Raw genomic sequence first — 54,910 nt, forward strand, 5'->3', positions numbered from 1 at the left:
ACCCAGGTCGAGCACGGTGCGACCGGCGACCAGGTCGGGGTGGTCGAGCACGTAGCGGGCCAGCCCCTGCCCGCCGATCCAGGCGGCGGCCCAGAACGGGGAGGCCTCCCCCGGCCCGGGGACCTCGCCCACCCCGGCGGCGTCCTCCATGGCCTGCCACAGCGCCGCGACGTCGTCGGCCAGGTGCAGCACGACCTCGGGCACCAGCGGGGTGCGCACCAGCCGGGTGTGCTCGGCGAAGAAGCCGGCGGGGACGGTCATCGCCGGCGCACCCGGCTGAGCACCGCGGTGTAGAGCGGGGTGAGGACGACGCCGTCACCGGCCAGCCGGTCGCGCAGCCGGCGGCGGTGGGTCCACACCCCGACCAGCCCGACGGCCCAGAACAGGTACTGCACGGCGAAGGCCGCCTTGAACGAGCCGAGGTCGTAGGCGGTGGAGGAGCCGGGGGTGGTCGCGTCGAGCACGGCGCCCACCGCCAGCACGGTGAGCAGCGAGGCGACGAACCCGCCGATGTTGACCACCCCGGTGGCGCTGCCCAGCCGGTGGGCCGGGTTCCAGGTGCGGGCGTAGTCGAAACCGATCATCGAGCCGGGCCCGTTGGTCGCCAGGACCACCACCAGGACGACGAGCAGCCACAGCGGCGCCCGCCCGGGCCACAGCAGCACGACCGTCCAGGCCGTGGTCGTGGCGCCGGCGATGCCGAACACCAGCACCGACCGGCGCAGCGGCCAGCGCCCGCACAGCGCCCCCAGCAACGGGCCCACGCCCATGCCGACCACCACCAGCAGGGTGAGCAGGCCGGCCGCCGTCCCCGGGGAGAGGCCCTGGCCCAGCACGAGGAACGGGAACCCCCACAGGAGGGCGAAGACGGTGCCGGAGAACTGGGTCACCAGGTGCGTGTAGAGCCCGATGCGGGTGCCCGACTCGTGCCAGGCCCCGGCGAGGTTCTGCCAGATCTCGGCCCACCCCGCGGTCGGCGTCACCGGTGTGCCGGACGGGGCGTCGCGCAGCGCGACCAGCACCAGGACGGCGACCAGCACGCCCAGGGCGGCCGCCCCGGTGAAGGTGGCGGCCCAGGAGGTGCGGTGCAGCGCCTGCACCAGCGGGTAGGCGGCCGCGATCTGCCCGACCTGGCCGAGGATGCCGGTGAGCTGGGTGATCACCGGCACGGTGGGGCCGCTGAACCAGAGCGTCACCACCCGCAGCACGCTGATGAAGGTCATCGCGTCACCGGCGCCGACCAGCACCCGCGCCCCGACCGCCGTCGGCACGTCGGTGGCCACCGCCAGCAGCAGCTGGCCGGCGGCCATCGTGAGCGCCCCGGCGACCACCATCGTGCGCGAGCCGAACCGGTCCAGCGCGATGCCGACGGGCACCTGGAGGCCGGCGTAGACCGCCAGCTGCAGCACCAGGAAGAGGCTGACCGCCGAGGCGCCGGCCGAGAAGCGCTCCTGGGCGTCGACGGCGGCCACCCCGAGCGACCCGCGGTGGAAGACCGCGACCGCGTAGGCGAGCAACCCGACCAGCCACACGACGTAGGCACGGCGGGAGTCCACGGTTCAGGATGACACCGGCCGCCCCGCGGTTGTTCCCCCGGCCGGTGCGCGCCCGGAGCCGACGCTCCTCCGGGATGCCGGACGACGCCCGGGGACGGCAGGATGGCCGGCGTGCGGGAGGAGCTGGGGCGGGTGAGCGGACCGCACGGGGAGGTCGCCCTGTGGCGGCGCACCGCCGACGACGGCGCCGCGGTCACCGAGCTGGTCGTCGACGGCGTCTTCGCGATGGACGACGTCGACACCTCCACCGAGCGGGCCCTGGCGACCGAGGCCCTGGCCCGGGTCGACGGCGCCGAGCTGGCCGTCCTGGTCGGCGGCCTCGGGCTGGGGTGGACCGCCGCGTCCGTCCTCGCCTCGCCAGGAGTGGCCGAGGTGGTGGTCGTGGAGCTGGAGGACGCGCTGCTCCGGTGGGCCGCCACCGGTCTGCTGCCGGGGCTGCCCAGCATCTCCGACCCGCGGCTGGACCTCGTCGCCGGGGACGTCGCCTGCGCCTTCGAGCCCGACCGCTACGACGCGGTGCTCCTCGACGTCGACAACGGACCCGACTTCCTGGTGCACGGCACCAACGCCGGGCTCTACGGCGCCCCCGGGCTGGCCCGGGCACTGGCGGCGGTGCGCCCGGGCGGGGTGCTGGCCATCTGGTCGGCCGACCCCTCCCCCACCCTGCTGGCACGGCTGGCGCAGCTGCCCGACGCGGTCGACGCAGAGCAGCTCGTGCTCCCCGTCGAGCGCGACGGCCGCGTCTTCGAGTACGCGGTCCTCCTCGTGCGCCGCAACTGACTGCGTAAACCAGGTTTACCGCCCGACCGCGGCGGACACCTGCCCCAGCATGACCGCACCGAACGACACCACCGAGACCCGCACCTTCGCCGACCTGGGCAAGGAGATGTGGTCCTACCTCACCGGCAAGGGCGCCGCCATCAACTACGAGTTCGTCGACATGACCGTCGAGGTGCCCCGCGAGATCGGCGCCGACGCGCCCCGCGCCACCTGGAAGCTCAACGGCACGCTGCGCATCACCACCGCCGAGGGCGTCTCGCAGGGATGACCGACCGCCTCGTCGTCCGGGCCGACCTCGAGGTGGTCGTCGGTGCCGTGACTGCCAGGCTCACCGGCGACGGGTCGGACCTCGTCCTCGCCGCGACGGACCCGCTCGCCCTGTGGCGGGCCGTCGTCGGCACACCGTGGCCGGCCGGGGCGACCCTGCGCCCCGGCCGCGCCGCGGTGGGCCGGCTCGGCACCGACCTCGCCCGGCACGGCCTCCACCTCGACGTCACCGGCCCCCAGGGCCGGGTGGTCGAACTGGGCGCGGGGGTCTCCTCCCCCGTCGGACGGGCGCTCACCGGCTCCCCCGCCGTCCGCCCGGGCACACCGCGCACCGTCGCGGCCACCGTGGCCGCGACCTCCGGGGCCGGACGACGTCCGGCCCTCCGGGTCTGTTGGGCAGCCGCCGCCCTGGCCGCGGTGCTCTGGGCGGTCCGCCGCCGTCGCTGACCGTCGCCACGGCTCGACCTCAGCCGCTCGCGGCGATGTCGGCCAGCCACTCCTCCGCTGCGCCGAGCAGCGTCCCGACGGTGACGTCGAGCGGCACCCCGCCGCCCACCTGCTCCGCCGTGACCGGGTCGGTCCACGCGGCCGGCCCGGTCAGGTGCACCCGCAGCAGCCGTCGGTCCCCCCGGGCGTCGTCCAGCACCCAGGACAGCGTCGGGTCCGCGGCCAGCAACCCGGTGCCCAGCAGCCCGCCGGGTCGCTCGGCCACCGCCCGCAACCAGGAGCCGAGCTGGTTGCCCTCCCACGGCGTCAGGCACGGCTCACGGAACACCCACCCCCGGCCGTCCGCGGTGCGCACCTCGCCGCGCACCAGCAACCAGGTCTGCGCCCAGTCCGCCCGGTCCAGCTCGACCGCCCGCACCTCCACCGCCTGCCGACGCAGCACCCGCAGGTCCAGCCACGCCCCGTCGGCCGACGCGAGTCTCATCCCGGGCGCCGGTCGAGCAGCGCGGTCATGTCCGCGAGCCCGAAGAACGCCGCGGTCTCCCGTGCACTGGGCGAGCCGTGGTCGGGGTCGGCCCCGGCGTCGAGCAGCGCGGTCACCGACGGCACCGACCGCCGGAACACCGCGGCCGCCAGGGCGGTCTGCCCGCGGTCGTTGACCCGTGCGTGGTCGGCCCCCAGCTGCAGCAGCCGCACGACGGTGGCCGGGTGGTCGCGGTACGCCGCCAGGATCAGCAGGGTGTCGCCGGAACCGTTGGTGAGGTTCGCCGGCACCCCGGCCGACACGTACTCCGCCACCTCGTCGGTGGCCCCGCTGCGGGCCAGGTCGAACACCCGCCCGGCGAGGGCGACGACGTCGGGGTCCGTGCTCACGGCGCACCCCCCGTCCAGTGCGCCGGGCGCGGCACGCCGACGTCGAGCCGGGTGACCCGGTCGCCGACTGCGGCCTCCAGCTGCGCCGAGGTCACGAACAGCGCGCCGCGCAGGTCGGCGCCGCCCAGCCGGGCCCCCCGCAGATCGGCGCCGGTGAGGTCGGCCAGCCGCAGGTCCGCCCGCCGCAGGTCGGCACCCAGCAGCACCGCCCCGCGCAGCGAGGCGCCGCGCAGGTCCGCCCCGGCGAGCGCGCCACCCACCAGGTCCGCCCCCCGCAGGTCGCGGGGCCGGGCCACCGAGCGCCGGGCGTGCTCGCTGGCCCGGGTCAGCAGCCCGTTCACCTGGGCCCGCACGGCCCCGACCGGCTCCTCCCGCAGCTGCTCGACGTCGCCGGCCACCCGTCGGGCCAGCTCGTCGTCGGCGCGGGCCAGCTGCCCGGCCAGACCCCCGGGCAGGTCCAGGGCGCGCGCCGCACGGACCAACCAGCGCAGCTCCTGCAGCGCCCGCACCACCGGGAACACGGTGGCCACCTGGTGCAGCTCGGCCCGGTCACCCCGGTCCAGACCGGGCCACACGTGCTGCGTGACGTGCTGGCCGGCCCCGAAGCAGTCGTAGACCACGCACCCCGGGAAGCCCCGCTCACGCAGCACGGGGTGGATGCCGCAGCGGTCGTCGGCCCCGAGGTTGGGGCACGCCGTCTCGGCGGGCTTGTCCAGGGCGAAGTCCGCGCCCCGGGAGAAGGCGGGGACGACGCAGCACAACGCCGCGCACCGGCTGCAGTCGGCACGCAGGTCGTCGACGACCACCCTGTTCACCGGGGCCACCCCGCTGCGGTCCGCCGTCGGGGGTCGTTCACCGGGCCACGCGGTCGGTCAGCCCCAGCACGTGCTCCCACGCGTCGTCGCAGGCCGCGGCCCACTCGGCGAACCCGCGGTCGAAGAACGAGTGCGGCGCCCCGTCGTAGACCGGGGCGTCGACGTCGGCGCCGGCGGCCCGCATGCGGTCGGCCAGGGCGAGCTGGTCCTCGACCGGGGTGGCCGAGTCGGCCCCGGCGATGAGCATGACGGTGGGCAGCGCGGCGCGGTCGGCGGCCTCGCCCACCCGACCGGGCTGACCGTAGAAGCCGGCGCACCCGGCCAGGTCGACGCCTCCCGCGGCCAACCGCCAGGCGTGGCTGCCGCCCAGGCAGAAGCCGACCACCACCACCGGGAGGTCGGGGGACGTGCGCGAGCGCAGGTAGGCGACGGCTGCGGCGACGTCGGCGTCGACCCCCTCGTCGGTCATGAGGGGGACGTGCGCGCCCCAGTCGAAGTCCTCCTCGCGGGTGCCGGTGGCCGGCCGCCCGGCGGTGCGGCCGAACCAGTCGACCGCGACCGCCGGCAGACCCGCCTCGGCGAACCGCTCGGCCAGGGCCACGTAGAAGGGGTGCAGGCCCCGGACGTCGGGCAGCACGACGACGCCGGCCCGGGCGGGTGCGGCCGGGGCGGCGAACGCGGCGGAGAACTCGGTGCCGTCGGCGGAGGCCAGCGCCAGGGTGCCGCGCTCGGCGACGTCACCGGCGGGACGGGGCGCGGCGGGTGGGCGACTGTCGTGGCTGTGGCACATGCCCCGTTCCTACCCCCGGTGCCGCCCGTCCGCCGGGTCGGGGGGACCTCAGGTGTCGGACGCGTCGTCCTGCCGCTCGGCCCGGCCGCCGAACACCTCGGCGGCGTGCTGCCGACGGGCCTCACCCAGCCACCGGTGCTGCCGGTCGGCCTGCTCGACCAGCCGGGTGACGAGACCGGCGTCGATGCGGTTGTCGACCTCCGACAGCCCCAGCAGGGTCTCGAACCCGGCGCGCTTGAGCAGCACCGCGCCGGTGAGGAACTCGAACTCGATGACCGTGCTCAGCGGCGAGCGCCCCAGGCGGCCGTCGGGCTTGAGCCGGGAGAGCTTCTCGGCCACCCGCACCACCAGCTGCTTCACGCGGTTGGGCCGGATGCCCACCGCGGTCATCGTGGCGGCCAGGGCCGCGCGCTCCTCCTGCAGCTCGGCGAGCAGCTCGCGCAGCTGCGGCTCGTAGGCGTCGTCGACGTGGTGGTCCAGCATCCGCCGGACCAGCCCGATGCCGCCCGCGGACGCCGCGAGGTGGTCGTTGCAGTAGATGCGCAGGGCGTCGCCGTCCACGGTGGTGTCCACGCGGTCCATCCTTGCGGCCCTCCGCCTCGTCCGCAGGCATCTCACATCTGAGATATCGTCGTCGCCGATGTCCCTCACCGAAGAAGCCACCGGTCAGTCCCTGCGCCAGATCGGCACGCTCGTCCGCGACGCGCGCCGCCACCACGGGCTGACCCAGACCCAGTTGGCCGAGCGGCTGGGCACGAGCCAGAGCGCGATCGCCCGCATCGAGCAGGGGGCGCAGAACCTCACCCTCGAGCTGCTCGGCCGGCTCTCCGCCGCCCTCGACAGCGAGCTCATCACCGTCGGCCGCGGCGGCCCGACCCACCTGCGGGTCACCGGCGCCCGGCCCCTGTCGGGCTCGGTGGTGGTCAAGAGCAGCAAGAACGCCGCCGTCGCGCTGCTGTGCGCCTCGCTGCTCAACCGCGGCACCACGACGCTGCGCAACGTCGCCCGCATCGTCGAGGTCGAGCGCATCCTCGACGTGCTGCGCTCGATCGGCGTGCAGGCCACCTGGGACGCCGCCGGCAAGGACCTCACCATCGTCGTGCCCGCGGAGCTCGACCTGGCCGGCATCGACGCCGACGCCGCCCGGCGCACCCGCAGCATCATCATGTTCCTGGGCCCGCTCCTGCACCGCGAGCCCACCTTCGAGCTGCCCTACGCCGGCGGCTGCGACCTCGGCACGCGCACCATCGAGCCGCACATGATCGCGCTGCGCCCGTTCGGTCTCGAGATCGAGGCGCACGCCGGCGCCTACCACGCCCGGGTGGCCGCGCCCGAGGCCCGCGACCGCACCATCGTGCTGACCGAGCGCGGCGACACCGTCACCGAGAACGCGCTGCTGGCCGCGGCCCGCCACGAGGGCACCACCACCATCCGCAACGCCAGCCCGAACTACATGGTCCAGGACCTCTGCCTCTACCTCGAGCTGCTCGGCGTGCGCATCGACGGCTTCGGCACCACCACCCTGGTCGTGCACGGCCGCGCCGAGCTCGACGCCGACGTCGACTACACCCCCAGCGAGGACCCGGTCGAGGCCATGAGCCTGCTGACCGCGGGCATCGTGACCGGGTCCGAGCTCACGGTGCGCCGCGCGCCCATCGAGTTCCTGGAGATCGAGCTGGCCATCCTCGGCGAGATGGGGCTGCGCTACGACCTCTCCCCCGAGTACCCCGCCGACAACGGCCGCACCCGGCTGGTGGACATCACCCTGCACCCCTCGACGCTCAAGGCGCCGATCGACAAGGTGCACCCGATGCCCTTCCCGGGCCTCAACATCGACAACCTGCCGTTCTTCGCGGTCATCGCGGCGACGGCCACCGGCGGCACGCTCATCCACGACTGGGTCTACGACAACCGCGCGATCCACCTGTCCGACCTCACCCGGCTGGGCGCCGACGTGCGCCTGCTGGACCCGCACCGCGTGCTGGTCACCGGCCCCACCCACTGGTCGGCCGCCGAGATCGTCTGCCCGCCCGCGCTGCGCCCGGCGGTCTGCATCCTGCTGGCCATGCTGGCGTGCAAGGGCACCTCGGTGCTGCGCAACGTCGACATCATCGCCCGCGGCTACGAGCAGCTCTACGAACGGCTGGTCGAGATGGGCGCGCAGATCGAGGTCTTCAGCGACTGATGCCGCCCCGCGCCCGGATCGCCGCGGGCCGGCGGCACTCGGTCGGCCTGCGCGCCGACGGCCGGGTGCTGGTCGCCGGCCGCCGCGGGTCCGAGGAGGGCCGGACGGCGGACTGGACCGACGTGGTGTCCGTCGCCGTCGGGTCGGTGCACACCGCGGCCAACACCGGGCGCAGCCACACCGTCGGGCTGCGGTCGGACGGCACGGTGCTGGCCACCGGGTGGGACGGCGACGGCCAGTGCGCGGTGGGCGGCTGGCGCGACGTGGTGGCCGTGGCCGCGGGCTGGCGCCGCACCCTGGCCGTGCTGGCCGACGGCACGGCCCGGGCGGTCGGCCGGCGCACCGACGGCGCCTGCGACGTCGAGGGGTGGGACCGGCTGCGCGCCACCGCGGCCGGTGATTGGCACTCCGTCGGCCTCCGGGACGACGGCACCGTGCTGGCTGCCGGTCTCGACCGGCGCGGCCAGTGCGACGTGGGCGGGTGGCGCGAGGTCGTCGCGGTGTCGGCCGGGACGCTGCACACCGTGGGCCTGACGGCGGCCGGCCGGGTGCTGACCGCCGGCGGTCCGGCCGGCGCGGGGACCGACCGGTGGCACGGGGTGGTCGGGGTGTCCGCCGGGAGCCACCACACGGTCGGGGTGCTCGGCGACGGCACGGTGCTGGCCGTCGGCGACGACGGCCACGGGCAGTGCGCGGTCGGCGGGTGGCGCGACGTCGTGGCCGTGGCCGCCGGGTCGGCGCACACCCTGGGCCTGCGGGCCGACGGCACCGTGCTGGCCGTCGGGGCCGCGCAGGACGGGCGCTGCGGGACCGACGGCTGGCAGCTGGGCTGAGGGGTCAGCCGCGGGCGAGGACGGCGACCCCGGCGCACGCAGCGGCCCACAGCACGCTGGTGAGCGTGCCGATGATGAAGCGCTCGGCCGCCGGGGTCTCCTTGAGCGCCTGGAACCGGCCCAGGCCCTTGATCGCCAGCACCACCGGCAGGCCCTCGGGCCACCCGGCCAGCATCGTCGCGGCCAGCGCCAGCCGCTCGAGGACCCCGATCCACGACCCACCGCGCAGCACGTCGGGGTCGGCGATGCCCGCCATGCCGGGCCGCTGCCCCCCGACCGGCGACGTGGTCGTGGGAGGGCCGGTCAGCGCCGAGACCGCCCGGGTGGGGTCGGCGGCGGCGAGGACGGCGGTCACCACCGGTCCCCCGCCGAGCCCGGCGGCCACCACGGCGGCGATCGCGACGGCGGAGCGCAGCCACGGCGTGGGCGGGGCCGCGGCCCAGGCCAGCGCGGCCGCCGCGGCCACCAGTCCGGCGAGCGCGAAGGCGGCCCAGGGCGTCGCCGGCTCCCGGCGGTGGGCCACGAGCTCGCGCCCGCGCGGGACGCGGCCGGTCTCGGCCCGCCGCAGCACCGCCGCGCCCAGCGCGCCGGCCAGGACGAGCAGGACCAGGGCCGCCAGCGTCACCGGCCGCCCTCCGCCCGGGCCAGGAGCCGGGCCAGCACGGGGTGCAGGTCGTGCTCCACGTCGACGGCCGCGGCGGCCAGCCGCTGCCCGACCGCCTGGCGGGTGATGCCCAGCCGGGCCCCGGCCTCGGCCTGGGTGCACCCGGCGGCGACCAGGTCGATGGCCTCCCACGCCTGCGGGCTGCGGCGCTGGAGGAGGACGGTCAGCACGGTGGCCACCGCCTGGGCGTCGGCCGCGGCGACGTCGTCGGCACCCTCGACGGCCACCCGTGAGGGGCGCTGCTTGGCCACGTCGACCGCCCGCCGGGCGGCGAGGAAGGCCGGGCCGGTCGCGGCCCGGGTCGAGTCCGGCAACGGGGTCTGGACCGGGCCGGCACCGATGCCCACGCTCCAGCCGCCCGCCCGGGCCAGCCGGCACAGCACGTCGACGACCACGGCCGGGTGCCCGACCACCCCCTGGAACTCGTCACCGGCGGTGCGCTCGAAGTCCAGCAGCACCGGGGCGTCGGCGAGCGCGTCCAGCGCCGCGGACACCCGGTCGGGGCCACGCCGGCTGGCTCGCTGGTCGACGGTGAGCACGAAGGGCACCAGGCAAGCATGACACCTTTCCCTACGCCTGTGCAAGCCTCAGGGCTTGTCGGTCAGCTCCGGCGGGAAGCCACCGGTCGCCACCGGACCCCAGCGCACCGGCGTGACCCGGATGAGCGACTTGCCCTGCCGGTGCATCGCCTCGCGGTACTCGTCCCAGTCGGGGTGCTCGCCGCTGATCGAGCGGAAGTACTCGACCAGCGGCTCCACCGACTCGGGCAGGTCGAGCACCTCGGCGGTGCCGTCGACCTGCACCCAGGGGCCGTCGAAGTCGTCGGACAGCACCACCACGGTGACCCGCGGGTCCCGCCGGGCGTTCCTGGACTTCGCGCGCTGCGGGTAGGTGGACACCACGATGCGCCCCTCGGCGTCGACCCCGCAGCTGACCGGCGAGATCTGCGGCTCGCCGTCGGCGCGGCGGGTCATCAGCAACGCCTTGTGCCGGGGGCGGAGGAACGTGAGCAGGCCGTCGCGGTCGACCCGGTCGGCGGTGGCGGTCTTCGGCATGCCCGGACGCTACGACGGGCCACCGACTCCCCGCCCGTCGGCCCGATCCCCCGCCCGGGGGGTTCCCGACCGGTGCCCGAACACCAGGTGTGCTCCGATAGCGGCATGGCCGACGCCCAGCAGGAGAACGACGAGCGCACCGGGGACACCCCCGTGGCGCACACGGGCGCCACCAGGATGCCCCCGGCCGACTTCCACGACGAGTCCGGCGAGCCACCCTCGGAGACCAGCGCCCCGGTGCCCGCCCTCGACCGCGGTCCCCGGCTGGCCGCGGCCAGCCGGGTGCTGGCCACCTTCTCGTGGCGGCTGCTGCTGGTCACCGGGGCCGTCGTCGTCATCGGCTACGTGCTGGGCGTGCTGTGGTCCTCGGTGCTGCTGCCCGTCGTCCTCGGGCTCCTGTTCTCCACCGTCATGTGGCCGCTGGCCCGGCTGCTGCGCGGCCGGCTGCGGTTCCCGCCCGCGCTGGCGGCCATCACCTCGGTGGTGCTGTTCCTCGGCGCGGTCATCGGCATCTTCGCCGCGATCGCCCCGTCGGTCGTCGCCCAGGTCGACGAGCTCTCCGGCGGGGTCACCGACGGCCTGGAGAGCGTGCAGGACTGGCTGTCCGGCCCACCGTTCAACCTTGGCCAGGAGCAGATCGGCACCTACGTCGACCAGGCCATCGACCAGCTGCAGTCCAGCGCCGGCGACATCGCCAACCTGGCGCTGACCGGCGCGGGCGCCATCGGCACGGGCCTGGTCAACGTCGTCCTCGCGCTGGTGCTCACCTTCTTCTTCCTCAAGGACGGCCCCCGCTTCCTGCCCTGGTTGGCGGCGCAGACCGGTCCGCAGGCCGCCCCGCACGTCGCCGAGCTGTCGCACCGCAGCTGGCGCACGCTGTCGGAGTTCATCCGCCAGCAGGCCCTGGTCGGCGCGATCGACGCCCTGGGCATCGGCCTGGGGCTGCTGGTCCTCGGCGTGCCGCTCGTGCTGCCGCTGGCGGTCATCACGTTCTTCGCGGCCTTCGTGCCGATCATCGGTGCCTTCGTGGCCGGCGGCTTCGCGGTGCTCATCGCGCTGGTCAGCAACGGGTTCAGCACGGCCGTGTGGGTGCTGGTCGTCGTGGTGGTCGTGCAGCAGGTCGAGGGCAACGTGCTCCAGCCCATCCTGCAGGGCCGTGGCCTCAAGCTGCACGCCGGCGTCGTCATCCTCGCCGTGACCGCCGGCTCCAGCCTGGCCGGCATCATCGGCGCGTTCCTGGCCGTGCCGGTGGCGGCCCTGCTCGCCGTCGGCTACCGGTACGCCCGCGACCAGCTCGACGGCCGGCACCCCGAGCGCGACGACGACGGCCGCGTGCCCGAGCTGGTGGGCGACGCCGACGGCGCCCGCCTCACCCGCAGCGCGGACCCGGTCGCCGACTGACCTACCGCGGGCGGCGGATCCGCACCGGCCCGCGGGCGGTGGCGACGTCGACCACCTCGCCGCGCTGGGTGACCTGCACCCGGCCCTGCGCAGCCAGCTCACCGGCGGCGGCGCGGGCGTCGTCCATCAGCTCGCGCCAGCCGTCGGGGTCGACCGCGCGGGCGGCGTCGGACGGGCAGATCGAAGACGTCGGGGCCCGCGCGTCGAGCAGCTCCTCGATGCGCCGGGCCAGCTGGTCGGTCGACGCGCTCACCGATCCAGGGTGCGCGCCGGGCGGTTCGAGCGCCATCGGGGGCACCATGGGAATGCCCGGCCACCCGGCGGAGCTTCACCGGGCGGACCGTCGAACCACCCGTCGGACCACGAGGAGAGGACCCGACCGTGCCCCCACGTCCCGAGGACCTCGTCGAGCTGCTGCCCGCCCACGAGCGGCTCGTCGAGCGCACCGCCGCCGACGAGCTCGTGCTCGTGCACGACCTGGCCGGTGAGTTCGACGCCGCGCACGCCGGCGCCCTGGCCGGGGCGCACCTGCTGGCCAGCCTGCCGCACGAGGTCATCGCCCGGTTCGACGCCGACGCACTGGTCGACTACCGCGGGCACCGGCCGCGGATCACCTTCGCCGGTGACCACTACGAGTCCTTCGCCGCACCCGAGATCACCCTGTACGCGGTCGACGACGACGGGGGCACCCCGTTCCTCCTGCTGCACGGCGCCGAGCCCGACTTCGCCTGGGAACGGTTCACCGCCGCCGTCCTGGGCCTGGTCGAGACCCTCGGCGTGACCCGCATGGTCATGCTGCAGGCCATCCCGATGCCCGTGCCGCACACCCGCCCGGTCACGGTGACCGCGCACGCCACGCGGCGCGAGCTCATCGCCAGCTACCCGGTCTACTGGGGCGAGATGCGCATCCCCGGCAGCGCGGGCGCCCTGCTCGAGCTGCGCGCCGGGGAGGCCGGGGTCGACGCGCTCGGCGTCGCCGCGCACGTCCCGCACTACCTGGCGTCGGCGACCTACCCGGCCGCCTCGCTCACCCTGCTCGAGCACCTCGGTCAGCTCACCGGCCTGCACCTGCCGACCGAGACGCTCGAGGAGGCCGCCCGGGCCAACCGCACCGAGGTCGACGCCCAGATCGGGCGCTCGGAGGAGAACACCGCCGTGGTGGCCCAGCTGGAGGCGCAGTTCGACAGCTTCTCCGCCGCCCGCGAGGGTGCCGGGTTGCTCGGCTCGTCGGGCGAGATCCCCTCGGGCGAGGAGATGGCCGACCAGATCGAGGCCTTCCTCGCCGAGCAGGACCGCAAGCGCGACTAGGCGCTGCCCCGGGTCACGGCGAACGCCGCCGCACCCAGGGCGCCGACCGCGGCGAACAGGTAGAAGCCCCACGGGAACGCGATGCCGGCGGTCACCAGGCCGCCGGTGAGCAGCGGGCCGCTGATCGCACCGACCCGGCCCACGCCGGCCGACCAGCCCAGCGCGGTGGCCCGCACGTGCGGTGGGTGGTTCGCGCTGGTGAAGGCGTAGACGAGCACCTGGGCGCTGAACACGAAGCAGCCGGTCAGGAAGACCATGACGTAGATGCCGGCCAGCGGGAGCCGGATGGACAGCAGCGCCAGGAAGACCGCCCCGGCGGCGAACCAGGCCAGCCCGGCGCGTCGGGCCCCGACCCGGTCGGCCACCTGGCCGGCGACGAGCAGGCCCACGATCGCGCCGACGTTGAGCACGAGCAGGAAGGTCAGGGCCGCACCGAGGTCGTAGCCCGCCTCGCGCATGATCGTCGGCAGCCAGCTGTTGAGGCCGTAGACCAGCAGCAGCCCCATGAACGAGGTGACCGCGATGGCCAGGGTCGTGCGCAGGTACTGCGGGGAGAACAGGGTGCGCAGCGTGGCCCCGGCCGACGTCGGCTCGGGTGCGGCGTCGGCGGGCTCGAGCTGCAGGCCGTAGGCGGCCGCGATCTGCTCGGCCTCGGCGCGCCGCCCGTGCGCGACCAGGTACCCGGGCGACTCCGGCAGGTGGCGCAGCATGAGCGGGACGAGGACGACGGCCGGCAGCGCCCCGACGACGAACATCCAGCGCCACCCCAGCGGCTCGACCACCACGATGGCCAGGGCAGCGGTGGCCACCGCACCCACGTGGTAGCCGGTCATCACCGTGGTGGTGGCCCGCCCGGCGCGGTTGCTGAACTCGTTGACCAGCGCGATCGCGGTGGGCAGCGCGCCGCCCAGCCCCACCCCGGCGAGGAACCGCAGCCCGCCGAACACCCCGGCGTTCGGGGCGGCGGCGCAGGCCAGGGTGAGCAGCGAGAAGGCCGTCACCGCGCCGATGAGCACCCGGCGCCGGCCGAGCACGTCGGTGAGCGCCCCGAGCGAGAGCGCCCCGATGGTCATCCCCACGAGGCCGGCCGTGACGACGGCCGTCGCCCCGGTCCCCGACAGCCCGAAGCCCTCGGGGGTCAGCAGCGTGGGGACGACGGTGCCGACGACGACGAGGTCGAACCCGTCGAGGACCACGGCGATCCAGCAGAGCGGGGCCACCCACCCCGCGGCTCGGGCCACCGCCGGTCGATCCTTGCGCGCGGAGCTGGGCACGGGCTGCCTCCGGGGTGTCGACGCTGACCCGCCGACCCTAGGAACCTGCTGGGCGCTCCGGCACCTCGAGCTTCTGCCCAGCAGAACCGTTCAGGCGAAGACGATGGTCTTGGCGCCGTCGACGATGACCCGGTCCTCGACGTGCCAGGTGACCGCCTGGGCCAGCACCTGGCGCTCGACGTAGCGGCCGACCCGGCGCATGTCCTCCACCGTGGCGCGGTGGTCGATGCGGGCGACCTCCTGCTCGATGATCGGCCCGGCGTCGAGCTCGGCGGTCACGTAGTGCGCGGTGGCCCCGATCAGCTTCACGCCCCGGTCGGCGGCGGCCTGGTAGGGGTTGGCGCCCACGAAGGCCGGCAGGAACGAGTGGTGGATGTTGATCAACCGCTCGGGGAACCGTGCGCAGAACTCCGGCGACACGATCTGCATGTAGCGGGCGAGCACGACCAGGTCGCAGTCGCCCACCAGCTCCAGTGCCCGCGCCTCGGCCTCGGCCTTGGTGCCGGGGGTGACCGGCACGTGGTGGAACGGGATGCCGTGGGCGGTGGCGACCGGCTCGAGGTCGGGGTGGTTGGAGATGACGACGGCGATCTCCGCCCGCAGGTCACCGGCCGAGACCCGGTACAGCAGCTCCTGCAGCACGTGGTCGGTCCTCGACACGAACACCGCCAGCCGGGGGCGCGCCTCGGCCAGCACCAGGCGGTAGGTCATCCCCCACTCGCCGGCGAGCGCGGCGAGCTGCCCGTCCAGCTCGGCCCGGCGCTCGGCGAGGCCGTCGAGCACGAACTCCAGCCGCAGCGTGAAGGTGCCCCCCGACGGGTCGGAGCTGTGCTGCTGCGAGTCGGTGATGTTGGCGCCGGCGTCGGCCATCAAGCGCGACAGGACGGCGACGATGCCGGGGCGGTCGGGACAGCGGACGACCAACCGGCCGGCATTGCTCGTGGACACGGGAGGGGATGATCCCAGACGCGTCAGGGCAGGTCGGCGGGCTCCCCGGTCGTGAAGAGGTCGCCGTGCTGCTCGATGCGGGCCAGCACGTCGTCGGTGTCGAACACCAGCGGCCCGTCGAGCTCCTCCCAGGTCACCGGGGTGGACACGGTGGCCCCGGCCCGGGCGCGCAGCGAGTAGGGCGCGACGGTGGTCTTGGCGGTGTTGTTCTGGCTCCAGTCGACCAGCACCTTGCCCGGGCGCAGCACCTTCTCCATGCGCCACACGACGTCGTCCGGCGTCTCCTCGGTGAGCGCCTGGGCCAGCGCCTTGGCGTACCTCGACGGGTGGTCGGGGTCGGTGCAGCGGATCGGTGCGTAGACCTGCAGGCCCTTGGAGCCCGAGGTCTTCACCACCGGGTCCAGGCCGTCGTCCACCAGCCGCTCGCGCAGCCGCAGCGCCAGGGCGGCGCACTCGGCCACCCCGGTGCCCGGCCCGGGGTCGAGGTCGAGCACCAGCAGGTCGGGCAGCTGCGGCACGCCCTCGTCGTCGACCCGCCACTGCGGCACGTGCAGCTCGAGCGCGGCCAGGTTGGCCGACCAGGCGAGGTCGGGGACGTCGGTGAGCAGCACCATGTCCAACGTCTCGCGGTCCTTGGTGGAGCCCGGCGCCGGGACCACCACGTGCTGCACCCACGACGGCGCATGCCGGGCGTTGTTCTTCTCGAAGAAGGAGGCGCCCTCGACCCCGTGCGGCCAGCGGGTGAACGTGACCGGCCGCCCGGCCAGGTGCGGCAGCAGCACCGGCGCGACCTGCACGTAGTACTGGATCACCTGCGCCTTGGTGACGCCCACCTCGGGGAAGAGCACCTTGTCCAGGTTCGAGACCTCGAGCTGCCGCCCGCCGATCGACACCCGCTGCCGGGTCACTCGGGCACCACCGCGGTCGGGGCGACGTCCTCGCGCAGGCCGCGCCAGGCCGGGTGCCGCAGGTGCCCGTCGCCGGTCCAGCCGGCGAACACGACCTCGCCGACCAGGTCGGGCTCGACCCAGTGCGCCTCGCGGACGACGTCGGCGGGCACCTCCCCGGCGAACGGGGAGGACGACCGGCCGGTCACGTCGCGGGCGAGCTCGCGCAGCGCCCGGTCGGTGAACCCGGTGCCCACCCGCCCGGCGTAGCGCAGGCCGTCGGGCCCCTGGACGCCGACCAGCAGGGAGCCGATGCCACCGGCCCGGCGCCCGTTGCCCGGCCGCCACCCGCCGACCACGACCGACTGGTGCTGCACGTTCTTGACCTTCAGCCACTCGGGGCCGCGGCCACCGGGGCGGTACGGCGAGGCCAGCCGCTTGGCCACGACGCCCTCCAGCCCGTGCTCCCGGCTGGCCGCCTGCACCCCGGCGCCGTCGGCGTCGAACCACGGCGTGGGGCTCCACCGCCGGGCGGCGGGTTCGAGGGTGTCCAGCAGTTCGCGGCGCTCCCGGTAGGGCCGGTCCAGCAGCGGCACCCCGTCCAGCGCCAGCAGGTCGAACACGAAGTAGGAGGCCGGCACCTGCCGGGCCGTGCGGGCGACCTCGGGACCGGTCAGGTGCATGCGCTGCTGCAGCAGGCCGAAGTCCGGGCGGCCCTGCGCGTCCAGCGCGACCACCTCGCCGTCGAGCACGGCGTCCCGGTCGGCGAGCGAGGCCGGCAGCGCGGCCAGCTCGGGGTAGCGCTCGGTCACGTCGGTACCGCTGCGGGCCCGCAGCCGCAGCGCGCCGGCGCGCACGTGGGCCAGCACCCGGACGCCGTCCCACTTGAACTCGTAGGCCCACCCGTCGTCGGTGCGGGGCAGCTCCCCGGCAACCGCGAGCATCGGCCGGGTGGACTCGTCCACCACCTCAGGCGGACTTCGACGCGGCGGCCTTCTTCGCCGGTGCCTTCTTCGCCGGCGCGGCCTTCTTCGCGGCGGCCTTCTTCGCCGGGGCCTTCTTCGCGGGGGCCTTGTCCGCGGGGGCGTCGTCGGAGGAGTCGTCCTCGTCGGCGGGGGGCTTCTTGCCGGCCTTCTCCACGCTGCGCCGCAGCGCGCTCATCAGGTCGACCACCGAGCCGTCGTCCTCGTCGTCCTCGACCTCCTCGGGCCGGACGACGTCACCCCCGGCCTGCTTGGCCTCCAGGAGCTTGGCCATGGCCTCCTTGTAGTCGTCGGTGAACACCGACGGGTCGAAGGTGCCGCTCATGGTCGAGATCAGCGACTCGGCCATCTTCAGCTCGGCGGGCTTGGCGGTGACGTCCTCGTCGAGGAACCCGAACTCCGGCGTCCGGATCTCGTCGGGCCAGCGCATGGTGTGCAGCACCAGCAGCCCGTCCCGCACGCGCAGCGCGGCCAGCGACTCGCGCTGCCGGATCGCGATCTTGGTGATCGCGACCTGGCCGGCGTTCTCCAGCGCGGTGCGCAGCAGCACGTAGGGCCGCGCCGCGGTGCCCTCGGGCTCGAGGTAGTAGGTCTTCTCGAAGTGGATCGGGTCGATCTCGGACTGCTCGACGAACTGCAGCACCTCGATCTCGTGGGTGCTGCCCAGCGGCAGCTCCTCCATGTCGGCGTCGGTGAGCACCACCAGCTCGCCGTTGGGCAGCTCGAAGCCCTTGGCGATGTCGCGGTACTCGATCTCCTCGCCGTCGACCGAGCAGACCCGGCGGTACTTGACCCGGCCGCCGTCGGTCTTGTGCACCTGGTGGAACTTGACGTCGTGGTCCTCGGTGGCCGAGTACAGCTTCACGGCGATCGAGACCAGCCCGAAGGAGACCGCGCCCTTCCAGATCGACCGCATGCCTTCGTCCCTCTCGTCGTCGTCCTGATCAGCCTAGGGGCGTCCGGGCCCGTCCACCCGGTCCGACCACCCCCTACGAGTCGGTGACGTCGGACTGGAGCTTGTCGTAGGCGAACTGCCCCACGTCGGCGCCGGCGACGATGGTCATGACCAGCCCGGCCAGCCGGGTGGCCCGCGGTGCGGCCACGTAGGACAGCACGAAACCCGTGCCGATCCACTGGGCCAGGCAGAACGGGCACGTGACCAGCTCGCCCACCGCGTGCTTCCAGCCCCCGTGCTCGCGGATCCCCTCGGCGAGCTCCGCCTCGCCCGACGTCCCCTCGAAGCGGGTGAAGGGGGCACGCAGCGGGCTGGTCACCGGGTCCTTGGCGACAGTGCGGGCGAGCCGGAAGGTGCCGACGGTGAGCAGCAGGGCGTCACCGAGCGGTATCCGCTCGGGCAGCGGGCGACCCGTCGCCCGCAACGCCGCCGCACCCGCCGCGGTGAGCGCGCCGTAGACCCCCATCGCGCCCAGCAGACCGCCGAGCGGTCGCTGCTCCCCGTGGGCGTACTGCTCCTGCTGCGTGCGGGCCCAGGACCCGACCTTCTCCGTGACCGACATACCGGGCGCGCTACCCGGGCCGGGAGGGGGCTCACACCGGGTGTGGACGACGCGACCGCGGGGGTAGGGGGCCACCATGACGCAGCCCGAGGGCCAGACCGCCCGCGACCAGTTCCCCGAGGACGCCGGGATCCCCGAGATCGCCGACGACACGCCCGAGGCCGCCCTGGCCGAGGACCCCCAGTTCGCCCCCGACATGGGCCGGGAGACCGCCGGCGCCAGCGTCGACTTCGGCACCACCGCCGCCGAGCAGGCCGAGGGCGAGCCGCTCGACGGCCGGCTGGCCCGCGAGGAGCCCGACGTCGACGCCGACGCCGGGGTGCGCCCGGCCGCCGACCCCGACGGCCCCGCCCTGCAGCTCGACCAGGACGGCGAGCCGCTCACCAGCTCCGGCACCGACTCGGTGGGCGACGACGTCCTGGCCTCCGGCGAGGCACCGACCGGCGGCGAGGGGCCCGAGGAGCGGGCGGTGCACCCGCTCGAGGGCTGACCACGCCACTGGACGGCCCGGGGTTGTGGCCCGCCCCGGCCCTGTCTAGGGTCCGGGCGGGCGGTTCAGCAGCCAGCCGTCCGGCTCCACCGTCCGGCCGTCCACTCCGGGCCCGCCGGCGTCGGGGATCCCCCGAGCCAGGTACGTTGTAAGCGCTCATGTGCGCCCACCGGGCCACGCCGCTGAGAGGAGCTCCTGTCCGTGACCTCATCTGACCTGCCCGCCGAGGGGCAGCGCGACTCGTCGGCTCCGGCCGACACCGCCGACGCGCCCTTCGACGACGTGATCACGCTGTCGACGTCCACGGACGCCGACGGCAAGGTCACGGTGACGGTCGTGGGCGAGGTGGACACCTTCACCGCACCGGTGCTGCGGGCCTCGCTGGACACCCAGCTGGAGCAGCAGCCCGAGCAGCTGGTCATCGACCTCTGCGGGGTCCAGTTCCTCGGCTCCGCCGGTCTCGCCGTCCTCGTCGAGACCCAGAAGTCGGCCCGCGCGCGCGAGGTCGGCCTCACGCTCGTCGCCTCCACCCGTGCGGTCACCCGCCCGCTGGAGGTCACCGGCCTGATCGACCTGTTCACCATCGTCGACGGCAACGCCTGATCCGTCGTCCCACCGGGGACCCCGTCGCCCACCGGGTGACGGGGTCCTCGGCGTCGTGGGGGTCCGTCAGGCCGACAGCAGGGCGCAGACGGCCGCCTCGACCACCCGCTGGCGTTCCCGGTCGTCCCCGGCCCCGGCCGCCTCGGTGAGGGCGGCGCCGATGGTCTCGCCGTGCTCGAACCGGTCCACCACCCTCGGGTCGACGTAGCTGGCCTTGCAGACGGCCGGGGTGTTGCCCAGCTGGTCGGAGACCGCCCGGTACGCGGTCCGCACGGCCCTGGTGCGGCCGGTGGCCGAGGTGGGCGGTGGGGCCTGGCCCAGCAGCACGGCCATGAGCACCGTCGCCGTCCACGTGCGGAAGTCCTTCGCGGTGATCTCGGCGCCGGACACCTCGCGCAGGTAGGCGTTGACGTCGTCGCTGTGCACGTCGCGCCACGAGCCGTCGTCGTTCTGCCAGGCCAGCAGCTCCTCGCCGGCCGACCGGGGCCGCTCGAGCAGCTGGCGCACGACGGTCGCGGTGGCGGCGTCGGCGACCTCGATCTCGCGCTGCTTGCCGCCCTTGGCCAGGTAGCAGAAGGCCACCGCCCGACCCCGCACCTCGACGTGGTCACGGCGCAGCGTGGCCAGGCCGTAGGTGCCGTTGTCCTCGGTGTACTGGTCGCTGCCGACCCGGAAGGCGCCGAGGTCCAGCAGGCGCACGGCGGCCGCCAGCACCCGCTCCCGGCCCAGCCCGCGGCGGCGCAGGGCCGCTGCCACCTCGTCACGGACGTCGGGCAGCTGGTGGCTGATCTCGAGCACCCGCTCGTGCTTGGCCGCGTCGCGCTGCACCCGCCACTGGTCGTGGTAGCGGTACTGGCGCCGGCCGGCCGCATCGGTGCCGACGGCCTGGATGTGGCCGTGCGGCCACGGGCAGATCCACACGTCGCGCCAGGCCGGCGGGATCGCCAGACCCTCGACGCGCACCCGGCGGTCGTCCCGGATGAGCGCGCCGTCCTCGTCGTAGAACGCCCAGCCGCGGCCGGCACCGCGCCGGGTCCACCCGGGGGCGTGCACGTCACTGCGCCGCAGCCTCACCCCGGAGCAGGTGGGCAGCGGCGGCCGGGGTCAAACCTGCGCCACCCCCCGCGGGTGATCAGTCCAGCAGCGGCACGCCGGCCCGGCGCAGCTGCTCGCGGACCGGACCGGGCGGCGGGAGCACCCGCAGCGCCCACCCGTTGGCCCGGCCGATGGCCGCGACCTCGGCGACCACGGCGACCACCCCCGCGGCCACCTCGCTAACGGCCCGCAGGTCCAGCTCGGTGGCCACCACCCCGCCCCGGGAGCCCTCGAGCAGCCGCAGCCGGACAGCGGCGGCCGCGTCGTCGTCCAGCCCGCCGGAGGCGACCACGCGGGGCAGTGGGCCCGACCGGTCCACGCGCAGCGCCCCGAGGTCGTCTCCGCTCGCCGTGGCCCGCTCCGGCAGTGCCCGCGCGGGCACGCGCAGGCGCACGGTCGTGCCGGACCGGCCGCGGTCGACCTCGACGTCCTCGAGCAGCTGGTGCATGATCATCAGCCCGCGCCCCCGGTCGCCCGGGTCCGCGTCGGGGGTGCGCCAGGTGCCCCGGTCGCTGACCTCCGCGACCACGCGGCCGTCGGCACCGCGGGCGACCCGCACGAGCATGGGGCCCGGTTCGTCCTCGGGGTAGGCGTGGTCGACGGCGTTCGCGCACGCCTCCCCGACGGCCACCTGCAGCGCACCCACCACGTCGGGCGCCACACCGGCGCCGGCGAGCCAGCGCCCCACCGCGCGACGCACCGCGGACAGGGCCGCCGCGTCGGCGGGGAGGTCCAGCGCCAGGGGCTCGGCGCGGGGGTACGGGCTCCCCGGGGCGTCGGTCATCGTCAGACATCCCACCGCAGCCCGCCGCACCCGGCAACCGCGGAGGACCACCAGCCGGGCGGGCTCGACGGTCGTACGGGAGGATGGGCCCGGCCCTCGACCGTCTCGGGCGGCCGACGACAGTGAGGAGCGAACCAGCCCATGGTCGACACGACCGGTGGCGCCGCCGCGCGCCGCACCGAACGCCTCGAGCTCCGGGTGCCCACGTCCCGCACCCAGCTGCCCGCGGTGCGCGCGATGACCGGCGACCTGGCGATGCGCATGGACTTCGACCTCGACGCGGTCGAGGACCTCCGCCTGGCGGTCGACGAGGCCAGCGCCACCCTCTCCTCGGTCGCCCTGCCCGGCACGCCGTTGGTGACGGTGTTCGAGACCGGCCCGACCGGGCTGACCATCCAGGCCTGGGTGGCCACCACCGAGGGCACCGACGTCCCCCGCGACGGCTTCGGCTGGGCGGTCATCGCCGCGCTCGTCGACTCCGTCGACGCCGGCCCCTCGACCCAGGCGCAGGTCCCGGCCGGCGACGGCTCCTCGGCGGCCGTGGCCACCATCACCCTGACCAAGGAGCTCCCGGCGGCCCTGCCCACCGCGGCCGCAGGCGGAAACGCCGACCTCCCGGTCACTCGGTGACCCGACTGACCACCTTCCCCAGCCCCAGCTCCGACGTGGATGCCGTGACGAGACCCGAGAACGAACCGACACCCGACACCACCCCCGTCCTCCCCACCGCCCCGGGGGCGGCCGACACCGAGGTCGACCAGGCCGAGGTGGACGCCGACGTCGCCGAGGCCGAAGCCGTCGTGGCCGACCAGGCGCCCCCCAAGGAGCCCGCCGCACCGGTCTCGGAGAACCGCAAGCGGGCCGAGCGCACCGCCCCCCTGTTCGTCGAGCTGGCCTCCCTCGACCCCGAGGACCCCCGCCGCGAGCGCCTGCGCGAGATCCTGGTCGAGGAGCACCTCCCCCTGGTGCGGCACTTCGCCCGCCGGTTCAGCAACCGCGGCGAGCCCTTCGACGACCTGCTCCAGGTCGGCACGCTGGGTCTCATCGCGGCCATCGACCGCTTCGACCCCACCCGGGGCGTGGAGTTCCTGTCCTTCGCCGTCCCGACCATCACCGGGGAGATCAAGCGGCACTTCCGCGACCAGGGCTGGTCGGTGCGGGTACCGCGGCGCCTGCAGGAGCTGCACCTGTCGCTGAACGCCGCGGTGGGCGAGCTGGCGCAGAAGAACGGCCGTGCGCCGAACCCGTCGGAGCTCGCCGAGTACCTCGGCATCCCCCGCTCGGAGGTGCTCGAGGGCCTGCAGGTGGCCAACGCCTACCGCTCCTCGTCGCTGGACGAGCGGCTCTCGGGTGAGGACGACTCCCCCACCCTGGCGGCCACGCTGGGCCAGGAGGACGCCGCCCTGGAGGGCGTGGAGTACCGCGAGTCCCTGCAGCCGCTGCTTGCCACCATCCCCGCCCGCGAGCGCCGCATCCTCATCCTGCGGTTCTTCGGCAACATGACCCAGTCGCAGATCGCCGCCGACATCGGCATCTCGCAGATGCACGTCTCGCGCCTGCTGGCCCAGACCCTGGCCAAGCTCCGCGAGGGCCTGCTCAAGGACGAGTAGCCCGCCCTCTGCCGCGCACGGCCGCGGCGCCGTCACACGACGATGGGGACCCACTTCGGGCTCGACGTGGGTCCCCGTCGTCGTGTGACGGGTGCGGTGGAGCCGATCAGCGGCCCTGGTAGCCCGGCGGTGGGCCCTGCTGGTAGCCGGGCGGGGGGCCCTGCTGCGGGTTCTGCCACTGCGGGGGCGGGCCGCCGTATCCGCCACCCTGCCCCTGCTCGCCCTGCTGTCCGTGCTGAGGCCCCTGCTGGCCGTACGGCGACGGCGGCACCGGGGCGTCGTCGTCCGCGTCGGGGGCGTTGCGCGGGTCGGCCGCGGCACCGGACTCGCGGACGTCGGCAGTCAGCTCGGCCAGCGACGGCGTGCTGGGGATCTGCGGGTGCGGGGTCTCCGGCGCCGCGTCGGCCAGCGAGCTCATCTCGATGCGCGCCTCGGGCTGGTCGGCGGCCTTGGGCAGGGCCGACTCGAACCAGTCGGCGGTGTCCAGCTTCTGCGCCGGCGCCGACGTCTCGGCCTGGGTGCCGTCGACGTCGAGCCACGAGCGCTTGCCGCCGCCCTCGCCGTCGCCACCGCGCCCGGCGCCGCCGAGGTTGGCCAGCCCCTCCAGCGCCTGGGAGAACTCGCTGGGCACGATCCACATCTTGTTGGCGTCGCCCTGCGCGATCTTGGGCAGCGTCTGCAGGTACTGGTAGGCCAGCAGGCCCTGGTCGGGCTTGCCGTCGTGGATGGCCTGGAACACCGTCTCGATCGACTTGGCCTGGCCCTGGGCCTGCAGGAACAGCGCAGCGCGCTCGCCCTCGGCGCGCAGGATGCGCGACTGCCGCTCGGCCTCGGCCTCGAGGATCGCGGCCTGCTTGTGGCCCTCGGCGGCAAGGATCTGGCTGGCCTTCTGGCCCTCGGCGGTCATGATCGCCGACTGCCGCTGACCCTCGGCGGTGAGGATCGTGGCGCGCTTGTCGCGGTCGGCGCGCATCTGCTTCTCCATCGAGTCCTGGATGGACAGCGGCGGGTCGATGGCCTTGATCTCGACGCGGGCGACGCGCAGGCCCCAGGGGCCGGTGGTGCCGTCGAGCACCGCGCGCAGCTGCGAGTTGATGCCGTCGCGGCCGGTCAGCGCGCCCTCGAGGTTGAGCCCGCCGACGACGTTGCGCAGCGTCGTGGTGGTGAGCTGCTCCATGCCGGTGATGTAGTTGGCGATGCCGTAGACGGCCAGCCGCGGGTCGGTCACCTGGAAGTAGACGACGGTGTCGATGCCGACCTGCAGGTTGTCGGCGGTGATCACCGGCTGCGGCGGGAAGCTGATGACCTGCTCGCGCAGGTCGATGGTGGCCCGCACGCGGTCGGCGAAGGGCACGAGGATGGCCAGGCCGGGGCTCAGGGTGCGGCTGTAGCGGCCGAAGCGCTCGATGACCTTGGCCTGCGCCTGCGGGACGATCGTGACGCTCTTGGCGAGCACGATGACCACCAGGACGGCGATCACGAGGAGTGCGATGAGGGCTTCCACGGGCGGGGCGCTCCTGACGTCGGCTGGATGATCACCACCGATACTGCCCGCTGCGGTTCTGCCAGGCCACTCGCCAGGTCAGGCGCGCGACACGTAGGCGATCGGGCCCTCGATCTGCACGATGCGCACGACCTGGCCGACGTCGTAGGCCTCGCCGTCGAGCTGGGTGCGGGCCGACCACTCGTCGTGGCCCATGCGCACCTGGCCCGCGGTGCCGGTGACGCGTTCGCTGACCTCGGCGGTGCGGCCGACGTAGACCTCGACACCGTCGATCTGCTCGGGGGTGCGCTGGGTGAGGTGGCGCTTCGCGACCGGCCGGACGACCAGCAGCAGCCCCAGCGACACGACGACGAACGCCGCCACCTGCAGCCAGACCGCGCCACCCAGCAGCGCGACGCCCATGCCGCCGAGCGCCCCGCCGGCGAGCATCAGCAGCACGAGGTCCAGGCTGGCCACCTCGCCCGCGGTGAACAGGCCGGCCGCGATCAACCACAGCAACCACGCACCCATGGCCCGAGTCTGGCAGAGCGGCACCCGCCCTGGGGGCCGCCTACCCTCGACCGGGTGCCCGATCTCAGGACCCGCCGCGCCGCCGGTGACCCCGCTGGACGCCTGGCCGCCTGGTCCACCGCCTGGCTGGGTGGCCGGGTGCCCTACGACGACGCCCTCGAGGCGGTGACCGGCGAGCGGGCGCACGTGGTGCTCGGCCCCGGCGCCCCCCGACCCCTGGGTGAGGTGCTGACGTCGCTGCGCGGCCGCGGCGAGCGCCGCCTGCGCCTCGTGCTGCCGGTGCCCGGCGACGTGCACGGCCTGCCGCCGCTGCCCGGGCTGGCCGCCGACGCCGTCGAGGCGGGCCAGGCCGTCGTGGGCGACTCGCTGGTCCTGCTCCCGTCTGCCGCGACCACCGAGACGGTGCAGTGGACGGCGCTCGACCTGCCCGCCGGCTGCCTGGCCCCGCCGCCGGTCGAGGGCACCCTGCGCGCCTTGTCCGGCCGGCTCGACCTGGCCGTCGGCGACGCCGCCCGCACCCTGGCCGGGCTGGACCTGGCCCGCTGGCACCCCGAGGTCCCCGCGCTGCTCGCCGGGCTGGCCGGCCGCGCCGAGGACCCGGGCCTCCCGCCCGACACCGACCCGGTGGCGGTCTCGGTGCTCACCCGCGCCCGCCGGCTGGCCACCGTGCTCGACCTGGCGCTGGCGGACTCCCCCGGAGCCGCCGTCACCGCGGGTCAGATGGCCGCGCGGGAGGACGCCCTGCGCCCGCTCGGCGACGCCGTCCGTGAGGCCACCACCGCCGTCTGGAACTGGCTCCCCCGCTAGCCGCCCCACCGCCTGGCGGGTGGGTCAGCCGGCGGACGGCCGGGCGGCGTCGGGGCGCCCTGCGGGGCGCTGGACGAAGCAGCAGCTGGCCGGGCAGTTGGTGCCCAGCCGCGGCTCGCCCCCGGCCCGGCGCTCGGCGAGCAGCTCGACCAGCGAGCGCACGAACGCCGGGTGGGTGCCCGCCGTCGCCGCCCGGGCGAAGGCGAGCCCGAGCTCCTCCGCGGTCTCCTTCGCCTCGTTGTCGAGGTCCCAGATCACCTCGAGGTGGTCGGAGATGAACCCCACCGGGAAGACCACGACCGCCTTCTCCCCCGCGGCGGACAGCGCCTGCAGGTGGTCGTTGACGTCGGGCTCGAGCCACGGCACCGACGGCGGGCCCGACCGCGACTGCCACACCAGGTCGAACGACCGTCCCGGCGCCACGCGGTCGACGGTCAGCCGCGCGGCCGTCTCGAGCTCGCGCTCGTAGGTGTGGCCCTGCGGCCCGGCGACGTCGGCCATGGCGTTCGGGATGCTGTGCGCGGTGGCGACCAGTCGCGCGCCGTCGCGCAGGTCGGCGGGCAGCTCAGCCAGGGCGGCGGCGAGCGCGTCGGCGTTGGCCTTCACGAAGCCCTCGGCGTCGAAGTAGTGCGGCAGCTTCTCCGCCGTCGGGCCGGTGGGGCCGTCGGGGTCGGACTCGAGCGCGACGCGGGCCCGGGCGACGTCCTCGTGGTACTGCCGGCAGCCGGAGAACGAGGCGTAGGCCGACGTGGCGAGCACGTAGGCGTGCTCGATGCCGTCGTCGGCCATCTCGCGCCAGACGTCCTCGACGTAGGGCGCCCAGTTGCGGTTGCCCCAGTACACGGGCAGGTCGACGCCCGCGCCGCGCAGGGCCGCCACCAGCGCCTTGTTCTGCTCGTTGATCGGGCTGACGCCGTCGAAGTGGTGGTAGTGCTCGGCCACCGACTCCAGGCGCTCGCGCGGGATGCCCCGGCCACGGGTGACGTTCTCCAGGAACGGCATGACCTGCTCGTGGCCCTCGGGACCGCCGAAGCCGAGCACGAGCAGAGCCTCGCGCCGCCCGGCCGGGGCCGGCTCGGCGCCCGGGACGACGCCGCCGTTGTTGCGGGCGGCCAGCGAGGGCTCGGCGTCAGGACGCTGCCCCTCGGGGGTGATCGACACCCCGTCGGGCAGCGGGTGGGCGGGTCGTGCGGGCAGGAGCTGTTCGGTCACCGCCCAGTCATACCCCGACGGCGTGGAACCCGCCGTCCACGTGCACGATCTCACCCGTGGTCGCGGGGAACCACTCGCTCAGCAGCGCCACGATGGCCTTGCCCGAGGGCTCGGTGTCGGTGACCGACCAGCCCAGCGGGGCCTTGGCCTCCCAGGCCTCCTCGAACTGCGAGCTGCCCGGGATCGACTTCATCGCCATCGTGCGCAGCGGGCCGGCGGCGACCAGGTTCACCCGGACGCCGTCGGGGCCCAGCTCGCGGGCCAGGTAGCGGGAGGTGGACTCCAGCGCGGCCTTGGCCGCCCCCATCCAGCCGTAGACCGGCCAGGCGACGGTGGCGTCGAAGGTGAGCCCCACGACCGAGGCCCGCTCGCCGAACAGCGGGCGGCAGGCCTGCGTCAGCGACGCCAGCGACCACGTGGAGACCTGGAACGCGGTGGCGGCGTGCTCCCACGCGACCTCGGGGAAGCCCTCGCCCATGGCCTCCTGCGGGGCGAACCCGATGGAGTGCACGACACCGTCGAGCTGGGCACCCTCGGGCATGACCTCGCGCAGCCGGTCGGCCAGCGTGGCCAGGTGCTCGGTGTTGGTGACGTCGAGCTCGACCACCGCGGCCTCCTGCGGGAGCCGCTTCGCGATGCGCTGGCACAGGCTGAGCGCCCGGCCGAAGTTCGACAGGATCACCGTGGCGCCCTGCTCCTGCGCGATGCGCGCCGCCGAGAAGGCGATCGACGCCTCGGTCAGCACGCCTGCGATCAGGACCGTCTTGCCCTCGAGGATGCCCATGCTCAGTGCCCCATTCCCAGTCCGCCGTCGACCGGGACGACGGCCCCGGTGATGTACCCCGCCTGCTCGCTGGCCAGGAAGCGCACGACGCTCGCGATCTCGTCGGCCTCGGCCAGCCGGCCCAGCGGCACCTGGCCGAGGATCTCCTGCTGGCGCTTCTCGGGCAGCTCGGCGGTCATGTCGGTGGCCACGAAGCCGGGGGCCACCACGTTCGCGGTGATGCCGCGCCCACCCAGCTCGCGGGCGATCGAGCGGGCCAGGCCGACCAGCCCCGACTTCGACGCCGCGTAGTTCACCTGGCCGGCCGAGCCGAGCAGCCCGACCACGCTGGACACGAAGACCATGCGCCCCGACCGGGCGCGCACCATCTTCGCGCTGGCCCGCTTGGCCACCCGGTAGGCGGCGGTGAGGTTGGCGTCGACGACGTCGGTGAACGCGTCCTCGCTCATGCGCATCAGCAGGCCGTCGCGGGTGATGCCGGCGTTGCTGACCAGCACCTCGACCGGGCCCTGGTGCTCCTCGACCGCGGTGAAGGCGGCGTCGACGTCCTCGCTCGAGGTGACGTCGCAGCGCACGCCGAACAGGCCGTCGGGCGCCCCGCTGCCGCGGTGGGTGACCGCCACGCTGTCGCCCGCCTGCGCGAACGAGCGGGCGATGGCCAACCCGATCCCCCGGTTGCCACCGGTCACCAGCACCGATCTGCCCACTGCCACTCCCGTGCTCGTCCGGCCTCCGTCAAGGAGGGAACCTAGTCGTGCCCACCGACGGTTCCGGCGGGCGGATGGGCTACTCGCCGGTAGCCGGCAGACTGGGGCGATGGGCGTGCGCGGCGCGGTGCAGCTGGTGAACACCTCCGGCCGCGGAGAGCTGTGCCTGGCCGGTGAGGTCACCGCCGAGGTGGTCGCCGCCTTCCACGCCCGCTACGGCCGTGAACCGCACGTGGTGGACGCCGTCGACGCCGGTTCGGTCACGTCCCTGTCGCCCGCCGCGCTCGACCTGCTGCTCGACCACCTCGACGCGGCGGAACGGCGGGGCCGGGTGGTCCCGGTGCGCCGGTCCCCCGCCGTCGCGCGGTTGCTCAGCGCTCGTCGAACCTGAGGGCCGCCAGGCACACCGCGCCCCAGAACGCGGCGAAGCCCACGACCTTGGCCTGGGTGTCCCGGCCGCGCAGGGCCACCCCGAGCACGGCGGCGTCACCCCAGTCGCTGGCCACCCGGGCGCCCACGGCGGCCCGTCGCGGCGCACCGGCCGGGGCGAGCACCATGGCCAGCCCGATGGCGGTGTCCCGGACCCCGACGAGGCGGGTGAGCGTGCGGTTGTCCTGGTTGCGCGACAGGCCGGAGGGTCGCTGCAGGATCTCGGGCTTCGCGACCAGGGCCATCGAGTAGGCGGCGGTGGCCGCCCCGGTCAGGGTGGTGAGAGCGGGCACGGTAGGTCCTCCGGGAGGTCGGTCGACGTGGGCTGCCCGCTGGCTGGGGCCCTCGCCACCTACCCGGGCCGGTGGGGAGTACGCGCCCGCGGTCAGGTAGCGCTACGGATGGGCGGCGCCACCGCGCCGGGCACCGTGGTCGGGGCGGACGCACCCGGCGTCCGGCGTACCCACGGAGGACGACGTGATGAGCACGAACCCGATGAAGAACAAGAACACCGCCGCCTTCTTCGCCCAGGCCGCGATCGCGTTCGGGGTGAGCGCAGTGGGCCTGATGATCGGGATCGCCTACCTGCCGCTGGACGTCTGGCAGCGCCTGTTCCTCGGCATGACCGGCCTGTTCGTCATCACCTCGTCGTTCACGCTCGCGAAGGTCATCCGCGACGCGCAGGAGGGCTCGACCGTGCTGTCGCGGATCGACGAGGCCCGGCTGGAGCGGATGCTCGCCGAGCACGACCCGTACCGCGCCCCGCAGCTGTGAGCGCGAGCCAGCCCAGCACGGCGCCCAGCACCGCGCCGGTGGAGTTGGCGACCCAGTCACCTGTGTCGCAGGCCCGCCCGAGCAGCGGGACGACCGCCTGCACCAGCTCGATCGCCGCCGACAGCACCGACGCACCGACCGCGGCGACGACGGGCCGGCGCCACGCGGCGGTCGCCACCAGCACCGGGACGGCGAACAGCAGCACGTTGGCCAGCGGCTCGACGGCACCGAGGTCGGGCCACCCGGTCGCGACGGCACAGCGCACCCCGCCGTCGGTCGGCCAGGCCGGGGCCAGCGTGAGGACCACCACGGGCACCGCTGCGAGCAGCGCGAGCCGCCGGGCGGTGCGGGGTCGCCCGGCCAGCCAGGCGGCCAGCGGTGGGCCGAGCACGAGCAGGGCGACCAGGCCCGCCGTCGTCGTCCAGCTGTGCGCGATCAGCCAGCTGGTGGTCACGGGGACCCGCGGTGGTCGGTCATGACCCGAGCCTCGCCGCCGCCGGCGTCGCGCACATCCACCTGCGGTGCCGACCGGGCTCCACCCGTGGGGGGAGCGCGACTCAGCCGGCGCGGCGGGTGCGGGACGCCTCGGCGAGCTCGGCCAGCAGCGCTTCGGTGGTGGGCAGGTCGACGCAGGCGTCGGTGACGCTCTGGCCGTAGGCGAGGGCGCCGGGCGCCGTCCGGTCGAGGTCCTGACGGCCGGCGACCAGGTTGCTCTCGACCATCACCCCGCGGATGCCCTGCTCGCCGCCGGCGATCTGCCCGGCCAGGTCGCGCACCACCTGGATCTGGCGCAGGTGGTCCTTCTGGCTGTTCCCGTGCGAGGCGTCGACGACCAGCACCTCGGGCAGCCCGCGGGCGGCCAGCCGGCGCTTGGTGTCGGCGACGTGCGCGGCGGAGTAGTTCGGGCCCTGGGCGTCCCCGCGCAGGATGACGTGCCCGGTGTCGTTGCCGGTCGTGCCCAGCTGCGCGGACACCCCGTGCCGGTCGACGCCGAGGAAGTCGTGGCCGGACCGCGCCGAGATGATCGCCGAGACGGCGACGTCGATGCTGCCCTCGGGCGAGTTCTTGAACCCGACCACGGAGGAGAAGCCCGAGACGCGCTCACGGGCGGTCTGGTCGGTGACGTTGCGGGCACCGACGCCGTTGTAGGTGACCAGGCCGTCGACGTACTGCGGCGTGAGCGCGTTCAGCGGCTCGGCCGCGACCGGGACGCCGAGCCCGGTGATCTCGGCCATGAGCATGCGGGTGGCGACCAGGCCGACGCTGATCCGGCTGGACCCGTCGAGGAACGGGTCGTAGGCGAAGCCCTTCCAGTCGACCTCGGTGCGCGGCTTCTCGGTGTAGGTGCGCATGACGATCTCGAGGTCCGCGCCGTGCCGCTCGCGCATCGCGGCCAGGAACTGCGCGTACTCCAGCGCGGCCACCGGGTCGTGGATCGAGCAGGGGCCGGCGATGACGGCCAGCCGGTCGTCGGCCCCGCGGACGACGTCGCCCACCGCCCGCCGTCCGGCTCTCGTCGTGGCGGCCGACGCCGCCGTCAGCGGGACCAGTGCGGCGACCGCGGCCGGGGTGACGACGGCGCTGGCGCCGGTGATCCGCTGGTCGACCAGGTCGCCGGGGTCCACGGCGTCACCCGGTGCGATGCCCAGGGCCGCCTGGACAGCGGGCAGCAGCTCGGCGTGCGTGGCGTCGACCCGGTCGTTGACCCGCTGCTGCACCTCGAGCAGCGCCTCGGCAATGCGGGTGGCGGTGGGCAGGAGCTCCTCGGGCGCAGGCACGGGGGGCGAGGTTACCGGCTCGGGCCACGCGGCCCGGACCGCTTGGTGCCTGCAACGACCTGCGAGCCTGGGACCGTGACCACGACTGCCCCACCCCGCGCCCTGGTTCCGGTCCTGGTCTTCGTGGGCACCGTCGTCGCGGTCATCAGCAGCCTCGGGGCGCCGCTGGTCCCGGCGATCGCCGCCTCGACCGGGGCGACGCTGCCCGACGCCCAGTGGGCGCTCACGGTGACCCTCCTGGTCGGGGCGGTCGCCACCCCCGTGGTCGGCCGCCTGGGCGACGGCCCGCACCGGCGCACGGTCGTGCTCGTCGTCCTGGGCGTGGTCACCGTCGGCGGGGTGCTGGCGGCCCTGCCGCTGGGCCTGGGGTGGCTGGTCGCCGGCCGCGGTCTGCAGGGGGTCGGGCTCGGCCTGACGCCGCTGGCGATGGCCACGGCGCGGGAGGCGCTCGAGGGTGAGCGCTCGCGTGCCACGGTGGCCGCGCTGTCCATCACCGTGGTCGCCGGACTGGGGGTCGGCTACCCGCTCGCCGGTCTCGTCGCCGAGCTCGGCGGCGTCCACGCCGCCTTCTGGGCCGGCGCCGCCGTGAGCGCGGCCGCGCTGGTGGCCTCGGCGGCGGTGCTGCCGCGCTCGCGTACGTCGACCACGCGCTCCCTGGACGTCGTCGGCGCCCTGCTGCTGGGCGCCGGGTTGGCCGGCGTGCTCCTCGGCCTCGGCGAGGCCGAGGCGTGGGGCTGGACGTCGGTGCGCACCTGGGGGCTGATCGTCGGGTCCCTCGTGGTGCTGGCGTGCTGGGCCCGGTGGGAACTGCGGACGCCGGCGCCCCTGGTCGACCTGCGCCTCGCCCGTGGGCGCACCGCCGCCACCGCCCACTCCGCGGCGCTGCTCGTCGGGCTGTCGAACTACCTGCTGCTCGTCACGGTCCCCGTGCTCGTGCAGTCCCCGCGGGCCGGCGGCCCCGGTCTGGGCCAGTCCGTCCTGGTCGCCGGCCTGGCCCTGCTGCCGTTCTCCGCGGCCAGCGTGCTGGGTGGCCGGCTCGCCCGGGTGCTCTCCGACCGTGGCCGCAGCTCCGCGGTCCTCCCCGTCGCGGCCGTGGTGCAGGCCGGGGCCTTCGTGCTGTTCGGCCTCCTGCCCCCGGACCTGTGGCAGGTGCTCGTCGTGATGGCCGTGGCCGGGCTCGGGGTCGGCGCCGCCTTCGCCGCCTTCCCGGCGATGGTCATCTCCGCCGTGCCCCCGTCGGAGACCGGCAGCGCCACCAGCCTCAACCAGGTGCTGCGCTACGTGGGCTTCGCGCTCGGCAGCGCGGTGGCCGCCACCGTCCTGGCGGCCGCCACACCCAGCGGCGCCGTCGAGCCCGGGCGCGCCGGCTACGCCACGATCGCCGTCCTCGGGGCAGCGGTCTGCCTGCTGACCGCCGTCGTCGCCCGGCTGCTCCCGCGCGCCGCGCGACCCCCGCTCCCGGTGGTCCGCAGCGGTGCACCGCGTTCTTGACCGTTCGGTCCACATCGGCGTACGTTCGGGACCGTTCAGTCAACAACCCCTGATCGGAGATCACCATGAGTGCAGCACTGGCCGGCCGGACCGCCCTCGTGACCGGCGGGACGTCGGGGATCGGCCTGGCCGTCGTCCGCCGCTTCGTCGCCGAGGGCGCCCACGTGGTCGTCACCGGACGGCGTCCGGAGCAGCTCGACGCCGTGGCGGCCGAGCTCGGCGACGCGGTGACCACCGTCCGCGCCGATGCCTCCGACCCCGCCGACGTGGCCGCGCTGTTCGAGGCCGTCGCCGCCCGAGGCACCGGCCTGGACGCCGTGCACGTCAACGCCGGGGTCGGCGAGCTCAAGCCGCTGGCCGAGGTCACCCCCGAGGACGTCGACACCGCCTTCGGCACGAACGTGCGCGGCACCGTCCTCACCGTGCAGGGGGCGCTGCCCTTCCTGGTCGAGGGGGCCGCCGTCGTCGTCACCGGGTCCACCGCCGCATCGGGGACCGAGCCCGGCTTCGGCCTCTACGGCGGGTCCAAGGCGGCCATCGCCACCATGACCCGCACCTGGGCCGCCGAGCTCGCCCCGCGCGGCGTGCGCATCAACACCGTCGTGCCTGGGCCGACCGAGACCCCCGGGCTGAAGGGCCTGGTCCCCGGCGGGGGCGACGCCCTGGTCGAGCAGATCGCGGCCGGTCTGCCCTTCGGTCGCTTGCTGCGCCCCGAGGAGGTCGCGGCCGCCGTGCTGTTCCTGGTGTCCGACCAGAGCTCGGGCATGACCGGCAGCGAGCTCCTCGTCGACGGCGGGGCCACGATCGCCTGAGGCACCGTGCCGCAGGATGGGCGACACCCGCGACCAGGAGGAGACCATGGCCAGACCCCGCGCCTTCGACGAGGCCGACGTCGTCGCCCGCGCACGCCGGGCCTTCGCCGAGACCGGCTTCGCGGGGACCTCGCTGGACGCGCTGCTGGAGGCGACCGGCCTGGCCCGGCAGAGCCTCTACAACGCCTTCGGCGGCAAGAAGGAGCTCTTCATGCGCGCCTTCCTCAGCGACACCGCCGAGGCCGTCGACGCCGTGGAGGCGGTGCGGCACGGGTCGGACAGCCCGATCACCCGCATCCGGGCGCAGCTGGTCAAGGTCGCCGTCGAGCACGGCGGAGCGCAGGCGGCTCCCTCGCTGTTCTCCCGCACCGCCGTCGAGCTCGCGGCGCGGGACGCCGAGGTCGCCTCGACGGTCGCCACGGCGTTCGGCGCGATGCAGGCGCACTACGCGGCCTGCATCGCCGAGGCCCAGGCCGCCGGGGAGGTCGACGCCGAGGCCGACGCCGACGCGCTCGGGGCCTTCTTCGTGGCGCTGATCGAGGGCATGTCGACGCTGGGCGGCTCCGGCGTCCCCCGCGCCACCCTGCTGCAGATCGGCCTGTCGAGCATGGCGGCCATCCCCGTCACCGCCCTCGGCCGCGACCACCTCGGCACCGAGGACGGCGACTGGTCCTGAACCTCATCCCCGCGCCGGGACCGCCCGCTGCAGCACGGCGACGGCTGCGGCCGCGACGGCGAGGTGCATGACCACGAGCGCCACGGCCGTGCCCCAGGTCGCGGCACCGACCAGCGCCAGGCCGACGTCGGGGACCACGGTCAGCGCCAGCACGCCCGGCACCACCCGTGCGAGCAGACGGGCCGGGTGGGGCGAGCGGCGCACCACCCACGACCACACCGCCGTCCCTGCCAGGACACCCACCACGGAGAACGTCACGTAGCTGGCCGGCTGCAGCTGCACGGCGTCGGCCGGCGCCCCCAGCGCCACGGCCAGGACGGCGACGACCGCGGCCGCGAGGACCCCGGCGAGGGCGGCCCCTGCGCCCGCTCGCACCACCCTGCGGGTCGGCACGGAGGGACGGACGGGCGTCTGCAGTTCGGTCATGCCGGTCAGCCTGCTGAGCGGGCAGCCGTGCGTCGTCCTCCGTGCGGCGTCACCTGCGACGCACCTGCGTACTCGTGCCGGTGTACGCCGTGCCCCACGCCCTCGTCACCGGACGGCGGCCGCGGGCCCTAGCCTCGGCGGCATGCGTGCCGTGCAGATCACCCGCTTCGGCGGCCCCGAGGTCCTCGACGTCGTCGACCTCCCCGACCCCACCCCGGCCGACGGCCAGCAGCTGTACCGGGTCACCGCGTCGGGGGTGAACTACGCCGACACCCACCAGGTCGAGGACTCGTACCTCGCCAAGCAGGAGCTGCCGCTCGTGCCGGGTGCCGAGTTCGTGGGCACGCCGGTGGACGGCGGCGAGCGCGTCGTCGGCCTGCTGCTGGGCGGCGGGGGCTACGCCGACACCGTCGCCACCGACCCGCGCATGACCTGGCCCGTGCCCGACGGGGTCTCCGACGAGCAGGCGCTGTCGCTGGTGCTGCAGGGCACCACCGCCTGGCACCTGCTGCGCACCTCCACCCACCTGGCGGCCGGTGAGTCGGTCGTGGTGATGGCCGGTGCGGGCGGTGTGGGCACGCTGGCCATCCAGCTCGCGAAGCGGTGGGGCGCCGGCCGGGTCATCGCCACGGCGTCCTCGGCCGAGAAGCGGGCGCTGGCCGAGGAGCTCGGGGCCGACGCCACCGTCGATCCCGCACTGGCCGACGACGACCCCAAGGCCTTCACCGCCGCGCTGCGCGAGGCCAACGGCGGGAAGCGCGTGGACGTCGTCCTGGAGATGACCGGCGGGAAGGTCTTCGACGGCGCCCTGTCGGCGCTGGCCCCGTTCGGCCGCATCGCCGCCTACGGCATGGCCTCCCGCGAGGCGGCCTCGGCCGTGGCCCCGGCGTCGCTCATGGGCACCAGCCGCGCCGTCGTCGGGTTCTGGCTGGCGCACTGCACCGCGCGGCCCGAGATGCTCGACGAGGCCATGACCGACCTGCTGGCGCTCACCGCGGCCGGCGAGCTGCGCCCGGTGATCGGCGGGCGGTACCCGATGACCGCCGTCCGCGAGGCCCACCAGGACCTCCGCTCACGCCGCAGCACCGGGAAGCTGGTCCTGGACCCCGCCCGCTGACGTCCTCCCCCACGAAGGTCCGTCCCCCTCCACCAACTCTCGTGGAGGGGGACGGACGTCGATCAGGGGACCTGATCCACGCTGCTCAGAGCAGCCGGTTGGTCCACAGCAGCGAGAGCACCACGCCCAGGAAGGCGAACAGGATGCCGCCGCGCACGAACCAGGGGCTGATGTCCTGCGGTTCGGTCGTGTAGCCGATCTGGCTGCCCAGGTCGGCGTAGACCTGCTCGAGCTCCGACGCGCTGGCCGCCTCGGAGTAGCTGCCGCCGGTCTCGTCGGCGATCTGCTCCAGCGTGGCCCGGTCCACCGGCACGGGCTGCTCGGCGCCCTCGATCTCGACGGTGCCGAAGTCGGTGCCGAACGCGATGGTCGACACCGGGACCTCCACCCCGTTGGCCGCGGCGATCGCGTCCTCGGGGTCCTTGCCCACCGTGCTGAAGCCGTCCGAGAGCAGCACGACGCGGGCCGGCGGCGCGGCCTCGCCGGCGTCCTGCAGCGTCGCGGTGAAGTTCTGGATCGCGGTGAGCGACGTGAAGATCGCATCGCCGATCGCGGTCGCCTCGCTGAGCTGCAGGTTGTCGATGGCGACGCTGACCTGCTCGCGGTCGGTGGTCGGCGGCACGAGCGTGGTCGCCGTGCCGGAGAACGACACCAGGCCCAGGTTGATCCGCGCGGGCAGGATCTGCACGAACTCCTTGGCCGCGGTCTTCATGGCCTCGAACCGGCTGGGCTCGACGTCGGTCGCCTGCATCGACAGCGACACGTCCAGGGCCAGCATCAGGGTGGCCCGCTCGCGGGGCACCCGGACCTCGGTGGAGGGCTGGGCCAGCGACAGGATGAACGCACCGAGGCCGAGGACGACGAGGCCGAAGGCCAGGTGCCGGCGCCAGCCGGGCCGCTTGGGCACCAGCCCGCCCAGCATCGCGACGTTGGTGAACCGGGCGGCGTACTTCGCCCGCCGGCGCTGCAGCACCACGTACAGCCCGGCCAGCGCCACGACGGCGAGCAGGCCGAGCAACCACCACGGGGCCTGCAAGCTCATCGGACCGCTCCCCCGACCCCGGCCCGGCGGCGGTCGGCCACGAACCGGACGACGTCGGCCACCCAGTCGCGGTCGGTGCGCAACCGCAGGTGACCGGCGCCCACCCGGCGCAGGGTGCGGGCGATCTGCTCGCGCTGCGCGGCGGCGCCGGCGGCGAACCGGCGGCGCACCTCGTCGTTGCCGGTGGGCACCTCGAGCGTCTGGCCGGTCTCGGGGTCGACGACCGTCAGCAGACCGACGTCGGCCAGCTCGAGCTCGCGCGGATCGACCACCTCGACGGCGAGCAGCTCGTGGCGCACCGAGAGCCCGCGCAGCGGCTTCTCCCAGTCGGCGTCGCCGAGGAAGTCGGAGATGACGCAGACCAGGCCGCGCCGCCGCGGCGGACGGCGCAGCGACTCCAGGGCCGCGGCGAGGTCACCCCGGCGCCCGCCCTCGGCCCGCGGGGTGGCGACGACCTGGCGCAGCATGCGGTCGGCGGCCAGCCGGCCGGGCAGCGCCGGGTACCGGTCGACCCGCTCACCCGTGGTCACCACGACGCCCAGCCGGTTGCCGTCGCGCACCGTGAGGTGGCTGACCGCGGCCAGCCCGGCGATCGCCAGGTCGCGCTTCTCGCACTCGGCCGTGCCGAAGTCCAGCGACGCCGACAGGTCGAGCACCACCCACGTCTCGAGCTCGCGGTCGGCGATGGTCTCGCGGACGTAGGGGGTCTGCGTGCGGGCGGTGGCGAACCAGTCCATGCGGCGGACGTCGTCCCCGGGGTGGTAGGACCGCGAGTCACCCGCCTCGGTGCCCGACCCGGGCACCAGGCCGAGGTGGTCGCCCTGCAGCAGGCCGTCCAGCCGCCGCCGGACGGTCAGCTCGAGCCGGCGCAGCAGGACGGCGGCGTCACCGCCGGCGCCGAACCGGACGGGGTCGACGGAGCTCACGCGGGCTGGGGACCCTGCAGCTGCGGCCCCTGCTGCTGCGGACCCTGCTGCTGCATGCCCCACGGTGCCTGCGGCACCTGCGGGCCGCCGGGCGAGCCGGGGCCGAAGCCGCCGGACCGCTGCCGGGGCGACACCTGCGGCAACGGCACGCTCTGCACGATGCGCTTGACCACGTGGTCGGCCGGCACGCCGTCGGCCAGCGCGTCGTAGGAGAGCACGAGCCGGTGGCGCAGCACGTCGGCGGTGATGTCCAGGACGTCCTGGGGCAGCACGTAGTCGCGACCGCGGACCAGGGCCAGCGCGCGGCTGGCCGACACCAGGCCGAGCGTCGCGCGCGGGCTGGCGCCGTAGGTGACCCAGTTCGCGACGTCGGGCATCCCGTGCTCGCGCGGGGCGCGGGTGGCCACCACCAGCCGGACGACGTAGTCCACGAGCGCGTGGTGCACGAACACGCCGGACGCCGTGCGCTGCAGCCGGCGGAGGTCGTCGGGGCCGATTACCCTCTCCGCGTGCGGCGGGTTGGCGCCCATGCGGTAGACGATCTCGCGCTCCTCCTCGGGGCTGGGGTAGTCGACCAGCACCTTCATGAGGAAGCGGTCGCGCTGGGCCTCGGGGAGCTGGTAGACGCCCTCGCTCTCGATGGGGTTCTGCGTGGCCAGCACCAGGAAGGGGTCGGGAAGCGGGTGGGTGACCCCGCCGATGGAGACCTGCCGCTCGGCCATGACCTCCAGCAGCGCCGACTGCACCTTGGCCGGGGCGCGGTTGATCTCGTCGGTGAGGACGAAGTTGGCGAACACCGGGCCCAGCTCGGTCTCGAAGGCGTCCTGGCCGGCCTTGTAGATGCGGGTACCGATGATGTCGGCCGGCACGAGGTCGGGGGTGAACTGCAGGCGGGCGAACGAGCCGCCGACCGCCGTCGCGAGGGTCTCGACCGCGAGGGTCTTCGCGACGCCCGGCACGCCCTCGAGCAGCACGTGCCCGCGGGCCAGCAGCCCGACCAGCATGCGCTCGACGAGCCGCTCCTGGCCGACGATCACCCGCTTGACCTCGAACTGCACCCGCTCGAGCAGCGCCGCGTCGGTGGCGGGAGGGGTGTGCTGCGGGGTCGGGGCGGGCGAGCTGCTGGCAGCGCTGGTCACGTGGCTCCCTGGTCGAGGCGGCGGGGCAGGTGTCGGGCGACGTCGACCCCGTCGTCCAGTGTCCTACACCCGGACCGACCGCGACCGCCGGGCGCTGTCCCACCAGCCCCCGGGACTGCTACCGTGGGCGACGCGTCGGGCAGCTCCCCCCGTGGCTGCCCGACGCCCCACGTGACGAGGGCCGGTACCGCAGCTGCGGTACCGGCCCTCGTGTCGTCGGCGGGTCAGGCGGTGGGGCGCACCGCACCGAAGTAGGTGGAGCCGTAGCGCATCGAGCTGACCTTGACCTGCTGACCGCTGGTCGGCGCCTCGATCATCTGCTCGTTCCCGATGTAGATGGCGACGTGGAAGATCGAGGTGTAGTCCGACCGGTTGTTGCCCCAGAAGACCAGGTCCCCGGGCTGCAGCGAGTTCGACGAGACCTGCTTGGCGCGGTTGTTCCACCACTGGTCACGGCTGGTCCCGCCGATGCGGATGCCGGCCTGGGCGTAGGCGTACTCGGTGAGCCCGGAGCAGTCGAAGCCCCAGACACCGGCGTCCTCGCCGATGCCGTTGCTCGGGCCGTTGGCCCCGCCGCCACCCCACGAGTACCAGATGCCCAGCTGCGTGCGGGCCGCGCTGATGGCGCGCTGGGCCGTGGAGGCCGAGGGCGCACCGGCGGTCCCGCCGGAGCTCCCGGCCGACCCCGAGCCGCCCGACGACCCGGACGACCCGGAGGAAGCCGACGAGCCGGACGAGCCGGTGGACGGGCGGTTGGTCGGCGGCGTGGCGGTGACCACGGGGCCACTGGGGCGCGGCGGGGTGGCCGCGGCGGCCCGCGCGGCGGCGGCCTGCTGCTCGGCGACCTGCCGGGCGCCCTGCATCCCGTAGAGGGTCTGCTGCGCGGCGGTGAGCTGGGCCTGCAGCTGCGCGCTCTGGGCGCTCAGCGTGTCGGCCTGCGTCCGGGCCGCGGACTCCTGCGCCTGCGCGCCGGCCAGGGACTGCTCGGCCTCGGCCTGCAGGGTGGTCGCGGTGTCCAGGGCGGCGGCCGCCTGGGTCTGGGCGTCCTCGGCCTGCTGCTGCAGCGTGGTCAGGTCGTCGAGGACGTCGGAGCGCCCGGCACCGGCGGCCTCGAGCAGCGCGGCGCGCTCGACGAACTCGCTGGGGCTGCCCGAGGTGAGCAGCGACGTGATGCCGGGGTTGGTGGTGCCGTCCATGTAGCTGCTGCGAGCGAAGTCGTCGACGGCGTCCTGGCCCTGGGCGCGGGCGGCGTCGGCGGCGTCGGAGGCGGCGACCGCGGCGGCGGAGTCGGTCTGCGCCTGCTGGGCGGCGGCCTGCTTCTCCTCGTAGTCCTGCAGGGCGATCTGGGCCTGTTGGTGCGCGGCGTCGGCCGAGGCCTGGGCGGCCGCCAGCTGCGCGGAGATCGCGCCGACGGCGGCGGCGGCCTGGTCGCGGGCCGAGGCGGCACCGGCGAGCTGGCTGTCGGTGGGGTTGGTCGGCGCGGCGCCGGCGGTCCCGGGGGCCACCCCGAGGGCCAGGGCGACGGCGACGGCGACGCCGCCTGCCCGGGCGGCCCAGCGACGGCGGGCGGACTGCTGATGGTGCACGGTGCACGGACCTCCACGTGCCGCGCGGCGGTCCGCGGGTCACGCGGTCCACCGCGGGGCTCTCGACCTCACGGGACACCGCCACGACAGCGGTGCCACGTGTCCCGTCGTCCAGGTCGAGGGAGGGCTTGACCGGGTCTCACCCGCGGGGGTGAGACCCGGTCGGGTCAGTTGACCTGGCGTTCCTGGCCCGACCAGAAGTCCTGCCGGAGCTTGAACTTCTGGATCTTGCCCGTGGCCGTGCGCGGGATGGCCTCGCGGAACTCCACCTTCTTGGGCAGCTTGTAGCCGGCGAGCCTGGTGCGGCAGTGCGCGATCAGCTCGGCCTCGGTGACCGTCTGCCCCTCGGCCAGCACGACCAGCGCGGTGACCATCTCGCCCCACTTCTCGTCCGGGACGCCGATCACGGCGACCTCGGCCACGGCGGGGTGGCTGAACACCGCGTCCTCGACCTCGATCGAGGACACGTTCTCGCCGCCGGTGATGATCACGTCCTTCTTGCGGTCGGAGATCGTCAAGTACCCGCCCTCGTCGACCGAGCCGCCGTCGCCGGTGTGGAACCAGCCGCCCTCGAGCGCCTCGGCCGAGGCCTCCGGGTTGTCCCAGTACCCCTCCAGCACGGTGTTGCCCCGGGCCAGGACCTCACCGGACTCGCTGACCCGGATCCGTGTCCCGAGCGCGGGGACCCCGGCGCGGGCCAGGTTCTTGGCCCGGTCGAGCGGGTCGAGGTGGTCGTCCTCGGCACGCGGCCGGTTGACCGTCAGCAGCGGCGAGGTCTCGGTGAGGCCGTAGATCTGGTTGAACTCCCAGCCCAGCTCGGCCTCCACCCGGGCGATGGTGCGCGAGGGCGGCGGCGCACCGGCCACCACGATGCGCATGCGGTCGCGACCGGGCACCGGGCCGTCGAGCTCGGCGGCGGCGTCGAGGGTGGCGTTCCAGACCGCGGGTGCGCCGGCGGCGAAGGTGAGCCCGTGCTCCTCGACCCGGCGCAGGATCTCCGGCCCGTCGACCTTGCGCAGCGCCACCTGCTTCACACCCAGACCCGCGGCGGCGTACAGCAGACCCCAGCCGTTGCAGTGGAACATCGGCAGCGTGTGCAGGTAGGCGTCGCGGTCGGACAGCTGCATGTGCAGCCCGAAGGTCACCGCGTTGATCCAGATGTTGCGGTGGGTGATCTGCACGCCCTTGGGCCGCGCCGTCGTCCCCGAGGTGTAGTTGATCGTGGCGGTGGCGTCCTCGTCGGGCTCGGCCCACTCCCGCGGCGCGGTCCCGTGGTCCAGCAGCTGCTCGTACTCCTCGCCCAGCACGAACCGGTGCGGGGCCGTGACGCCCGACAGCGCCGCGTCGACCTCGGGGTCGACCATGAGCACCGAGGCCCCGCAGTGCTCGACGATGTAGCGGACCTCCTCGGCCGCCAGCCGGAAGTTGATCGGCACGCACACCCGCCCGTGCGAGGGCACCGACAGCAGCATCTCCAGCAGCCGGGCCGAGTTGTGGCTCACCACCGCCACCCGCTCGCCCTCGCCGACGCCGAGCCGGTCCAGCCCCGCGGCCAACGCCCGCCCGCGGCGGGCCACGTCGCGGTAGCTCAGCTCACCCAGCGACGGGGCCGGCTGGTCGGGCTCGTCGACGACGCCGACCCGGTCGCCGTAGACCAGCTCGGCACGGTCGATGAAGTCGCGGGTGGTCAAGGGGACGCGCATGCCGGCTCCGGGAGGTCGGGGCCGACCCGGGGGTCAGCCGCGGAGAGTGGTCGCGGTCACGCTAACGGCGGGACGGCGCAGCCGCCGTTGCAGCCCCCGTTGCACACGTCGCGCACCGGTGCCCGCCCGCGGCACCAGCAGGCAGACCCCGGCGGCGTACACCGCGCCCAGGAGGGTGTCGACGACGTAGTGCTCCCCCGACCAGACGAGCACCAGCGGCATGGTCACGGCGTAGGCCACGAGCAGCGCCCGCTGCCACCGGTGGCGCGCAAGCCGGTAGGCGAACAGGCACATCAGCACGGCGAAGGCGGTGTGCAGGGAGGGCACCGCCGCCACCGGGTTCACCTGGCCCTGCCCGGCGTGCAGCAGCGCGCCCGCCCGGGGGAGACCGAGCACGGCCCACCCGTCGCCCGAGGTGCGGTGCACCTCACCGACGACGCCCTCCCGGGCGGCCAACCACGGGGGTGCCGCCGGGTACAGGACGTAGGTGGCCAGCCCGGCCAGCGAGAGCGCGACGACGAGCCGGGCGTACCGGCCCCAGCGGGCGCGGTCGCGCACCCAGAGGACCGCGAGCACCAGCGGGGTGACGACGAAGTGCGAGCTGTAGACCAGCGTGACCGCGACCGCCAGCCACCCGGGGGCGGTCAGGTGGGCCTGCAGCCAGACCGTGGGCACGGCCCCGAACAGCCATGCGTCGGCCGCCGCCGGCTCGGCGACGTGCACGGGCGCACCCAGGGTGTTCGCGATGCCCCGGCTGGCGTCGTAGAGCAGCAGCACCGCGCCCAGCGGCACCCAGTCCGCCAGCAGCCGCACACCGGAGCGCCAGCCGCGTCCCGCGCACCGGCAGCCCAGCCCCGAGAGCACCCACAGCAGGATGCTCAACCGGTCGGTGGGCAGCCCGTTCACCGCGCACAGGGCGGTGAACGCGGCCAGGTGCACGGTGGACAGGCCCGCACGCACCAGCCGTCCCCGGTCGCGCGCCGGGAGGGGGCCCGGGAGCACGACGGGGACGGCGACCTCGGTGGCGGGCAGCGCCGTCGTCGTCACGGCAGGCACCGTAGGGGTACACGGCCCGTTCGTGGGGTGTTCGACGCACCGACACGTGACCTGGGGCACGAGATCGTGGCAAGGGTTGCCTAACGCCGCACGTGCGGGCCGGTGCTGGGATGATGATCGGTGGCAACGAGAGCGGAACCAGCGAGGGTGAGGCGGCAACAGTGGCAGCCAGCAAGGACAGCTTCGGGGCACGGGCGACGCTCGACGTCGACGGCACCGAGTACGACATCTTCCGGCTCGACGCGGTGGAGGGCTCGGAGAAGCTGCCCTTCAGCCTGAAGGTCCTCCTCGAGAACCTCCTGCGCACCGAGGACGGCGCGGACATCACCGCCGACCACATCCGGGCGCTGGCGAACTGGGACCCGTCGGCCGAGCCCGACCAGGAGATCCAGTTCACCCCGGCCCGCGTGGTCATGCAGGACTTCACCGGCGTGCCCTGCATCGTCGACCTGGCCACCATGCGCGAGGCCATGGCCGACCTCGGCGGCGACCCGTCGAGGATCAACCCGCTCGCCCCGGCCGAGCTGGTCATCGACCACTCCGTGATCTCCGACGTCTTCGGCACCCCCGAGTCGTTCGAGCGCAACGTCGAGATCGAGTACCAGCGCAACGGCGAGCGCTACCAGTTCCTCCGCTGGGGCCAGGGCGCCTTCGACGACTTCAAGGTCGTCCCCCCGGGCACCGGCATCGTGCACCAGGTCAACATCGAGCACCTGGCCCGCGTGGTCTTCCCGCGGCCCGAGGGCGACCGCGTGCTGGCCTACCCCGACACCTGCGTCGGCACCGACTCCCACACCACGATGGTCAACGGCCTGGGCGTGCTGGGCTGGGGCGTCGGCGGCATCGAGGCCGAGGCCGCCATGCTCGGCCAGCCGGTCTCCATGCTCATCCCGCGCGTGGTCGGCTTCAAGCTCACCGGCCAGCTGCCCGACGGCGCCACCGCGACCGACCTGGTGCTCACGATCACCGAGATGCTGCGCAAGCACGGCGTCGTCGGCAAGTTCGTCGAGTTCTACGGCGCCGGCGTCTCCGCCGTCCCGCTGGCCAACCGCGCCACGATCGGCAACATGAGCCCCGAGTTCGGCTCGACCGCCGCGATCTTCCCGATCGACGGCGAGACGATCCGCTACCTCGAGCTCACCGGCCGCTCGGCCGAGCAGGTCGCCCTGGTCGAGGCCTACGCCAAGACCCAGGGCCTGTGGCACGACGACTCCCGTGAGCCGGCCTTCTCCGAGTACCTCGAGCTCGACCTGGCCACGATCGTCCCCTCGATCGCCGGCCCGAAGCGCCCGCAGGACCGCGTGCAGCTCACCGACGCGAAGGCCGCCTTCCGCGAGGTGCTGCCCACCTACGCCGGCGACGGGGACAGCGACCCGGACGACGCCCCGACCGCGGCGTCGACCTCCGACGAGGCCGTCGAGGAGACCTTCCCGGCGTCGGACCCGGTGTCGGCCTCCAACGGCAACGCCGGCGCCGAGCCGCACGTCGTCGTCCCGAGCAAGGTGCCCGGCCGGGCCTCCAAGCCGACCAAGGTCGTGCTGGAGGACGGCACCGAGACCTTCGTCGACCACGGGCACGTCACGATCGCCTCGATCACCTCGTGCACCAACACCTCGAACCCCTCGGTGATGATCGGCGCGGCGCTGCTGGCCAAGAACGCCGTCGAGCGCGGGCTCACCAGCAAGCCGTGGGTGAAGACCACGCTGGCGCCGGGGTCCAAGGTCGTCATGGACTACTACGAGAAGGCCGAGCTCACCCCGTACCTGGAGAAGCTCGGCTTCTACCTGGTCGGCTACGGCTGCGTCACCTGCATCGGCAACTCGGGTCCCCTGCCCGAGCCGATCAGCAAGGCCGTCAACGAGGCCGACCTGGCCGTCGTCTCGGTGCTGTCGGGCAACCGCAACTTCGAGGGTCGGATCAACCCCGACATCAAGATGAACTACCTGGCCTCCCCGCCGCTGGTCATCGCCTACGCGCTGGCCGGCTCGATGGACGTCGACCTGAACAACGACCCGCTGGGCCAGGACCACGACGGCAACGACGTCTTCCTGCGCGACATCTGGCCCTCGCCGCTCGACGTGCAGCGCACGATCGACGAGTCGATCACCAAGGAGATGTTCGTCGAGGACTACGCCGACGTCTTCGCCGGTGACGAGCAGTGGCGCTCGCTGCCCACCCCGGAGGGCAACACCTTCGACTGGGACACCGAGAGCACCTACGTGCGCAAGCCCCCGTACTTCGAGGGCATGCCGGCCGAGCCGGCCCCGGTCGAGGACATCACCGGCGCCCGCACCCTCGCGGTGCTGGGCGACTCGGTGACCACCGACCACATCTCCCCGGCCGGTTCCATCAAGGCCGACTCCCCCGCCGGCAAGTACCTCTCCGAGCACGGCATCGAGCGTCGTGACTTCAACTCCTACGGCTCGCGCCGCGGGAACCACGAGGTCATGATCCGCGGCACCTTCGCCAACATCCGGCTGCGCAACCAGCTGGTGCCCGGCACCGAGGGCGGCGTCACCAAGAACCACCTGACCGGCGAGACCACGACGATCTACGACGCCTCGCGCGCCTACATCGACGCGGGCATCCCGCTGGTGGTGCTGGCCGGCAAGGAGTACGGCTCGGGCTCGTCGCGCGACTGGGCCGCCAAGGGCACCGCGCTGCTGGGCGTGAAGGCCGTCATCGCCGAGAGCTACGAGCGCATCCACCGCTCGAACCTCATCGGCATGGGCGTGCTCCCGCTGCAGTACCCCGAGGGCCAGAACCGCGAGTCGTTGGGCCTCACCGGCGACGAGGAGTTCACGATCACCGGGGTCACCGCGCTCAACGACGGCAGCACGCCGCGCACGGTGAAGGTGAAGGCCGGTGACGTCGAGTTCGACGCACGGGTGCGCATCGACACCCCCGGCGAGGCGAACTACTACCGCAACGGCGGGATCATGCAGTACGTGCTGCGCTCCCTCCGCGGGTCCGCCTCGGTCTGAGTCCGGGCTGATCCGACGTGGACCTGGGGCTGGGCGGTCGCGGCTACCTGCTCACCGGCGCGAGCCGGGGGCTGGGGTTCGCGACCGCCCGCGCCCTGGTCGACGACGGGGCGCGGGTGCTGGTCAGCTCCCGCACCGCCGCGTCCGTCGACGCCGCGGTCGCCTCGCTCGGCGGGGCGCCCGCGGCGTACGGCCTGGCCGCCGACCTGGCCGCGCCCGACACGGCCGGGCAGCTGGTCGAAGCGGCGGTGCGTGACCTCGGGCGGGTCGACGGGGCCCTGGTCTCCGTCGGCGGCCCGGCCCCCGGGCGCGTGCTGGACACGGCCGAGGACGACTGGCGCGCCGCCGTCGACTCGGTGCTGCTGGGCACGATCCGGCTGGTGAAGGCCCTGGTGCCGGTGCTCGGCGAGGGCGCAGCCATCGGGCTGGTGCTCTCCACCTCGGTGCGCCAGCCCATCCCCCACCTGGCCATCTCCAACGCGCTGCGCCCCGGGCTGGCGATGACCGCCAAGGCCCTGGCCGATGAGCTCGGCCCCCGCGGCATCCGGGTGTTCGGGCTCCTGCCCGGCACCATCGCCACCGACCGCATCACCGACATCGAGGCCGCCTCGGGTGACCCCGAGGGCATGCGGTCGCGCACGGAGGCCGGCATCCCGCTGCGTCGCGTCGGCCGCCCCCAGGAGTTCGGCGCGGTCGCCGCGTTCGCCCTCTCCCCCGCGGCCGGCTACGTGACCGGCGCGATGATCCCGGTCGACGGCGGTCTCACGAGGGCCCTGTGACCCCCGCCAGCACCGCCCCCGCCCGGCACGCCGAGTGTGCGCCGGCTGCTGCTGGCCGGGGCCGGTGACGACGGTGAACGCACAGTCGACGCCGGTGCTCGTGGCGTGCGCCCACGGCACCCGCAACCCGACCGGACGGCGACTGATCGCCGAGCTGGCCCTCGCCGCCCGCGCCCTGCGGCCGGGCCTGGCCACCACGGCCGCGTTCGTCGACGTCCAGCCACCGACCGTCGCCGACGTCGTCGGGGGTCTTGCCGAGCAGCGGACGCCGGCCGTGGTCGTCCCGGTGCTGCTGTCGGGCGGCTTCCACGTGCACGTGGACATCGCCGGTGCCGTCGAGGCCCACCCCGGCACGCTGGCCGCCCGCCCGCTGGGGCCCGACCTGCGGCTGGCCGAGGTGCTGCACGACCGGCTGGTCGCAGCCGGCGCCGATCCCACCGACCCCACCACCGCGGTCGTCGTGGCAGCCGCCGGGTCGAGCGACCCGCGGGCCACCGCCGACGTCGAGAACACCGCCGACCTGCTGCAGCGCACCTGGGCCGGTCCGGTGACCACCGGCTACGGGTCGGCGGCGCAGCCCCCCGTGCCCGACGCGGTCGAGCAGGCGCGTGCGGCCGGCGCCTCGCAGGTCGTGGTGGGGGCGTACCTGCTGGCCCCGGGGCACTTCCGGGACAAGCTCGACGGCGCCGGTGCCGACCTGGTCACGGCTCCGCTGCTGCCCGACGAGCGCCTCGCCGCCGTCCTGCTCGACCGCTACGACGAGGCGATCGCCGCTGCCGCCCGCAAGGCCGAGGTCCGCGGCCCGCACGGCGTCGACACCCTCGACTTCTGGCCCGGTCCCGACGACGTCTGAGGTGCCCGGCGCGGCCGGCCCGGTCACCGCACCCGGAGCCCAGCCTGGGCCGGGGCGCCTCAGGGGCCGGTGGCGACCGGTCGGGACGGGTCGGCGCACCACTCCGACCAGGAGCCCGGCCACAGGGCTGCGTCGATGCCCGCGACGGCCAGCGCGGCGACCTCGTGCGCGGCCGTGACGCCCGAGCCGCAGTACACGCCCACCGTCGTCCCAGGGGTGGCCCCGAGGGCGGCGAAGTGGTCGGCGAGGTCGGTGCGGAAGCGACCGTCGGCCAGGGTGTCGGTGGTCGGGGCGCTCACCGCGCCGGGCACGTGGCCGGCCACCGGGTCGATCGGCTCCACCTCGCCTCGGTAGCGCTCGCCCGCACGGGCGTCGAGCAGCACGCCGCCCGCCCCCGGCACGGCTGCGGCCTCGTCGACGGTCAGCACGGGCATGCCACCGGGCTCCAGGACGACGTCACCGGGCTCCGGCACGACCTCGCCGGTCTCCAGTGGCCCGGTCCACGCGGCCAGGCCGCCGTCCAGGATCGACACGTCGACATGTCGACCCCACCGCAGCAGCCACCACGCGCGGGCGGCCGCCGTCCCCGGGCCGGCGTCGTGCACGACGACCCGCGAGCCGGCGGAGATCCCCCACCGGCGGGCGGCGGCCTGAAGGTCGGCGATGGCCGGCAGCGGGTGCCGACCGGCCGCCGAGGCGGGGGCGGCCAGCTCGGTGTCGAGGTCGACGTACACCGCACCGGGCAGGTGCCCGGCCAGGTACTGCTCGTGGCCGTCGGTGCGGCCCAGCGCCCAGCGGACGTCCAGCAGCACCGCACCGGCCACGGCGTCCGGCCCGACCAGCACCGGGGTCATCGACCCAGCTGACCGGCCAGCTCGGCCACCGCGTCGGCGGGCGCGGTGCGCGACGCCGGGGTGGCCGCGAAGACGGCGATCTTCCAGCGGCGGCCGTCGCGGACCAGCACCAGCGTGTGCACCGCGAGGAGGTCGGGGTGCAGCGACCCGTCGGGGGCGGGCATGCCGGCGACGGCGACCAGCACCGCGGCGTCGTCGCCCATGGCCCGCACCGAGCGCACGGTGCCCACGTAGGGCGGCGGTGCGTGGTCGGCGAAGATGCGGCGCAGGTCGGCGGCGAACTGCAGCCGCCCGTGGTGCTGGGTGCCGTCGAAGCCCACGACGTCGGCGTCGTCGGCCAGCGTGGCGGCCTGCCGGGCAGCACTGTGCGCGTTCCAGCCGGCCAGGTACTCGGCGTAGACGGCGCGGATCTCCGCGTCCTCGGGGTGCACGACGGACAACGGGGCTCCTGGGGGTGGTGCGGGTGGGTCCCCTGTGACGCTAGTGGTCAGGCCTGGACGGCGTCGGCCGACACGGGCGCCGGGGCGAACTGGGTGCGGTACAGGTCGGCGTACCGCCGCCCGTGGGCCAGCAGCTCGTCGTGGGTGCCCTGCTCGACGATCCGCCCCTCGTCGACGACGAGGATGCGGTCGGCGCTGCGGATGGTCGACAGCCGGTGGGCGATGACCAGCGACGTGCGGCCGGCCAGCGCGGTGTCCAGGGCCTTCTGCACCGCCGCCTCGCTCTCGCTGTCCAGGTGCGCGGTGGCCTCGTCGAGGATGACGATGCCCGGCGCCTTCAGCAGCACCCGGGCGATGGCCAGCCGCTGCTTCTCCCCGCCCGACATCCGGTAGCCGCGGTCGCCCACGACGGTGTCCAGGCCGTCGGGGAGGGACGCGACGAGCGCGGCGATGCGGGCACCGGTCATCGCCGCCCACAGCTCGTCCTCGGTGGCCTCGGGGCGCGCGTAGAGCAGGTTGGCCCGGATCGTGTCGTGGAACAGGTGGGCGTCCTGGCTGACGACGCCGACGGCGTCGCGCAGCGAGTCGGCGGTGGCCTGCCGGACGTCGACCCCGCCCACCCGCACCGCACCCGACGTGACGTCGTACAGGCGGGGCACCAGGTTGGCGATGGTGGACTTGCCGGCGCCCGAGTGCCCGACGAGCGCGACCAGCTGACCGCCCTCGGCGCGGAAGGTGACGTCGTGCAGCACCGGGCCGGAGTCGCTCTGCTCGGGCAGCGAGAGCTCCTCGAGCGAGGCCAGGGACACCTCGGCCGCCGCGGGGTAGCGGAAACCCACGTGGTCGAACTCCAGCGAGCGGTCACCGGCCGGCACGGGGCGGGCGTCGGGGGCCTCGGCGATCATCGGCTCGAGGTCGAGCACCTCGAACACCCGGTCGAAGCTGACCATCGCGCTCATGACGTCGACCCGGACGTTCGACAGCGCAGTGAGCGGGCCGTACAGCCGCGACAGCAGCAGGGCCAGCGACACCACGGCACCGGGGGTCAGCGAGCCGTCGAAGGCCAGCGAGCCGCCGAGGCCGTAGACCAGTGCGGTGGCCAGGGCCGCGACCAGCGTGAGCGCGGTGAAGAAGGTGCGCCCGTACATCGCCGACAGGACGCCGATGTCGCGCACCCGGGCGGCGCGGCCGCGGAAGGACTCGACCTCCGCGTCGGGCCGGCCGAACAGCTTGACCAGCAGGGCGCCGGCCACGTTGAACCGCTCGGTCATGGTGGCGTTCATCGACGCGTTGAGCCCGTAGGACTCCCGGGTGATCTCCTGCAGCTTGGCCCCGATGCGCTTGGCCGGCAGGACGAACAGCGGCACCAGCACCACCGACAGCAGCGTGATCTGCCACGACAGCGTCAGCATCACCCCGGCGGTGAGCACCAACCCGATGGCGTTGGAGACCACGCCCGACAGCGTCGAGGTGAAGGCCTGCTGGGCGCCGATGACGTCGTTGTTCAGCCGGCTGACCAGCGCACCGGTCTGCGTGCGGGTGAAGAAGGCGACCGGCATGCGCTGCACGTGCTCGAACACCCGGGCGCGCAGGTCGTAGATGACGCCCTCGCCGATGCGTGCGGAGTACCACCGCTGGGCCAGCGAGCTGCCGGCGTCCAGCAGCGCCAGGCCGGCGATGAGCAGCGCGATGCGCACGATGTCGCCCGCGGTGCCCTCCAGGCCGGCGATGCGGTTGACGATGTCGCCGGCCAGCAGCGGCGTCGCGACCCCGATGACGGCCGAGACGACGACCAGCGCCAGGAAGAAGGTCAGCTCCCGGCGGTAGGGCCCGGCCACACCGAGGATCCGGCGCACCGTGCCCGCAGGGATCTCGCGGGCCGGGGTGACGTCGCGGCGGAAGGACCGCATCGCCGCCATCGACGTCATGTTCGGGGTCACGGGCAGGTCAACCGGTGGACGGGGACGCCTGTTCCGCGAAGGCGACCAGGCGACGGTGCTGCGCGGCCCGCTCGGCGGCGTCCTGCCCCTCGGTGTCGGTGGCCGCCGCACGCCGCACCAGCTCGGCGGTCTCGCGGCTGGCCCGGACGTCGGGGCCGAGGATCGCGCCGACCAGCTCGGCGACGGTGCGGTCGAGGTCGGCCGCCGGGACGACGGCGTTGGCCAGCCCGGTGGCGTGGGCCTCGGCGGCGCCGACCCGGCGTCCGGTCAGGCACATCTCCAGCGCCCGGCTGTAGCCCACCGCCTGCACCAGCGTCGAGGTGCCGGTGAGGTCGGGCACCAGGCCGAGCACGGCCTCCGGCAGCGCGAACGTGGCCTCCTCGGCGCACACCCGCAGGTCGCAGGCCAGCGCCAGCTGCGCTCCGGCCCCGATGGCGTGCCCCTGCACCACGGCGACCGACACGATGCCCGGCCGGCGCAACCACCGGAACCCCGCCTGGTAGCCGCGGATGCGCTCCTGCGCACCCTCGGGGCCCAGCCCCACCAGCTCGCCGAGCCCACCCGGCAGGCCGGGGTCGGTGGAGAACAACGAGCGGTCCAGCCCGGCGGAGAAGGCCCGGCCGGCGCCGCGGACGACGACCACCCGCACCTCGTCGGGCAGCTCCTCGCCGATGGCGGCCAGCGTGTGCCAGGTGGCCGGCACCTGGGCGTTGAGCTGGTCGGCCCGGTCGAGCGTGACCGTCAGCACCGGGCCGTCCTGCGCGGTGGTGACCCAGCCCCGCGCCGGGTCGCCGCTCACTTCTTCGTGTCGGGCGTGCTCGGCCGGTTGGCCCCGCCGCGGCTGCGCAGCGTGGCCCCGGACTCGCTGAGCAACCGGTGCACGAAGCCGTACGAGCGGCCCGTCGAGGCGGCGAGGAGCCGGATGCTCTCGCCGGCGTCGTAGCGCTTGCGGAGGTCCTCGGCGAGGGTGTTGCGGCTATCGCCGGTGATCCGCTTGCCCTTGCTGAGGTCGGTCCCCGTCTCCGAGGCGTTCGCTGCGTTCGAGTCGGCCATGACTCCCCTGTCGTGCCAGCGTCCACCCCGGCCGCGACCGAGGTCCCCCACTGGTGCCCGGACCGTCGTCCCGCTGACGTCGGCCTCGCACCGAATGATCACCCGTCACCGCGGGGCCCGCATGCTGGAACGGGAACGACCGCTAGGCGAGCTCGACGAGCTCCGCGAAGTCGGCCGACCACGTGTCCTCGGTGCCGTCGGGCAGCAGGATCACCTTGTCCGGGTCGAGCGCGGTGACCGCACCCTCGTCGTGGGTGACCAGCACGATCGCGCCCTGGTAGGTGCGCAGCGCCTCGAGCACCTGCTCGCGGCTGGCCGGGTCGAGGTTGTTGGTGGGCTCGTCGAGCAGCAGCACGTTGGCCGCCGAGCAGACCAGCGCCGCCATGGCCAGCCGGGTCTTCTCACCACCGGAGAGGGTGCCGGCGCGCTGGTCGACCGCCTCGCCGGAGAACAGGAAGGCGCCGAGGATGCGGCGCAGCTCGGTGTCGGTCTGCTCGGGGGCGGCCGAGCGCATGACCTCCAGCAGCGAGCGGTCCATGTCGAGGGTCTCGTGCTCCTGGGCGTAGTAGCCCAGCCGCAGCCCGTGCCCGGGCTTGACCTCGCCGGTGTCGGGCGTCTCGGTGCCGGCCAGCATGCGCAGCAGGGTGGTCTTGCCCGCGCCGTTGAGCCCGAGGACGACGACCCGGGTGCCGCGGTCGATGGCCAGGTCGACGCCGGTGAAGATCTCGAGCGAACCGTAGGACTTCGAGAGCCGCTCGGCGGTCAGCGGGGTCTTGCCGCACGGGGCCGGGGTCGGGAAGCGCAGCTTGGCCACCCGGTCCTGCACCCGCACCTGCTCCAGGCCCGCCGCCAACCGCTGCGCGCGCTTGTCCATCGACTGCGCGGCCTTGGCCTTGGTGGCCTTGGCGCGCATCTTGTCGGCCTGCGCGGTCAGCGCGCCGATCTTCTTCTCCGCGTTGGCCCGCTCGCTGCGGCGCCGGCGCTCGTCGGTCTCGCGGGCCTCCAGGTAGCGCTTCCAGCCCAGGTTGTAGACGTCGACGGTGGCCCGGTTGGCGTCGAGGTGCCAGACCTTGTTGACGACGGCGGCGAGCAGCTCGACGTCGTGGCTGATCACGATCAGCCCGCTGCGGTGGCTGGCCAGGAACCCCTTGAGCCACGCGATGGAGTCGGCGTCGAGGTGGTTGGTGGGCTCGTCGAGCAGCAGCGTCTCGGCGTCGGAGAACAGGATGCGGGCCAGCTCGACGCGGCGGCGCTGACCACCGGACAGGGTGCTCAGCTGCTGCGCCAGCACGCGGTCGGGCAGCCCCAGGTTGGTGCAGATGCGGGCCGCGTCGGACTCGGCGGCGTACCCGCCCATTGCGGCGAACTGGTCCTCGAGCCGGCCGTAGCGGCGCACGGCCTTGTCGCGCTCGGCGTCGTCGGCGGGCTCGGCCATGGCGATCTGGGCCTTGGTGAGCTTGGCCTTGAGCTCGTCGAGGCCGCGGCCCGACAGCACCCGGTCGCTGGCGGTGATGGACAGGTCGCCGCTGCGCGGGTCCTGGGGCAGGTAGCCCAGCTCGCCCACCTGCTCGACCTTGCCCGCGTGCGGCACCCGCTCGCCGGCCAGCGTCGTCAGCGTGGTGGTCTTGCCGGCACCGTTGCGCCCGACCAGACCGATGCGGTCACCGGGCTGGACGCGCAGGTCGGCGTCGCTGATGAGGATGCGGGCGCCCGCGCGCAGCTCGAGTCCGGTGGTCGTGATCACTGTGTCCAGGGTACCGGCGGGACGGCGGGGTTCCGAGTGCCCGGCCGGTGACATCGGTAGCACTACGCAGGCCGGATCGGGTAGCGCACCGGACGGCGGGAGCCCGCGGCGCGGCCAGGCTCGACGGCATGACTGCTCCGACCGCCCCCTGGGTGCTCCGCTGCCCGGTCTGCTCCACCCCGGTCGCCGACCGCGCCCACCCCGGTACCCCCTGCCGCACGTGCGGGTTGCCCGCCGCGGCGCACGCCGGGATGGTCGTCGGGCGGATCGGGGTCACCCTCACCGAGCTGAGCCGCGACCGCGACGCCCTGCTGGCCACGCTGCGCACCCACGCCGCGGCGCCGTCCCCGTCCCCCGCGCCCGCCCGGTTCGCCGCGCCCGCCCCGTTCCGCGGACCGGCACCGGCACCGGCGCCGGCACCCGGGCCGTCCCCCGTCCCCACCCCGGTCGCGGACCGCTGGGCACCTCCCCCGCCCCCCGGGCCCGCCCCGCAGGCCCCCGTCCCGCCCGTGCCGGGCCCGCCCGTCCAGGGCCCCCCGATGCAGGGCCCCCCGGTGCAAGGCCCCCCGATGCAAGGCCCCCCGATGCAAGGCCCCCCGGTGCAAGGCCCCCCGGTGCA

Annotated in this window: 61 protein-coding genes (1 of these 61 only partly in view); 21 read left to right on the plus strand and 40 right to left on the minus strand. The window is 74.8% G+C overall.

What is annotated here, in order from left to right; all coding sequences use genetic code 11:
• Positions 1 to 261, minus strand: partial view of a class I SAM-dependent methyltransferase gene (locus BLP29_RS16070; RefSeq protein ID WP_092806291.1) — the 5' end (the start) only. 402 nt of this gene lie to the left of the window's left edge; only the first 261 of its 663 coding nucleotides appear in the window; its start codon is at positions 259 to 261; the stop codon falls past the left edge of the window.
• The gene (locus BLP29_RS16075) at positions 258 to 1,556 is read right to left on the minus strand and encodes an MFS transporter (RefSeq protein ID WP_092806293.1); all 1,299 of its coding nucleotides are present in this window, start codon (positions 1,554 to 1,556) and stop codon (positions 258 to 260) included. The genes BLP29_RS16070 and BLP29_RS16075 overlap by 4 nt, the downstream gene beginning before the upstream one ends.
• Before the next feature lie 132 nt (positions 1,557 to 1,688).
• Between BLP29_RS16075 and BLP29_RS16080 the strand changes: the two genes are divergently transcribed.
• The 3 genes from BLP29_RS16080 to BLP29_RS16090 are packed head-to-tail and all read left to right on the plus strand — an operon-like array spanning position 1,689 to position 3,050.
• On the plus strand, positions 1,689 to 2,336 hold the full coding sequence (locus BLP29_RS16080) for a polyamine aminopropyltransferase (RefSeq protein WP_207798535.1): 648 nt from the start codon (positions 1,689 to 1,691) through the stop codon (positions 2,334 to 2,336).
• Between the two features lie 49 nt (positions 2,337 to 2,385).
• Positions 2,386 to 2,604 (plus strand): hypothetical protein, encoded by a 219-nt coding sequence (locus BLP29_RS16085; protein WP_092806297.1) that lies wholly within the window; start codon positions 2,386 to 2,388, stop codon positions 2,602 to 2,604.
• Positions 2,601 to 3,050, plus strand: a complete 450-nt coding sequence (locus BLP29_RS16090) for a hypothetical protein (protein ID WP_092806299.1) — start codon at positions 2,601 to 2,603, stop codon at positions 3,048 to 3,050. The genes BLP29_RS16085 and BLP29_RS16090 overlap by 4 nt, the downstream gene beginning before the upstream one ends.
• Before the next feature lie 19 nt (positions 3,051 to 3,069).
• Here the strand turns inward: BLP29_RS16090 and BLP29_RS16095 are convergent, their stop codons facing one another.
• Genes BLP29_RS16095 through BLP29_RS16115 form a run of 5 tightly spaced genes read right to left on the minus strand, consistent with a single transcriptional unit; the run spans position 3,070 to position 6,101 of the window.
• Entirely contained in the window at positions 3,070 to 3,534 is a 465-nt protein-coding gene (locus tag BLP29_RS16095) for a WapI family immunity protein (RefSeq protein ID WP_133379202.1), read from the minus strand.
• A complete protein-coding gene (locus BLP29_RS16100) occupies positions 3,531 to 3,923 on the minus strand; it encodes an ankyrin repeat domain-containing protein (RefSeq protein WP_092806303.1) in 393 nt (130 codons plus the stop codon). The genes BLP29_RS16095 and BLP29_RS16100 overlap by 4 nt, the downstream gene beginning before the upstream one ends.
• Entirely contained in the window at positions 3,920 to 4,738 is an 819-nt protein-coding gene (locus BLP29_RS16105; RefSeq protein ID WP_243470021.1) for a pentapeptide repeat-containing protein, read from the minus strand. Before BLP29_RS16105 ends, BLP29_RS16100 begins: the two co-directional genes overlap by 4 nt.
• 37 nt (positions 4,739 to 4,775) lie before the next feature.
• Positions 4,776 to 5,528 carry a dienelactone hydrolase family protein gene (locus BLP29_RS16110; RefSeq protein WP_092806307.1) on the minus strand — a complete coding sequence of 251 codons (753 nt, stop codon included), beginning with the start codon at positions 5,526 to 5,528 and terminating at the stop codon, positions 4,776 to 4,778.
• Between the two features lie 48 nt (positions 5,529 to 5,576).
• Complete coding sequence (locus BLP29_RS16115; protein WP_243470022.1) at positions 5,577 to 6,101, minus strand: hypothetical protein; 525 nt, start codon at positions 6,099 to 6,101, stop codon at positions 5,577 to 5,579.
• Between the two features lie 67 nt (positions 6,102 to 6,168).
• On the opposite strand from BLP29_RS16115, the gene BLP29_RS16120 reads away from it, so the two are divergent.
• Both BLP29_RS16120 and BLP29_RS16125 read left to right on the plus strand, forming a co-directional pair.
• Entirely contained in the window at positions 6,169 to 7,713 is a 1,545-nt protein-coding gene (locus tag BLP29_RS16120; RefSeq protein WP_092806311.1) for a helix-turn-helix domain-containing protein, read from the plus strand.
• Positions 7,713 to 8,546, plus strand: a complete 834-nt coding sequence (locus BLP29_RS16125) for an RCC1 domain-containing protein (protein ID WP_092806313.1) — start codon at positions 7,713 to 7,715, stop codon at positions 8,544 to 8,546. The genes BLP29_RS16120 and BLP29_RS16125 overlap by 1 nt, the downstream gene beginning before the upstream one ends.
• Positions 8,547 to 8,550: 4 nt before the next feature.
• Here the strand turns inward: BLP29_RS16125 and BLP29_RS16130 are convergent, their stop codons facing one another.
• Genes BLP29_RS16130 through BLP29_RS16140 form a run of 3 tightly spaced genes read right to left on the minus strand, consistent with a single transcriptional unit; the run spans position 8,551 to position 10,265 of the window.
• Complete coding sequence (locus BLP29_RS16130) at positions 8,551 to 9,171, minus strand: hypothetical protein (protein ID WP_092806315.1); 621 nt, start codon at positions 9,169 to 9,171, stop codon at positions 8,551 to 8,553.
• Positions 9,168 to 9,758, minus strand: a complete 591-nt coding sequence (locus BLP29_RS16135) for a hypothetical protein (RefSeq protein WP_092806317.1) — start codon at positions 9,756 to 9,758, stop codon at positions 9,168 to 9,170. The genes BLP29_RS16130 and BLP29_RS16135 overlap by 4 nt, the downstream gene beginning before the upstream one ends.
• 39 nt (positions 9,759 to 9,797) lie before the next feature.
• Complete coding sequence (locus BLP29_RS16140; RefSeq protein WP_092806319.1) at positions 9,798 to 10,265, minus strand: PPOX class F420-dependent oxidoreductase; 468 nt, start codon at positions 10,263 to 10,265, stop codon at positions 9,798 to 9,800.
• A 105-nt stretch (positions 10,266 to 10,370) separates the two neighbouring features.
• Between BLP29_RS16140 and BLP29_RS16145 the strand changes: the two genes are divergently transcribed.
• Positions 10,371 to 11,666 (plus strand): AI-2E family transporter, encoded by a 1,296-nt coding sequence (locus BLP29_RS16145; RefSeq protein ID WP_243470023.1) that lies wholly within the window; start codon positions 10,371 to 10,373, stop codon positions 11,664 to 11,666.
• Between the two features lies 1 nt (position 11,667).
• On the opposite strand, the gene BLP29_RS16150 is transcribed toward BLP29_RS16145, so the two are convergent.
• Positions 11,668 to 11,919: a DUF3253 domain-containing protein gene (locus BLP29_RS16150; protein WP_092806321.1), complete on the minus strand. Its 252-nt coding sequence runs from the start codon at positions 11,917 to 11,919 to the stop codon at positions 11,668 to 11,670.
• A 128-nt stretch (positions 11,920 to 12,047) separates the two neighbouring features.
• Here BLP29_RS16150 and BLP29_RS16155 point away from each other — a divergent pair, with 128 nt between their 5' ends.
• Entirely contained in the window at positions 12,048 to 12,974 is a 927-nt protein-coding gene (locus BLP29_RS16155) for a proteasome assembly chaperone family protein (RefSeq protein WP_092806323.1), read from the plus strand.
• Here the strand turns inward: BLP29_RS16155 and BLP29_RS16160 are convergent.
• The 6 genes from BLP29_RS16160 to BLP29_RS16185 all read right to left on the minus strand — a co-directional run bounded on the left by BLP29_RS16160 (position 12,971) and on the right by BLP29_RS16185 (position 18,583).
• Positions 12,971 to 14,215 carry an MFS transporter gene (locus BLP29_RS16160; protein WP_243470024.1) on the minus strand — a complete coding sequence of 415 codons (1,245 nt, stop codon included), beginning with the start codon at positions 14,213 to 14,215 and terminating at the stop codon, positions 12,971 to 12,973. The two genes, BLP29_RS16155 and BLP29_RS16160, sit on opposite strands and share 4 nt — an antisense overlap.
• A gap of 123 nt (positions 14,216 to 14,338) precedes the next feature.
• Positions 14,339 to 15,196 (minus strand): formyltetrahydrofolate deformylase, encoded by an 858-nt coding sequence (gene purU, locus BLP29_RS16165; protein WP_207798538.1) that lies wholly within the window; start codon positions 15,194 to 15,196, stop codon positions 14,339 to 14,341.
• A 23-nt stretch (positions 15,197 to 15,219) separates the two neighbouring features.
• Positions 15,220 to 16,104, minus strand: coding sequence for a non-homologous end-joining DNA ligase (gene ligD / locus BLP29_RS16170; RefSeq protein ID WP_243470025.1), 885 nt, complete (start codon positions 16,102 to 16,104; stop codon positions 15,220 to 15,222).
• On the minus strand, positions 16,101 to 17,048 hold the full coding sequence (ligD, locus tag BLP29_RS16175) for a non-homologous end-joining DNA ligase (RefSeq protein WP_243470026.1): 948 nt from the start codon (positions 17,046 to 17,048) through the stop codon (positions 16,101 to 16,103). The genes ligD (BLP29_RS16170) and ligD (BLP29_RS16175) overlap by 4 nt, the downstream gene beginning before the upstream one ends.
• A gap of 4 nt (positions 17,049 to 17,052) precedes the next feature.
• The gene (ku, locus tag BLP29_RS16180; protein ID WP_092806325.1) at positions 17,053 to 17,982 is read right to left on the minus strand and encodes a non-homologous end joining protein Ku; all 930 of its coding nucleotides are present in this window, start codon (positions 17,980 to 17,982) and stop codon (positions 17,053 to 17,055) included.
• Between the two features lie 73 nt (positions 17,983 to 18,055).
• Positions 18,056 to 18,583 carry a DUF1360 domain-containing protein gene (locus tag BLP29_RS16185; RefSeq protein ID WP_092806327.1) on the minus strand — a complete coding sequence of 176 codons (528 nt, stop codon included), beginning with the start codon at positions 18,581 to 18,583 and terminating at the stop codon, positions 18,056 to 18,058.
• A gap of 76 nt (positions 18,584 to 18,659) precedes the next feature.
• Here BLP29_RS16185 and BLP29_RS16190 point away from each other — a divergent pair, with 76 nt between their 5' ends.
• Together BLP29_RS16190 and BLP29_RS16195 are read left to right on the plus strand one after the other, a co-directional pair.
• Positions 18,660 to 19,073: a hypothetical protein gene (locus BLP29_RS16190; protein ID WP_092806329.1), complete on the plus strand. Its 414-nt coding sequence runs from the start codon at positions 18,660 to 18,662 to the stop codon at positions 19,071 to 19,073.
• A 201-nt stretch (positions 19,074 to 19,274) separates the two neighbouring features.
• Positions 19,275 to 19,676: an STAS domain-containing protein gene (locus tag BLP29_RS16195; RefSeq protein ID WP_092806331.1), complete on the plus strand. Its 402-nt coding sequence runs from the start codon at positions 19,275 to 19,277 to the stop codon at positions 19,674 to 19,676.
• 66 nt (positions 19,677 to 19,742) lie between these two features.
• Here the strand turns inward: BLP29_RS16195 and BLP29_RS16200 are convergent, their stop codons facing one another.
• Entirely contained in the window at positions 19,743 to 20,729 is a 987-nt protein-coding gene (locus BLP29_RS16200) for a DNA topoisomerase IB (RefSeq protein WP_092806500.1), read from the minus strand.
• A gap of 79 nt (positions 20,730 to 20,808) precedes the next feature.
• Positions 20,809 to 21,555 (minus strand): ATP-binding protein, encoded by a 747-nt coding sequence (locus BLP29_RS16205; RefSeq protein ID WP_092806333.1) that lies wholly within the window; start codon positions 21,553 to 21,555, stop codon positions 20,809 to 20,811.
• Positions 21,556 to 21,696: 141 nt separating this feature from the next.
• Here BLP29_RS16205 and BLP29_RS16210 point away from each other — a divergent pair, with 141 nt between their 5' ends.
• Positions 21,697 to 22,185 (plus strand): ATP-binding protein, encoded by a 489-nt coding sequence (locus BLP29_RS16210; protein ID WP_092806335.1) that lies wholly within the window; start codon positions 21,697 to 21,699, stop codon positions 22,183 to 22,185.
• Positions 22,186 to 22,229: 44 nt separating this feature from the next.
• On the plus strand, positions 22,230 to 23,165 hold the full coding sequence (locus tag BLP29_RS16215) for an RNA polymerase sigma factor SigF (RefSeq protein WP_243470027.1): 936 nt from the start codon (positions 22,230 to 22,232) through the stop codon (positions 23,163 to 23,165).
• Between the two features lie 106 nt (positions 23,166 to 23,271).
• Here BLP29_RS16215 and BLP29_RS16220 read toward each other — a convergent pair whose 3' ends face one another.
• Positions 23,272 to 24,669, minus strand: coding sequence for an SPFH domain-containing protein (locus BLP29_RS16220; RefSeq protein ID WP_092806337.1), 1,398 nt, complete (start codon positions 24,667 to 24,669; stop codon positions 23,272 to 23,274).
• A 78-nt stretch (positions 24,670 to 24,747) separates the two neighbouring features.
• The gene (locus BLP29_RS16225; RefSeq protein WP_092806339.1) at positions 24,748 to 25,179 is read right to left on the minus strand and encodes an NfeD family protein; all 432 of its coding nucleotides are present in this window, start codon (positions 25,177 to 25,179) and stop codon (positions 24,748 to 24,750) included.
• Between the two features lie 54 nt (positions 25,180 to 25,233).
• Here BLP29_RS16225 and BLP29_RS16230 point away from each other — a divergent pair, with 54 nt between their 5' ends.
• The gene (locus tag BLP29_RS16230) at positions 25,234 to 25,986 is read left to right on the plus strand and encodes a hypothetical protein (protein ID WP_092806341.1); all 753 of its coding nucleotides are present in this window, start codon (positions 25,234 to 25,236) and stop codon (positions 25,984 to 25,986) included.
• Between the two features lie 24 nt (positions 25,987 to 26,010).
• Here BLP29_RS16230 and BLP29_RS16235 read toward each other — a convergent pair whose 3' ends face one another.
• Genes BLP29_RS16235 through fabG form a run of 3 tightly spaced genes read right to left on the minus strand, consistent with a single transcriptional unit; the run spans position 26,011 to position 28,689 of the window.
• A complete protein-coding gene (locus BLP29_RS16235; protein ID WP_243470028.1) occupies positions 26,011 to 27,198 on the minus strand; it encodes a ferrochelatase in 1,188 nt (395 codons plus the stop codon).
• A gap of 7 nt (positions 27,199 to 27,205) precedes the next feature.
• Positions 27,206 to 27,982 carry an enoyl-ACP reductase FabI gene (gene fabI / locus BLP29_RS16240; protein WP_165839408.1) on the minus strand — a complete coding sequence of 259 codons (777 nt, stop codon included), beginning with the start codon at positions 27,980 to 27,982 and terminating at the stop codon, positions 27,206 to 27,208.
• A gap of 2 nt (positions 27,983 to 27,984) precedes the next feature.
• Positions 27,985 to 28,689, minus strand: coding sequence for a beta-ketoacyl-ACP reductase (gene fabG / locus BLP29_RS16245; RefSeq protein ID WP_092806345.1), 705 nt, complete (start codon positions 28,687 to 28,689; stop codon positions 27,985 to 27,987).
• A 109-nt stretch (positions 28,690 to 28,798) separates the two neighbouring features.
• Here fabG and BLP29_RS16250 point away from each other — a divergent pair, with 109 nt between their 5' ends.
• Positions 28,799 to 29,080, plus strand: coding sequence for a hypothetical protein (locus BLP29_RS16250; RefSeq protein WP_092806347.1), 282 nt, complete (start codon positions 28,799 to 28,801; stop codon positions 29,078 to 29,080).
• Here BLP29_RS16250 and BLP29_RS16255 read toward each other — a convergent pair.
• Entirely contained in the window at positions 29,061 to 29,411 is a 351-nt protein-coding gene (locus BLP29_RS16255) for a hypothetical protein (protein ID WP_092806349.1), read from the minus strand. The two genes, BLP29_RS16250 and BLP29_RS16255, sit on opposite strands and share 20 nt — an antisense overlap.
• Positions 29,412 to 29,598: 187 nt before the next feature.
• Between BLP29_RS16255 and BLP29_RS16260 the strand changes: the two genes are divergently transcribed.
• Positions 29,599 to 29,892 carry a YiaA/YiaB family inner membrane protein gene (locus BLP29_RS16260; protein WP_092806351.1) on the plus strand — a complete coding sequence of 98 codons (294 nt, stop codon included), beginning with the start codon at positions 29,599 to 29,601 and terminating at the stop codon, positions 29,890 to 29,892.
• Here the strand turns inward: BLP29_RS16260 and BLP29_RS16265 are convergent.
• Both BLP29_RS16265 and BLP29_RS16270 read right to left on the minus strand, forming a co-directional pair.
• A complete protein-coding gene (locus tag BLP29_RS16265; RefSeq protein WP_092806353.1) occupies positions 29,786 to 30,346 on the minus strand; it encodes a VanZ family protein in 561 nt (186 codons plus the stop codon). The genes BLP29_RS16260 and BLP29_RS16265 overlap by 107 nt on opposite strands.
• A 103-nt stretch (positions 30,347 to 30,449) precedes the next feature.
• Complete coding sequence (locus tag BLP29_RS16270) at positions 30,450 to 31,670, minus strand: 3-deoxy-7-phosphoheptulonate synthase (protein ID WP_207798539.1); 1,221 nt, start codon at positions 31,668 to 31,670, stop codon at positions 30,450 to 30,452.
• Positions 31,671 to 31,745: 75 nt separating this feature from the next.
• Between BLP29_RS16270 and BLP29_RS16275 the strand changes: the two genes are divergently transcribed.
• From BLP29_RS16275 to BLP29_RS16285, 3 genes are all read left to right on the plus strand, one after another.
• Entirely contained in the window at positions 31,746 to 33,161 is a 1,416-nt protein-coding gene (locus BLP29_RS16275) for an MFS transporter (protein WP_092806355.1), read from the plus strand.
• Positions 33,162 to 33,226: 65 nt separating this feature from the next.
• Positions 33,227 to 33,973, plus strand: coding sequence for an SDR family NAD(P)-dependent oxidoreductase (locus BLP29_RS16280; RefSeq protein WP_092806357.1), 747 nt, complete (start codon positions 33,227 to 33,229; stop codon positions 33,971 to 33,973).
• A gap of 16 nt (positions 33,974 to 33,989) precedes the next feature.
• Positions 33,990 to 34,649, plus strand: a complete 660-nt coding sequence (locus BLP29_RS16285; protein ID WP_092806359.1) for a TetR/AcrR family transcriptional regulator — start codon at positions 33,990 to 33,992, stop codon at positions 34,647 to 34,649.
• Positions 34,650 to 34,652: 3 nt separating this feature from the next.
• Here the strand turns inward: BLP29_RS16285 and BLP29_RS16290 are convergent, their stop codons facing one another.
• Positions 34,653 to 35,075, minus strand: coding sequence for a DUF6069 family protein (locus tag BLP29_RS16290; protein WP_092806361.1), 423 nt, complete (start codon positions 35,073 to 35,075; stop codon positions 34,653 to 34,655).
• 142 nt (positions 35,076 to 35,217) lie between these two features.
• Here BLP29_RS16290 and BLP29_RS16295 point away from each other — a divergent pair, with 142 nt between their 5' ends.
• Positions 35,218 to 36,192, plus strand: coding sequence for a quinone oxidoreductase family protein (locus BLP29_RS16295; RefSeq protein WP_092806363.1), 975 nt, complete (start codon positions 35,218 to 35,220; stop codon positions 36,190 to 36,192).
• 85 nt (positions 36,193 to 36,277) lie between these two features.
• On the opposite strand, the gene BLP29_RS16300 is transcribed toward BLP29_RS16295, so the two are convergent.
• The 6 genes from BLP29_RS16300 to BLP29_RS16325 all read right to left on the minus strand — a co-directional run bounded on the left by BLP29_RS16300 (position 36,278) and on the right by BLP29_RS16325 (position 43,635).
• A complete protein-coding gene (locus BLP29_RS16300) occupies positions 36,278 to 37,234 on the minus strand; it encodes a VWA domain-containing protein (RefSeq protein WP_092806365.1) in 957 nt (318 codons plus the stop codon).
• Positions 37,231 to 38,160, minus strand: a complete 930-nt coding sequence (locus tag BLP29_RS16305; protein ID WP_092806367.1) for a DUF58 domain-containing protein — start codon at positions 38,158 to 38,160, stop codon at positions 37,231 to 37,233. Before BLP29_RS16305 ends, BLP29_RS16300 begins: the two co-directional genes overlap by 4 nt.
• Positions 38,157 to 39,299, minus strand: coding sequence for an AAA family ATPase (locus BLP29_RS16310; RefSeq protein ID WP_092806369.1), 1,143 nt, complete (start codon positions 39,297 to 39,299; stop codon positions 38,157 to 38,159). Before BLP29_RS16310 ends, BLP29_RS16305 begins: the two co-directional genes overlap by 4 nt.
• A gap of 224 nt (positions 39,300 to 39,523) precedes the next feature.
• Positions 39,524 to 40,885 (minus strand): C40 family peptidase, encoded by a 1,362-nt coding sequence (locus tag BLP29_RS16315; protein ID WP_243470029.1) that lies wholly within the window; start codon positions 40,883 to 40,885, stop codon positions 39,524 to 39,526.
• A 167-nt stretch (positions 40,886 to 41,052) separates the two neighbouring features.
• Entirely contained in the window at positions 41,053 to 42,588 is a 1,536-nt protein-coding gene (locus BLP29_RS16320; RefSeq protein WP_092806371.1) for an AMP-binding protein, read from the minus strand.
• A 33-nt stretch (positions 42,589 to 42,621) separates the two neighbouring features.
• Positions 42,622 to 43,635, minus strand: coding sequence for a phosphatase PAP2 family protein (locus tag BLP29_RS16325; RefSeq protein WP_243470030.1), 1,014 nt, complete (start codon positions 43,633 to 43,635; stop codon positions 42,622 to 42,624).
• Positions 43,636 to 43,805: 170 nt separating this feature from the next.
• Between BLP29_RS16325 and BLP29_RS16330 the strand changes: the two genes are divergently transcribed.
• The 3 genes from BLP29_RS16330 to BLP29_RS16340 all read left to right on the plus strand — a co-directional run bounded on the left by BLP29_RS16330 (position 43,806) and on the right by BLP29_RS16340 (position 48,260).
• Positions 43,806 to 46,628, plus strand: coding sequence for an aconitate hydratase (locus BLP29_RS16330; RefSeq protein WP_279385456.1), 2,823 nt, complete (start codon positions 43,806 to 43,808; stop codon positions 46,626 to 46,628).
• Between the two features lie 17 nt (positions 46,629 to 46,645).
• The gene (locus BLP29_RS16335) at positions 46,646 to 47,407 is read left to right on the plus strand and encodes an SDR family oxidoreductase (RefSeq protein ID WP_092806373.1); all 762 of its coding nucleotides are present in this window, start codon (positions 46,646 to 46,648) and stop codon (positions 47,405 to 47,407) included.
• A gap of 73 nt (positions 47,408 to 47,480) precedes the next feature.
• Complete coding sequence (locus BLP29_RS16340; protein WP_165839409.1) at positions 47,481 to 48,260, plus strand: sirohydrochlorin chelatase; 780 nt, start codon at positions 47,481 to 47,483, stop codon at positions 48,258 to 48,260.
• A 59-nt stretch (positions 48,261 to 48,319) separates the two neighbouring features.
• Here BLP29_RS16340 and BLP29_RS16345 read toward each other — a convergent pair whose 3' ends face one another.
• The 6 genes from BLP29_RS16345 to BLP29_RS16370 all read right to left on the minus strand — a co-directional run bounded on the left by BLP29_RS16345 (position 48,320) and on the right by BLP29_RS16370 (position 54,291).
• Positions 48,320 to 49,114: a sulfurtransferase gene (locus tag BLP29_RS16345; RefSeq protein ID WP_092806377.1), complete on the minus strand. Its 795-nt coding sequence runs from the start codon at positions 49,112 to 49,114 to the stop codon at positions 48,320 to 48,322.
• A complete protein-coding gene (locus tag BLP29_RS16350; RefSeq protein WP_243470035.1) occupies positions 49,111 to 49,545 on the minus strand; it encodes an SgcJ/EcaC family oxidoreductase in 435 nt (144 codons plus the stop codon). The genes BLP29_RS16345 and BLP29_RS16350 overlap by 4 nt, the downstream gene beginning before the upstream one ends.
• Positions 49,546 to 49,601: 56 nt before the next feature.
• Positions 49,602 to 51,494 (minus strand): ABC transporter ATP-binding protein, encoded by a 1,893-nt coding sequence (locus tag BLP29_RS16355; protein WP_243470031.1) that lies wholly within the window; start codon positions 51,492 to 51,494, stop codon positions 49,602 to 49,604.
• Between the two features lie 7 nt (positions 51,495 to 51,501).
• Positions 51,502 to 52,293 carry an enoyl-CoA hydratase/isomerase family protein gene (locus BLP29_RS16360; RefSeq protein ID WP_092806381.1) on the minus strand — a complete coding sequence of 264 codons (792 nt, stop codon included), beginning with the start codon at positions 52,291 to 52,293 and terminating at the stop codon, positions 51,502 to 51,504.
• On the minus strand, positions 52,290 to 52,547 hold the full coding sequence (locus tag BLP29_RS16365; RefSeq protein WP_092806383.1) for a helix-turn-helix domain-containing protein: 258 nt from the start codon (positions 52,545 to 52,547) through the stop codon (positions 52,290 to 52,292). Before BLP29_RS16365 ends, BLP29_RS16360 begins: the two co-directional genes overlap by 4 nt.
• 142 nt (positions 52,548 to 52,689) lie before the next feature.
• Positions 52,690 to 54,291 (minus strand): ABC-F family ATP-binding cassette domain-containing protein, encoded by a 1,602-nt coding sequence (locus BLP29_RS16370; protein ID WP_092806385.1) that lies wholly within the window; start codon positions 54,289 to 54,291, stop codon positions 52,690 to 52,692.
• Positions 54,292 to 54,910: the final 619 nt, after the last annotated feature.

The organism is Klenkia marina, from assembly GCF_900101025.1.
In the GTDB taxonomy this organism is placed as follows: domain Bacteria; phylum Actinomycetota; class Actinomycetes; order Mycobacteriales; family Geodermatophilaceae; genus Klenkia; species Klenkia marina.

Excerpts from the sequence above, each read along its gene's own strand:
- BLP29_RS16225 (WP_092806339.1), bottom strand. The coding sequence starts at position 25,179 with ATGGGTGCGTGGTTGCTGTGGTTGATCGCGGCCGGCCTGTTCACCGCG.
- BLP29_RS16090 (WP_092806299.1), top strand. The coding sequence starts at position 2,601 with ATGACCGACCGCCTCGTCGTCCGGGCCGACCTCGAGGTGGTCGTCGGT.
- BLP29_RS16285 (WP_092806359.1), top strand. The coding sequence starts at position 33,990 with ATGGGCGACACCCGCGACCAGGAGGAGACCATGGCCAGACCCCGCGCC.
- BLP29_RS16185 (WP_092806327.1), bottom strand. The coding sequence starts at position 18,583 with ATGTCGGTCACGGAGAAGGTCGGGTCCTGGGCCCGCACGCAGCAGGAG.
- BLP29_RS16190 (WP_092806329.1), top strand. The coding sequence starts at position 18,660 with ATGACGCAGCCCGAGGGCCAGACCGCCCGCGACCAGTTCCCCGAGGAC.
- fabI (WP_165839408.1), bottom strand. The coding sequence starts at position 27,982 with ATGGGCATCCTCGAGGGCAAGACGGTCCTGATCGCAGGCGTGCTGACC.
- BLP29_RS16320 (WP_092806371.1), bottom strand. The coding sequence starts at position 42,588 with ATGCGCGTCCCCTTGACCACCCGCGACTTCATCGACCGTGCCGAGCTG.
- BLP29_RS16365 (WP_092806383.1), bottom strand. The coding sequence starts at position 52,547 with ATGGCCGACTCGAACGCAGCGAACGCCTCGGAGACGGGGACCGACCTC.
- BLP29_RS16290 (WP_092806361.1), bottom strand. The coding sequence starts at position 35,075 with ATGACCGAACTGCAGACGCCCGTCCGTCCCTCCGTGCCGACCCGCAGG.
- BLP29_RS16295 (WP_092806363.1), top strand. The coding sequence starts at position 35,218 with ATGCGTGCCGTGCAGATCACCCGCTTCGGCGGCCCCGAGGTCCTCGAC.
- BLP29_RS16095 (WP_133379202.1), bottom strand. The coding sequence starts at position 3,534 with ATGAGACTCGCGTCGGCCGACGGGGCGTGGCTGGACCTGCGGGTGCTG.
- BLP29_RS16260 (WP_092806351.1), top strand. The coding sequence starts at position 29,599 with ATGAGCACGAACCCGATGAAGAACAAGAACACCGCCGCCTTCTTCGCC.
- BLP29_RS16250 (WP_092806347.1), top strand. The coding sequence starts at position 28,799 with ATGGGCGTGCGCGGCGCGGTGCAGCTGGTGAACACCTCCGGCCGCGGA.
- BLP29_RS16120 (WP_092806311.1), top strand. The coding sequence starts at position 6,169 with ATGTCCCTCACCGAAGAAGCCACCGGTCAGTCCCTGCGCCAGATCGGC.
- BLP29_RS16205 (WP_092806333.1), bottom strand. The coding sequence starts at position 21,555 with ATGACCGACGCCCCGGGGAGCCCGTACCCCCGCGCCGAGCCCCTGGCG.
- BLP29_RS16280 (WP_092806357.1), top strand. The coding sequence starts at position 33,227 with ATGAGTGCAGCACTGGCCGGCCGGACCGCCCTCGTGACCGGCGGGACG.
- BLP29_RS16145 (WP_243470023.1), top strand. The coding sequence starts at position 10,371 with ATGGCCGACGCCCAGCAGGAGAACGACGAGCGCACCGGGGACACCCCC.
- BLP29_RS16300 (WP_092806365.1), bottom strand. The coding sequence starts at position 37,234 with ATGAGCTTGCAGGCCCCGTGGTGGTTGCTCGGCCTGCTCGCCGTCGTG.
- BLP29_RS16345 (WP_092806377.1), bottom strand. The coding sequence starts at position 49,114 with ATGACCCCGGTGCTGGTCGGGCCGGACGCCGTGGCCGGTGCGGTGCTG.
- BLP29_RS16140 (WP_092806319.1), bottom strand. The coding sequence starts at position 10,265 with ATGCCGAAGACCGCCACCGCCGACCGGGTCGACCGCGACGGCCTGCTC.
- BLP29_RS16085 (WP_092806297.1), top strand. The coding sequence starts at position 2,386 with ATGACCGCACCGAACGACACCACCGAGACCCGCACCTTCGCCGACCTG.
- ku (WP_092806325.1), bottom strand. The coding sequence starts at position 17,982 with ATGCGGTCGATCTGGAAGGGCGCGGTCTCCTTCGGGCTGGTCTCGATC.
- BLP29_RS16110 (WP_092806307.1), bottom strand. The coding sequence starts at position 5,528 with ATGTGCCACAGCCACGACAGTCGCCCACCCGCCGCGCCCCGTCCCGCC.
- BLP29_RS16125 (WP_092806313.1), top strand. The coding sequence starts at position 7,713 with ATGCCGCCCCGCGCCCGGATCGCCGCGGGCCGGCGGCACTCGGTCGGC.
- BLP29_RS16210 (WP_092806335.1), top strand. The coding sequence starts at position 21,697 with ATGGTCGACACGACCGGTGGCGCCGCCGCGCGCCGCACCGAACGCCTC.